This is a genomic window from Sporolactobacillus shoreicorticis, from assembly GCF_024125445.1.
Taxonomy (GTDB): domain Bacteria; phylum Bacillota; class Bacilli; order Bacillales; family Sporolactobacillaceae; genus Sporolactobacillus; species Sporolactobacillus shoreicorticis.
Genome location: NZ_JAMXWM010000027.1, coordinates 1 through 57,671 on the forward strand (window position 1 = coordinate 1; position 57,671 = coordinate 57,671).

Annotated in this window: 47 protein-coding genes (1 of these 47 running past the window's edge); 39 read left to right on the top strand and 8 right to left on the bottom strand. The window is 45.6% G+C overall.

Translation table 11 applies throughout. The features are described 5' to 3' along the window. The first annotated feature begins 179 nt into the window (after positions 1–179). From tkt to NIE88_RS17425, 7 genes are all read left to right on the top strand, one after another. A complete protein-coding gene (tkt, locus tag NIE88_RS17395) occupies positions 180–2,213 on the top strand; it encodes a transketolase (RefSeq protein ID WP_253064051.1) in 2,034 nt (677 codons plus the stop codon). Next, a complete protein-coding gene (gene rpiB, locus NIE88_RS17400; RefSeq protein ID WP_290446573.1) occupies positions 2,210–2,707 on the top strand; it encodes a ribose 5-phosphate isomerase B in 498 nt (165 codons plus the stop codon). The genes tkt and rpiB overlap by 4 nt, the downstream gene beginning before the upstream one ends. Before the next feature lie 125 nt (positions 2,708–2,832). Continuing rightward, a complete protein-coding gene (locus tag NIE88_RS17405; protein WP_253064053.1) occupies positions 2,833–3,180 on the top strand; it encodes a hypothetical protein in 348 nt (115 codons plus the stop codon). A 252-nt stretch (positions 3,181–3,432) separates the two neighbouring features. After that, entirely contained in the window at positions 3,433–4,362 is a 930-nt protein-coding gene (locus NIE88_RS17410; protein WP_253064055.1) for a DUF1861 family protein, read from the top strand. Between the two features lie 367 nt (positions 4,363–4,729). Next, positions 4,730–5,923, top strand: a complete 1,194-nt coding sequence (locus NIE88_RS17415; protein WP_253064065.1) for a MalY/PatB family protein — start codon at positions 4,730–4,732, stop codon at positions 5,921–5,923. A gap of 5 nt (positions 5,924–5,928) precedes the next feature. Further along, positions 5,929–6,657 carry a helix-turn-helix transcriptional regulator gene (locus NIE88_RS17420; RefSeq protein ID WP_290446572.1) on the top strand — a complete coding sequence of 243 codons (729 nt, stop codon included), beginning with the start codon at positions 5,929–5,931 and terminating at the stop codon, positions 6,655–6,657. A 91-nt stretch (positions 6,658–6,748) separates the two neighbouring features. Next, positions 6,749–7,489 carry a gamma-glutamyl-gamma-aminobutyrate hydrolase family protein gene (locus NIE88_RS17425; protein WP_253064069.1) on the top strand — a complete coding sequence of 247 codons (741 nt, stop codon included), beginning with the start codon at positions 6,749–6,751 and terminating at the stop codon, positions 7,487–7,489. A 126-nt stretch (positions 7,490–7,615) separates the two neighbouring features. Here NIE88_RS17425 and NIE88_RS17430 read toward each other — a convergent pair whose 3' ends face one another. From NIE88_RS17430 to NIE88_RS17440, 3 genes are read right to left on the bottom strand one after another with little or no spacing between them, the layout of a single operon-like run. Beyond that, a complete protein-coding gene (locus NIE88_RS17430; protein WP_253064071.1) occupies positions 7,616–8,794 on the bottom strand; it encodes a M20 metallopeptidase family protein in 1,179 nt (392 codons plus the stop codon). A 5-nt stretch (positions 8,795–8,799) separates the two neighbouring features. Then, on the bottom strand, positions 8,800–9,948 hold the full coding sequence (locus NIE88_RS17435) for a M20 peptidase aminoacylase family protein (protein WP_253064073.1): 1,149 nt from the start codon (positions 9,946–9,948) through the stop codon (positions 8,800–8,802). A 54-nt stretch (positions 9,949–10,002) separates the two neighbouring features. Beyond that, positions 10,003–10,887, bottom strand: a complete 885-nt coding sequence (locus NIE88_RS17440; protein WP_253064075.1) for an ATP-grasp domain-containing protein — start codon at positions 10,885–10,887, stop codon at positions 10,003–10,005. Between the two features lie 546 nt (positions 10,888–11,433). Between NIE88_RS17440 and NIE88_RS17445 the strand changes: the two genes are divergently transcribed. From NIE88_RS17445 to NIE88_RS17455, 3 genes are all read left to right on the top strand, one after another. After that, a complete protein-coding gene (locus NIE88_RS17445) occupies positions 11,434–12,402 on the top strand; it encodes an NAD(P)-dependent oxidoreductase (protein WP_253064077.1) in 969 nt (322 codons plus the stop codon). 1,302 nt (positions 12,403–13,704) lie between these two features. Further along, the gene (locus NIE88_RS17450; RefSeq protein WP_253064079.1) at positions 13,705–15,621 is read left to right on the top strand and encodes an N-acetylmuramoyl-L-alanine amidase; all 1,917 of its coding nucleotides are present in this window, start codon (positions 13,705–13,707) and stop codon (positions 15,619–15,621) included. A 247-nt stretch (positions 15,622–15,868) separates the two neighbouring features. Next, a complete protein-coding gene (locus tag NIE88_RS17455; RefSeq protein ID WP_253064081.1) occupies positions 15,869–17,338 on the top strand; it encodes an NAD-dependent succinate-semialdehyde dehydrogenase in 1,470 nt (489 codons plus the stop codon). 210 nt (positions 17,339–17,548) lie between these two features. Here the strand turns inward: NIE88_RS17455 and NIE88_RS17460 are convergent, their stop codons facing one another. Both NIE88_RS17460 and NIE88_RS17465 read right to left on the bottom strand, forming a co-directional pair. Next, positions 17,549–18,733 (bottom strand): glycosyltransferase family 4 protein, encoded by a 1,185-nt coding sequence (locus tag NIE88_RS17460; RefSeq protein WP_253064083.1) that lies wholly within the window; start codon positions 18,731–18,733, stop codon positions 17,549–17,551. A 4-nt stretch (positions 18,734–18,737) separates the two neighbouring features. Then, the gene (locus tag NIE88_RS17465) at positions 18,738–20,183 is read right to left on the bottom strand and encodes a lipopolysaccharide biosynthesis protein (RefSeq protein ID WP_253064085.1); all 1,446 of its coding nucleotides are present in this window, start codon (positions 20,181–20,183) and stop codon (positions 18,738–18,740) included. Positions 20,184–20,408: 225 nt separating this feature from the next. On the opposite strand from NIE88_RS17465, the gene NIE88_RS17470 reads away from it, so the two are divergent. From NIE88_RS17470 to NIE88_RS17580, 23 genes are all read left to right on the top strand, one after another. Then, positions 20,409–22,169, top strand: a complete 1,761-nt coding sequence (locus NIE88_RS17470) for an ABC transporter ATP-binding protein/permease (protein WP_253064087.1) — start codon at positions 20,409–20,411, stop codon at positions 22,167–22,169. Beyond that, positions 22,141–23,805: an amino acid ABC transporter ATP-binding/permease protein gene (locus NIE88_RS17475; RefSeq protein ID WP_253064089.1), complete on the top strand. Its 1,665-nt coding sequence runs from the start codon at positions 22,141–22,143 to the stop codon at positions 23,803–23,805. The genes NIE88_RS17470 and NIE88_RS17475 overlap by 29 nt, the downstream gene beginning before the upstream one ends. 18 nt (positions 23,806–23,823) lie before the next feature. Beyond that, positions 23,824–24,444 (top strand): MptD family putative ECF transporter S component, encoded by a 621-nt coding sequence (locus NIE88_RS17480; RefSeq protein ID WP_253064091.1) that lies wholly within the window; start codon positions 23,824–23,826, stop codon positions 24,442–24,444. Beyond that, positions 24,437–25,123, top strand: coding sequence for an energy-coupling factor transporter transmembrane component T (locus tag NIE88_RS17485; RefSeq protein ID WP_253064093.1), 687 nt, complete (start codon positions 24,437–24,439; stop codon positions 25,121–25,123). Before NIE88_RS17480 ends, NIE88_RS17485 begins: the two co-directional genes overlap by 8 nt. Positions 25,124–25,126: 3 nt before the next feature. Further along, complete coding sequence (locus NIE88_RS17490) at positions 25,127–26,626, top strand: ABC transporter ATP-binding protein (protein ID WP_253064094.1); 1,500 nt, start codon at positions 25,127–25,129, stop codon at positions 26,624–26,626. 56 nt (positions 26,627–26,682) lie between these two features. Continuing rightward, the gene (locus NIE88_RS17495) at positions 26,683–26,976 is read left to right on the top strand and encodes a hypothetical protein (protein WP_253064095.1); all 294 of its coding nucleotides are present in this window, start codon (positions 26,683–26,685) and stop codon (positions 26,974–26,976) included. A gap of 1,024 nt (positions 26,977–28,000) precedes the next feature. Further along, a complete protein-coding gene (locus tag NIE88_RS17500) occupies positions 28,001–29,320 on the top strand; it encodes a UDP-glucose dehydrogenase family protein (protein ID WP_253064097.1) in 1,320 nt (439 codons plus the stop codon). A 43-nt stretch (positions 29,321–29,363) separates the two neighbouring features. Continuing rightward, the gene (locus tag NIE88_RS17505) at positions 29,364–30,593 is read left to right on the top strand and encodes a glycosyltransferase (RefSeq protein ID WP_253064099.1); all 1,230 of its coding nucleotides are present in this window, start codon (positions 29,364–29,366) and stop codon (positions 30,591–30,593) included. Positions 30,594–30,907: 314 nt separating this feature from the next. After that, complete coding sequence (locus NIE88_RS17510; protein ID WP_253064101.1) at positions 30,908–32,335, top strand: lipopolysaccharide biosynthesis protein; 1,428 nt, start codon at positions 30,908–30,910, stop codon at positions 32,333–32,335. 192 nt (positions 32,336–32,527) lie between these two features. Continuing rightward, complete coding sequence (locus NIE88_RS17515; RefSeq protein WP_253064105.1) at positions 32,528–33,187, top strand: sugar transferase; 660 nt, start codon at positions 32,528–32,530, stop codon at positions 33,185–33,187. 34 nt (positions 33,188–33,221) lie between these two features. After that, positions 33,222–34,157 carry an NAD-dependent epimerase/dehydratase family protein gene (locus NIE88_RS17520; protein ID WP_253064106.1) on the top strand — a complete coding sequence of 312 codons (936 nt, stop codon included), beginning with the start codon at positions 33,222–33,224 and terminating at the stop codon, positions 34,155–34,157. Positions 34,158–34,170: 13 nt separating this feature from the next. After that, a complete protein-coding gene (gene tuaE, locus NIE88_RS17525) occupies positions 34,171–35,655 on the top strand; it encodes a teichuronic acid biosynthesis protein TuaE (RefSeq protein ID WP_253064107.1) in 1,485 nt (494 codons plus the stop codon). Further along, positions 35,656–36,333 carry a hypothetical protein gene (locus NIE88_RS17530; protein ID WP_253064109.1) on the top strand — a complete coding sequence of 226 codons (678 nt, stop codon included), beginning with the start codon at positions 35,656–35,658 and terminating at the stop codon, positions 36,331–36,333. 18 nt (positions 36,334–36,351) lie between these two features. Further along, a complete protein-coding gene (gene tuaG, locus NIE88_RS17535) occupies positions 36,352–37,122 on the top strand; it encodes a teichuronic acid biosynthesis protein TuaG (RefSeq protein ID WP_253064111.1) in 771 nt (256 codons plus the stop codon). A gap of 21 nt (positions 37,123–37,143) precedes the next feature. Then, the gene (gene tuaH / locus NIE88_RS17540; protein WP_253064113.1) at positions 37,144–38,298 is read left to right on the top strand and encodes a teichuronic acid biosynthesis protein TuaH; all 1,155 of its coding nucleotides are present in this window, start codon (positions 37,144–37,146) and stop codon (positions 38,296–38,298) included. 274 nt (positions 38,299–38,572) lie between these two features. After that, positions 38,573–39,364, top strand: coding sequence for an adenosylmethionine decarboxylase (speD, locus tag NIE88_RS17545; RefSeq protein WP_253064115.1), 792 nt, complete (start codon positions 38,573–38,575; stop codon positions 39,362–39,364). Positions 39,365–39,380: 16 nt separating this feature from the next. Continuing rightward, entirely contained in the window at positions 39,381–40,829 is a 1,449-nt protein-coding gene (locus NIE88_RS17550; protein ID WP_253064117.1) for an aminotransferase class I/II-fold pyridoxal phosphate-dependent enzyme, read from the top strand. A gap of 6 nt (positions 40,830–40,835) precedes the next feature. Continuing rightward, entirely contained in the window at positions 40,836–41,687 is an 852-nt protein-coding gene (speE, locus tag NIE88_RS17555; protein WP_253064118.1) for a polyamine aminopropyltransferase, read from the top strand. Positions 41,688–41,741: 54 nt separating this feature from the next. Next, the gene (locus tag NIE88_RS17560; RefSeq protein WP_253064119.1) at positions 41,742–42,941 is read left to right on the top strand and encodes a saccharopine dehydrogenase family protein; all 1,200 of its coding nucleotides are present in this window, start codon (positions 41,742–41,744) and stop codon (positions 42,939–42,941) included. 10 nt (positions 42,942–42,951) lie between these two features. Further along, positions 42,952–44,088 carry a carboxynorspermidine decarboxylase gene (gene nspC / locus NIE88_RS17565; protein ID WP_253064120.1) on the top strand — a complete coding sequence of 379 codons (1,137 nt, stop codon included), beginning with the start codon at positions 42,952–42,954 and terminating at the stop codon, positions 44,086–44,088. 722 nt (positions 44,089–44,810) lie between these two features. Beyond that, positions 44,811–45,962, top strand: coding sequence for a M20 family metallopeptidase (locus NIE88_RS17570; protein WP_253064121.1), 1,152 nt, complete (start codon positions 44,811–44,813; stop codon positions 45,960–45,962). 466 nt (positions 45,963–46,428) lie between these two features. Then, the gene (locus tag NIE88_RS22645; RefSeq protein ID WP_309247054.1) at positions 46,429–47,088 is read left to right on the top strand and encodes a helix-turn-helix transcriptional regulator; all 660 of its coding nucleotides are present in this window, start codon (positions 46,429–46,431) and stop codon (positions 47,086–47,088) included. 147 nt (positions 47,089–47,235) lie between these two features. Beyond that, on the top strand, positions 47,236–48,099 hold the full coding sequence (locus tag NIE88_RS17580) for a PhzF family phenazine biosynthesis protein (protein ID WP_253064129.1): 864 nt from the start codon (positions 47,236–47,238) through the stop codon (positions 48,097–48,099). A gap of 139 nt (positions 48,100–48,238) precedes the next feature. Here NIE88_RS17580 and NIE88_RS17585 read toward each other — a convergent pair whose 3' ends face one another. The 3 genes from NIE88_RS17585 to NIE88_RS17595 all read right to left on the bottom strand — a co-directional run bounded on the left by NIE88_RS17585 (position 48,239) and on the right by NIE88_RS17595 (position 51,625). Beyond that, complete coding sequence (locus NIE88_RS17585) at positions 48,239–48,814, bottom strand: class I SAM-dependent methyltransferase (RefSeq protein ID WP_253064131.1); 576 nt, start codon at positions 48,812–48,814, stop codon at positions 48,239–48,241. Between the two features lie 339 nt (positions 48,815–49,153). After that, positions 49,154–50,311 carry an amidohydrolase gene (locus NIE88_RS17590; protein ID WP_253064133.1) on the bottom strand — a complete coding sequence of 386 codons (1,158 nt, stop codon included), beginning with the start codon at positions 50,309–50,311 and terminating at the stop codon, positions 49,154–49,156. 75 nt (positions 50,312–50,386) lie between these two features. Continuing rightward, the gene (locus NIE88_RS17595) at positions 50,387–51,625 is read right to left on the bottom strand and encodes a M20/M25/M40 family metallo-hydrolase (RefSeq protein WP_253064135.1); all 1,239 of its coding nucleotides are present in this window, start codon (positions 51,623–51,625) and stop codon (positions 50,387–50,389) included. Between the two features lie 411 nt (positions 51,626–52,036). Between NIE88_RS17595 and NIE88_RS17600 the strand changes: the two genes are divergently transcribed. The 6 genes in view from NIE88_RS17600 to NIE88_RS17625 are tightly spaced (at most 30 nt apart) and all read left to right on the top strand, a layout consistent with a single transcriptional unit that may run on beyond the window. Beyond that, on the top strand, positions 52,037–53,257 hold the full coding sequence (locus NIE88_RS17600) for a M20 metallopeptidase family protein (protein WP_253064137.1): 1,221 nt from the start codon (positions 52,037–52,039) through the stop codon (positions 53,255–53,257). A gap of 17 nt (positions 53,258–53,274) precedes the next feature. Then, positions 53,275–54,297 carry an ABC transporter ATP-binding protein gene (locus tag NIE88_RS17605; protein WP_253064139.1) on the top strand — a complete coding sequence of 341 codons (1,023 nt, stop codon included), beginning with the start codon at positions 53,275–53,277 and terminating at the stop codon, positions 54,295–54,297. A gap of 1 nt (position 54,298) precedes the next feature. After that, positions 54,299–55,294, top strand: a complete 996-nt coding sequence (locus NIE88_RS17610; RefSeq protein ID WP_253064141.1) for an ABC transporter ATP-binding protein — start codon at positions 54,299–54,301, stop codon at positions 55,292–55,294. A gap of 14 nt (positions 55,295–55,308) precedes the next feature. Beyond that, on the top strand, positions 55,309–56,259 hold the full coding sequence (locus NIE88_RS17615) for an ABC transporter permease (RefSeq protein ID WP_253064143.1): 951 nt from the start codon (positions 55,309–55,311) through the stop codon (positions 56,257–56,259). 15 nt (positions 56,260–56,274) lie between these two features. Further along, positions 56,275–57,207 carry an oligopeptide ABC transporter permease gene (gene opp4C, locus NIE88_RS17620; protein ID WP_253064145.1) on the top strand — a complete coding sequence of 311 codons (933 nt, stop codon included), beginning with the start codon at positions 56,275–56,277 and terminating at the stop codon, positions 57,205–57,207. Positions 57,208–57,237: 30 nt separating this feature from the next. Continuing rightward, a protein-coding gene (locus NIE88_RS17625) for an ABC transporter substrate-binding protein (protein ID WP_253064147.1) crosses the window boundary here: on the top strand, positions 57,238–57,671 show its start. The gene runs 1,201 nt beyond the window's last position; 434 of the gene's 1,635 nt are visible here — the first part of the coding sequence; its start codon is at positions 57,238–57,240; its stop codon lies beyond the right edge, outside the window.

Here is a 57,671-nt window from a genome sequence, read left to right on the forward strand (position 1 = left end):
TGATCGACTCGGAGTAGATATTATCACGTGCACGCCGGCAATTATTGAAAAGCTGAAAAAGGTAGGAAAGCCGTTGGAACAGGTGTCTCTGGACACAGTCAAGGGCTTTAACAAGGATATAAAAACACTTGGCTATTCTATTCTTTGAGTCGAAATAGGATTGAGAAGGAGAAATAATCATGACCACCCATATTGAACAGCAATCGATTGATACGATACGTACACTTTCAATAGACGCAATAGACAAAGCAAATTCCGGTCATCCAGGGCTTCCGATGGGAGCGGCACCTATGGCATACACACTCTGGGCAAAGGAAATGAATCATAATCCGCTGAATCCTAAATGGTTCAACCGTGATCGATTCGTTCTTTCAGCAGGACACGGTTCAATGCTTTTATACAGTCTGCTGCACTTGTTTCATTATGGTTTAACCATTGAAGATTTAAAACAATTCCGTCAATGGGGAAGTCTGACCCCGGGCCATCCGGAATATCGTCATACGGTCGGGGTTGAAGCAACGACTGGGCCGCTTGGTCAGGGAATCGCCATGTCTGTGGGCATGGCGATGGCTGAGGCGCACTTAGCTGCAAAGTACAATATGAATGGATTTGCTATTATTAACCATTATACGTATGCGCTATGCGGTGACGGTGACCTGATGGAAGGTGTCGCCGGTGAAGCGGCATCGCTTGCCGGACATTTAAAATTGGGTAAACTCATCCTGCTTTATGATTCAAATAACATTTCGCTTGATGGCAAACTGAGCATGTCATTTTCTGAGAATATAGGCAAACGCTTTGAAGCATATGGCTGGCAAACCTTGCTTGTTGAAAATGGAAATGAGGTTGATGACATAAAGCAGGCACTTGATCAGGCAAAAGCTGACCCCGAACGTCCGACTCTGATCGAGGTGAAAACGGTCATTGGTTATGGGGCACCGGCTATTCAGGGAACGAACAAGGTTCACGGCAATCCGCTTGGTGCGGAGGTGACCAAGGCAACAAAAGAAGCATATGGTTGGAATCATGACGCTTTCTTCGTGCCGGATGAGGTACGTGAGCATTTTGATCAACTTGTGAAAAAAGGCGAGGAAAAAGAAAATCAATGGAACGCAAAGTTTGCGGCTTATGAAGCCGATCATCCAAAACTGGCACAAGAATTACTTGATGCGATTGATGGCAAGCTGCCGAATGGATATGCGAATCATTTCCCTGATTATGCAAATGGTACGAATAAAGCGACACGCGCTGCTTCAAGTGAAGTTATCAATGCAGCAGCTGAGACAGTGCCGCAATTGTTTGGCGGATCTGCAGATTTGGCCTCTTCTACGAAAACAACGATTAAGGGAAGCGGGGATTTTCTCCCAGGGCAGTATGAAGGGAAAAACATCTGGTTTGGTGTTCGTGAATTTGCTATGGCTGCTGCAACAAATGGTATCGCGCTTCATGGTGGTCTGATTCCGTTTTGCTCAACCTTCTTTACGTTTTCTGACTACGCGAAGCCGGCCATTCGGCTCGCGGCATTGATGGGTATTCCATCCATTTTCGTCTTTACTCATGATTCGATTGCGGTTGGCGAGGATGGACCGACGCATGAGCCCATTGAACAATTGGCAGGACTACGTTCCATTCCGAATTTAACTGTTCTCCGCCCGGCAGACGGCAATGAAACACGCGAAGCATGGAAAATAGCACTTGAAAGCCGCGAGAGCCCAACGTTGATTGTACTCACTCGCCAAGATGTCGAAACCTGTGACGGTGAATGTGTTTATGCAAGTGATGGAGTCAGAAAAGGTGGTTATATTCTTTTAAAAGAAAAACGGTCAGCAGATGTCGTGCTTATTGCAACCGGTTCGGAAGTGTATCTTGCAATCAAAGCAAAAGCGCTTCTCGCAGCTGACGGAATAGATGCGCGTGTTGTAAGCCTTCCATCATGGGAATTGTTTGAAAGACAACCGCAGACGTATAAGGATCAAGTGCTGCCGCCTGAGCTGTCCAGTCGTGTAGGCATCGAAATGGCCTCTTCCTTTGGCTGGCGCCAATTTATCACTTCCTCCGGCGGGTTGATTACCATTGATCATTTTGGTGCATCGGCTCCGGCGGCAACTGTAATGATCAAATTCGGGTTTACGCCGGAACACGTAGCCGAAGAAGCAAAGTGCGTGTTGAAACGAAATAAAGAAGGGGCAAGGCAAACGAGGTGGAAAAATTGAAAATTGCGATCGGATGCGACCATGCCGGATTTGATCTGAAGCCGAATCTTATGGATTACTTAAAGAAAAATAAAATAGAAATCATTGATGAGGGAACTTTTTCTGCTGAAAGTACTGATTATCCGATTTATGCAGATAAAGTTGCGTTGGATGTAGTGTCAAAGAAGGTAGATCTGGGTATTCTTATTTGCGGTACAGGCATTGGTATTTCAATCGTGGCAAATAAAGTACGGGGTATTCGGGCTGTTGCCTGCAGCGAACCGTATTCCGCTAAGATGTCGCATGAACATAATAACGCAAACATCCTTGCCTTCGGTTCTCGAGTAGTCGGCTGCGAACTGGCCAAAATGATTGTTGACGCTTGGTTAGGAACTGAGTTTCAGGGAGGAAAGCATCAAAGACGCGTTGACTTAATCACTTGTCTTGAAAAAAAGCAGCAGGAGCAAGGTGCATTAAATACGTCGACAGGTCAAAAACACATTAGGCAGGATTGATGTGTGCAAAAATCGAGATGGCTGTTCATCTCGATTTTTTGTACTTTACTTAAGCCGATGCGGTTCAAGTGCCAAATACTGATCAGAAATTAATAAATGGACAGGGTTTCGGGAGAGTGAAAAGTATGCGAAAATATAAAACACAGACGCAGCTGTTCTGCACTCATTGTCATTGTGAGACTGATCATCGTGTAATTTATATTGACAAGAAAATCTCTGAAATTGATTGTATAGCCTGTCACAAAATGACACGTATTGATTTTGATATTCGGTCATATTTTCACAGGGGACTTCGTGAACGTGCGCTTACCAAACCATCAAGGCTGGCACAGGAATATAGGAGAAGTCATAGAGCTTTTTTAAATGGACTGTCACTTAGAATGATCAGCAAACCCTATCGAATAGCCAAAGATTTAAAACGTTCGAAGCATATTATTGACCGATATAAAAAGGATCATCATAATCCCAATTGAAACCTATTTAAACTCTGCTGCATGGGTACTCATTATGACGGTCACTATCGGTTTCGCTGAATAGAAACATGTTCTTGATAAGGTGCTGAAATCGTTAAATAACGGGTACAGTAGCACCGTTAACAAATGATGCGTAAACGTACCTGAAAAGATTGAGAAAATAAGGCAGCGCTGACCGATAAAAAAACAACGCATGAATTTGTGCACGCAGAAGATTATAGTAGAGGTGATGGTTTCGGGAGGCGCAAATTCATGGAGCATGTCACAGAGTGCTTAGATTTACTGGAGCAGTATATGGCCGATCATCCGACCGTGTATGATGTTGAAAAACTGAATTTTAAAGGAGCCGGTGCCAAGGATGTCTATAATTGCACGGCTCCCTTTTATGATGAAGGCAGGCGGATCATTGCGGCCCGCGTAGAATCTCGGGACAGCGAAAGTGCCCATATCGGGTTCTTTGAGCAAGATACGGACGGATGGAATTTGATGAAAGACATGCCGTCTTTTCCGCTTCAGGATCCGTTTATCACACGAATTGATGATTCGCTGCTTTTCGGCGGTGTTTGGGTCGCACCGGACACGAAGGGACATGTGACGTGGCGGACACTGTTTTTTCGTGGTAAATCCATTCGTTCTTTGCGTCCCTTTTTTGAAGGACCGGTTGGTATGAAGGATTTGCGAATTGCTCAAATGCCGAATGGCTTAATTTTGGTTTTAACTCGTCCTCAAGGCAAAAAAGGAGGACGCGGCAAGATTGGCTATGTGCTTCTGGCTTCACTTGATGAGCTTGATACAAACAAGATTGAATGTGCACCGCTGCTCGATGGACACTTTGCCGATGATGAATGGGGCGGAGCCAATGAGATTCATTCACTAAAAAATGGCGATGCAGGTGTGCTTGGACATATCGCCTATTTTGACCATCAGGGGAATCGTCACTATTATTCGATGATTTTTACTTTAGATCCGCTGACCGGCCGCCATTCATCGCCTGAAATTATTGCCACACGTCAGGACTTTATCGGCGGGCCGGCAAAGCGCCCGGACCTTCGTGATGTCGTCTTCACCGGCGGAGCTATTCGCGGCGACGGACGGATGACTTTGTACGTCGGCACGAGCGATGCGGAGGCGCAGCGAATTGTGATCAGCGATCCATTTGCAAAATATGAACGAGGCTGTTGATGATTTGTGTGCCTTTATCTGGCAAAAACCTCTCTTTTTTTTATAAAAGAGGGGCTTTTCTCATGAATGGATCATTTTATCAGGTTGCCAGTGGAGAAAACTCAGTATTTTAATGCCGATGGTTCACGGGAAAAAAGTCTCACAATTCGAATGCATCTCAGTCATCTCAGTTTTATGGGAATACCCAGAAATGTAAAAAAATGTTGACTTATCTTTATAAAAGAAAGAAAATAGAAACAATAAATAATTTATTATCATAATAACAAATTATCTCGTATTTAATGCGAGATAATTGTTCATTAAATGATCATTTTATATCGACTTGGATGGAATGATGAAAAATGATTTTTGCGAAGGAGCGGGTCGTGTGTCAAAAAGCATTTTTGATCAAATTGTGCAACGAACGAATACAAACTGTGTGAAATGGGACGGAGCGGAAAAACTGTATGGAAAGCCGAATCTGCTCCCAATGTGGATTGCCGATATGGACTTCAGCGCTCCGAATTGCATTCTTGACGCGTTGAAGACATGCCTGGATCAGAAAATTTTCGGTTATACGCTGTGCCCCGAATCATTGAAACAGGTGGTGCAGTCGTGGCTGATCAAGCATTATGGCTGGGAGGTTCCAAGTGATGCGATTGTTTTCAACCATAACGTGGTATCAAGCATCTCTCTGGCTCTTCGCGTATTGACAAAAAAAGGGGATAAGGTCCTGATCCATAACCCGGTTTATAATCCTTTTTTTGAACAGTTGAATCAGCTTGATCGTGTTCCGGTTGTGTCGAAGCTGAAAATTCAGAAAAACCGTTATTTTATGGATATTAATGATATGGAACGAAAAATCAATGAAGAAAAGGTTACCTGCATTCTCATTTGTTCGCCTCATAATCCCGGCGGACGCATTTGGGAACCGGAGGAATTGCAGGACGTGATTGATCTGGCAGTAAAGTATGAATTGCCGATTATTGCCGATGAAATTCACTCGGATCTTGTGTTTTCCGGGAAAAAACACCAACCAATGGCGCAGCATGCCGCTGAGAAATGCAAGGCTGTTATTACGCTGATGGCACCGACAAAAACATTCAATTTGGCGGGAATCGGACCATCCTATATTCTGACATTTGAACGCGAAATTGCCGAGAAAATAAAACAGGAACAAAAGCTTATGGTTTATCCAGAAATGAATCCTTTTCAAATTGCAGCGATGACAGCTGCCTATGAAAAAGGCGAGCAATGGGTGAACGAACTGCTTGACTATGTAAAAGGAAATATTGACTATGTTTGCCAGCACCTCACGCAAATCGACGGTCTTCGATGTATGGACAATGATGCGACTTATTTAATGTGGATCAATTACGCGGAACTGGGTTTTTCTGAACAAGAAGTGAGTGAAGTATTGATTGCGAATGGAATTGCACTGCAGATGGGAAGCATGTATGGCGATGCCGGAACCGGTTTTTTCCGAATGAATGTTGCAACTCCGCGCGCGAATGTTGAAAGAGGCACAGACATGGTGCTGCGCGCTTTTAAACAATTAACTGCGGCACATGCGCGCGTTTAATGTGATTGTACATACGGACGGATACCCCTCGAACTTTTAAACGTAAGGAGAGGACAAAGATTAAAGATAAACTGCAGCGGTATAAGAATTTTGTCTCCTTTCTAAGCGATGTGGTGGGGGATGAGGCAGAAATCATTCTTCACGACGTGCGCGATCTGGAACATTCGGTGATTGCAATAAGCGGTACCACTTTAACGGGTCGCAGGATCGGATCACCGGCAACACGTTTGCTTTTAAAACAATTAAAGGAAGGGAAACAATCCCGTAGATCCTTTATCACGAATTATGAGGGAAGGTCTAATGACGGCACAGTCCTCAGATCGTCAACATATTTTATTTATGACGAGCATGATGAGATTATCGGTATGCTGTGTATCAACATCAGTTTCCGAAAAATGGAGGAAGCGATTCAGTATCTAGGTGGTTTTGTTGGCATCAATTGGCCGGCCGGCATTGATCTGGAGTCCCCTGTTGAGCACTTCAGTCCATCGATCGAGGATATTGCCATCAGCAGTATTAAAGAGATTGTTTCAAGCGTTGATGTTCCATCAGAACGTATGTCACAGCAGGAAAAGCTGCTCGTGGTTCACCAATTGAACAACAATGGGATTTTCCTGCTCAAGGGCATTGTCGGAATCGTTGCTCAGGAACTGAAGACTTCTGAAGCGACGATCTATCGCTACTTAAGTAAAATGAAGAAAAATGAGCTGAAAATCAGCTTTGAGACGCCGTAAATTCGTGATACGCGAGGAGTACGTTGACGCAATCGTAAAAAATCATTATATTAAACTGTAAAACTAGCAGAGCGAGAAAGGAGCAGGAGCAGTGTCAAAACCTATCATTGGAATCACCAGCGGTTTTGTAAAACTCACAAATTTTTCAGAAGGTGATTACGCGCATAAGGATTATATAACCTCGCTGACAATGGCGGGCGCTGTTCCTTTGATCCTGCCGATCGCTCCGGGTTCATGCACGGAGCGGTATGCAGAACTGTGTGACGGATTTCTGCTCAGCGGCGGATGTGATGTAAATCCGCAATTCTTTAATGAAGATCCGACGCCCGGCTGCGGCGTATTTGATACGGAACGTGATCAGGCAGAATTGCAATTGGTACATGAATCGCTGAAACGCGGCAAGCCTTTATTCGGCATCTGTCGCGGACTTCAGGTGATCAATGTTGCGCTGGGAGGTACGTTGATTCAAGATATCGACAGTCAGCTGGATCATCCGATTCAACACGAACAAAAGGTGCCGCGCCGTGAAGGCAGCCACCGTGTGCGTCTGGAAAAAAGCACCCGGCTGTATCAGGTGCTTGGTGAGCAGGAGACGATTATTGTCAACAGTCTTCATCACCAGTCGATTGACAAGATTGGAGCCGGATTGAAAGTTGCTGCCTTCTCGTCCGACGGCATCATTGAAGCCATTGATATGACGGAGAAAGGATTAATGGGTGTTCAATGGCATCCGGAATCAATGACCGCCGGCGGCAGCGATGCGATGCTCGGACTGTTCAAACACTTTGTTGCTGCCTGTATTGAGATGAAGCAGGCTAATTCGGGAGTGTAAGGCTGTTTTATCTATTGAATTTGAAATGTAATCTTGCCTGAGATAAAGAGGAAATTGATGAAAAAACAGATGCATGCTGTCTCTTAAAAAGGCTCGTAAACCGTTTACCTCGGTTCACGAGCTTTTTCAATTCTCAAGAGCATTTAACGCCAGCGCGGCCAGTATGGCGGATCCGTATGGCAGGGCACGTTCATCAATGGTGAATTGCGGATGGTGGTTCGGGTGACGCGGTATCGCATTGCTGCCTGCTCCGAGCACAAAGAAGATGGATGGACGCTGCTCTGTGTAGAACGAGAAGTCTTCACCGCCGAGGCTCGGCTTGCTTTGCAGGCGATTTCCCTTGCCAAGTAACTCGTCAACAGTTTGCTGCGCAAGCTGCGTCATATGATCGTCGTTGATGATCGACGGCGAGCTGAATGTGTAGTCAAGATCATAATCTGCGCCGAAGGCTAAGGTAACGCCTTCAACAATACGCTTGATTCGCCTAGGCATCGTTTGCCGCAGCTCGGGATTTAACGTTCGAACGGTTCCGGTCATTTTGACTGAAGGGGCAATCGCGTTGTTCGCCGTTCCGCCATGGATGGTCGCGATCGTCAAAACGGCGGGATCAACAGGGTCAATCTGGCGGCTGGATAATTGCTGGAGCGCAGTAATCACCTGTCCGGTCACCGTGACCGAATCCACGGTAAGGTCGGGATGCGCCGCATGACCGCCTTTACCGATAATGACCAATGAGAAAAAATCAGTGGACCCGCAGCCGATTCTCCCTGAGAATGCGATTTTGCCAAGGTCAACGCCGGCATTAATGTGAAGGCCGGCCATTTCATCAATTCCATTCAAGGCACCGGCATCAATCATTGCCTTCGCTCCCTTGCTGACCTCTTCGGCAGGCTGAAAGAGAAAGGCAATGCTGCCGTACTCCGGTTGCTGCTTTTGTAATAGCTGTGCAGCTCCCATCAGCATGGACGTGTGTGCGTCATGGCCGCAAGCATGGCTTTTACCATCGTTCTCAGACTTGAAGTTAAAGGTGTTGCGTTCTTGAATCGGAAGGGCATCCATGTCGGCGCGCAGTCCAATGGTTTTGCCCGGCCTTTTTCCTTTAAGTAAGGCGACCATTCCGGTTTCGGCAAGCGGCCCGTTGATTTCAAGATTAAGTGATCTGAGAAAGCGGGCGACCTTTTCGGAGGTGCGGTGCTCCTCAAAAGCAAGCTCGGGATGCTGATGCAAATCACGCCTCCACATGGTTAATTGGGGCAGCAGCAACTGAGCCTCCTGCAGCAATTGTTTCGATCGTTGCGCGTTCATGGCGTTCACTCCTTGACCGCGGCGGAACCGCTCACTTTTTCAAATGTCTTGAGTACTGCCGTTGCTAATATCAACACACCGTTATACATGGCATCGTGGTTAAAGGTCATATAGGGGTGATGCAGGCCGGGCTTGAGATCACAGCCGAGTCCAAGCATTGTCGATTTCAATTTTGGTGTGCGAATCGCGTATTGATGAAAATCATCGCCGCCGCTTGATAAACCGGCAGGGTCGAAATGGTCGCTGCCGAGTACGTCCTTAATGGCGTCGCCCATAATGGCAATGGCTTCCGGATCGGAAACGGCGGCAGGGCTGCCATGAGAATCATCAAGGCGGACGCTGACTCCGTAACTCGCTGCCACTCCTTGAACTATCTGCTTTATTTTCTTTTTGAATTCGGTCATGACTTCATTCGTTTGAGCACGTACATCCAAACTGAATTCGGCATGACCGGGAATAATATTGGTCGCCGAACCCGCGTGAAGATTAGTCATTTTAACCGAACTCGGGATCATCGGATTGACATGGAGATGTCCCAGCGCGTTTACGATTGAGGCCGCGACTTCAATACTGTTCGTACCAAGGTGGGGACGCGCGCCATGGGCGTCCTCACCATCGATCACACCACGAATCGTGCCGCAGGCGCCGTGCAGGATTGCCGGACGGGCGCGGCCGTCCTTTGTTTCTTCAATCGGACGCAGATGTACGCCGTAGAAGTAGTCGACATCATCGAGAACGCCTCGCTTGCTTAATTCCAAAGCACCCTGTCCGATTTCTTCGGCAGGCTGAAACACGAGACGAACTGTACCCGCGCCGGAATCAATTTTTTCCTTCAGCACCATGGCGGCACCGAGTACCATCGACATATGCGCGTCGTGTCCACACGAATGATTGGCTTGCAATTTGCCATTGACTTCCTGCCAGAGCGCGTCCATATCTGCGCGCAAAGCGACAATCGGTTTTCCGCTGCCGATTTCGCCGATGACGCCGGGACAGTCATCGAATGTTCGTGTACGGTAGCCGAGCGCGTCCAACTTTTCTTTAATAAAAGCGGTCGTTGCTGTTTCTTTCATGCTGATCTCCGCATGAGTATGAAGGTAGTTGAAGAGGTTCATTACGTTTTCTTTTATGGAGCTGCTTAATTCTAGGTGCATGGAATCGCCCTGCTTTCTTATCTTATTTAAAATTCATTTCTTCATTAATGATCGCTAACGCCAATCTCCTGTTCCTTGTCCATAAACGGCATGATCCACATAAGTGAATAATTCCTCGGCAATGTCAACATCGGATACTTTGGAAATGGTCCTGAAGCCTGCATTTCCGTTGACTTCGCAAACGGTAAATCCGTTGTTGCCGAACAATAAATCGATTCCGCAGAATTCCAAATTAAGCGCTTCCGCAGCCTTAACCGAGAGCGATTCAATAACTTGGCTCGTTTCATACAACTCAGCACTGCCGCCCAATGAATAATTGGCTCTGAATCCCGACTTTGATTTTCTAAGCACACTTCCTAATACCCGTCCGCCAAGCACGTACACTCGAAGATCTTTACCATAACTGCTCTCCATGTACTCCTGACAGAGACAGTATCCTTTTGTTTTGTTGAATGCTTCTGTGAAGTCCTGCTCATTTTTGACTAAGAAGACATTTTTTCCCTGTGATCCTTCCACCGCTTTCAATATGAAAGGCTGATTGTTAAAATGACCCGAAATCAAGGGATAGTCATTTGTAACCGTGTAAACTGTTTTCGGTGTCGGAATGCCTGCTTGAGCGAGAATCTGCGACGTGATGACTTTGTTGCGCGATTGAAACATGGCAGATATAGGATTGATAACCCTTATCCCTAATTGTTCCAATTGAGAGCCAACAATTCGGTTGTAACAGCGCATGAAAACAAAATCCGGTAGACGCAGCGGTTCGTTTTTATTGTAAAAAGTCACCGTCGATGCGCTATGAATCACTAAATCTTCAACAAAAATAATTACCAGACGGATATGATGCCTGGCAGCGGTCTCCGTCATCCATTCAAATGCATTGTTGCCGTATCGATTATGTATTACTGATTTCGAATAGATCATCCATCCGTTTTTCAAACGCTTCACCACTAATTGGACATATTTTGTGTTCGCATGCGAAAGCGCAGATCGCGCAACCTGAATATTCCAACTTTTAATAGAAAAGGGATGTTAAACGAAAAGTTGTTTATCGGCTCAATTACTACCTGTTTGATGAAACAGGCGAACCTTTCAGAACCTAGGTTTTTCAACCAAAAAAGGCAGCGAACAACATAGTCTTTTAACACGGTTAATAAAAAGGTTGTGTCGTTCATTTAATCATAACACGGTTATTTCGTTCAGTCATGCCTGATCTGTGCCGAAACAGGACGGAATTACGTACAATGAAAGGCGTTCAAAAACCTATGAACGTTCAATGATTTCTCGCACATTCAGATAGGGAGCAAGAATGTGTGAATATACCGAGGAAATTGTGTTCACTGGAGGGAAGACACCGACCACGCACGATCAATCCATTCTATTGAAATCTTTTATTTAGAGGATTACGTCCGTTTTTGGTATATTAATAACTGTACGCAGGTGGTGCGTGAAACAGATGATCATTGATCAATCGGAGGGTTCGTCATGCAAATTCTTTTTTGTGTCGGTAAATCATATGTGTCCATCCACAGGCAAATGGCGGATCAGTTGGAAGCGATGGGTGCCCATGTCCGCTGTCTGATGTATGACCAGGCTTTGAATAAGGAATTGATTAAGAAATCGATTCGTGAATGCGAGATCTGTATCACTGCTATTGCTCCATGCGATCGTGAAGTGATTGAGGCGGCGCCAAATCTCCGCTACATATTGAAGACAGGCACGGGATTGGATAATGTGGCGATCAATGATGCGACTGCTCGAGGCATTCTGGTCAGCAATGCCCCGGGTGGAAATGCGACCTCCGTAGCGGAGATGGCTTTCGGCCAATTGATTAGTTTGTCGCGAATGATTCCAATGCTGGATCGCGGAACGAAAAAGGGCGAGTGGCCGAGCGCGGAAGCCTATGAACTTGACGGGAAAACGATTGGAATTATCGGTTTCGGTTCCATCGGCCAAAAGGTGGCACGTTTCGCAGGCGGCTTCAATATGCGTGTGATTGCATTCGGAAATTATCAAGACCAAGATGCGGCTCGCCGGCTGCGCGCGACGTTTGTGGATCTGGATCGACTTTTACGCGAAGCGGATTATATCGTGATCAGCACAGCATTATCTTCCTCAAATTACCATCTTATTGATCAGTATGCGATTGATAAGATGAAAACGACGGCATTTCTCATTAATATTTCCAGAGGTGCGCTGATTGATGAACCGGTACTTTTCGAGGCTTTAAAGAAAAGGCGACTTGCCGGAGCCGCACTGGATGTGTTTGAGCAGGAGCCGCCTGAATCCTTACCGAATTTGGATAACCTGATCGCCTCGCCGCATGTTGCTGGAACAACGCGGGAGAGCATCGCCCGTGTCGCCCACGTGACTGTTGAGAATGTGCGTAAATTTATGAATCATGAACAGCCGGACTTTGTCGTGAATACGGAAGCGTTGCGGCAGAATCATTGATAAAAGATAGATATTGATCATGAACGGATGTAAGTGGTTCGGCAATAAGAGTGTTTTCGTTAACTGAAAAGGAACTTTCGCTAGGCGCGCATACGTCGTCCTGAACGCAACGTGAAAGTCATCACATCTTGTGGCAAGCCGGATACTAGGCCGTACATGGGTCACGAGGCAACTCCGCCCTCGCTGGAGGTTTGGTGAAGCCAAGTTTTCTAATAAGATAAGAAAGTTTAGCCTTTTGGCCTGGTTGATACGACAATAAGGTCATAAGATTCAGTTGGGCGATCAGGTAGCGCCCAATCTGCGAAATAACCGGAAAAATTCCGCTTAATTCGAAAATGAATGAAAAGATCGCTTAAATAGACGGAGAATTCCGCTTATCGAATCGAAAAACGTGAAAATGGAGGGCTTTTCTTTGAATAAGCGGAAAAATTCCCCTTATTTACCCGTGAAACAAGCGCTATGATGCATATAATCGGAAAATATCCGCTTATTTTACTTCGTTACTTAATGAAGAACCAAAGTGATTTATGAAATAAAAATGTCTGTTCAAGGTTGATGATTCAAAACCGCATTTGGAGCTAAGAAAATGTCGCTAACTGTAGAGGATCTTTCTAACTGTAAGGGAACTTTCGCTAATTACGCATACGTCCTGTATGCAATGCGAAAGCCATCACGTCCTGTGAAAGTACGTCCTGCACGCAATGCGAAAGCCGCGGCATCCTGCGGAAGTAAGGACCAGGCGCTTTTTACCCGGTTTTTCTTATAGAAAGTTAAAATCTGAAACCCAAACCTTGAAAAATTTTTTTCGAAAAAATATTTGAATAATGTTAATGTTTATGAATCCTCTAGTACATATGGCATATTTATTTCACGAAGAGAAGCAACCGCTGCAAAAAATTGACGATAAAGCTGATCAATTGATACAGACCATTGGTAGCAATGTTAATGAATAGGAAAAGTCCTTTGGTTAAAAAGCACCTGTATCGTCTAACTAGATCTAATATTCGTAATATTGACAATTATAATGATCGCTCTATACTGAACTTATCCCTTAATTTCCACGTTTTGAGAATAGACAATGGACCCATTGCCTGCCGCTCAAATCATCTGGATGATGGGAATTATAAATGTTTCGCATGAATACCTGTGTGACCTGAATACGCCTGCTTTGTCTTCATCAACCAAGACAAAAACCAGCCTGAGTAAATCTTTGGCTGGTTTTCATTTTTCTGGGGGTGAAGCAGCGCTTGCTTGTTGCCAATCTGTGAGTAATTAAGCCAAAAGGAACAAGGAGTGATTCGTTTGGTCAAGAAAAAACATGTTCATCTTCTAATCATCTCATGGCTGCTGATTTTGTTTTTGTTCATTTGTACGTCAAATGCGACGGTACATGCCGAATCACCAAACGGCAGTCGGACAAGCCTGCAAGCAGATTTTCAAAAGGCGGCCGATATCTATCATGTACCGGTCAGCATCCTGATGTCGGTTTCCTATAATGAGACGAGATGGGAAAGTCATAACGGGCAGCCAAGTACCTCGGGCGGCTATGGCGTGATGCATCTGACAGATAGCGATTCATCTGTGGATCTCTTGGCAAAGGGGGATGTACTTAATAAAAGTGCGAGTGCAAAATCATCGGACCAAGGGACGCATACATTAGCTCAAGCGGCGAAATTAATTAACGCTCCGCCTCAATTGCTTAAAAAAGATACGAAGACAAATATTTTGGGCGGAGCCGCATTACTTGCTGATTATCAAAAACAGCTTACAGGCACACATTCAAGTGATCCTGAAGACTGGTATGGCGCAGTCGCTAAATACAGCGGTTCAGCCGACTATGATACGGCGACTGATTTTGCCGATCAGGTCTACAAAACGATCAAAGAAGGCGCAGTGCGTACGTTTTCTTCAGGCGGTACGGTTCGGCTTCAAGCGAAAAATGTAAAGCCAGATAAAACCAGTTTGCCACATCTTCAGTTGCCTAAGCATAAGCATGGCAATGCAGACGAACCGAAAGGAGTCGATATGCAGAACATTCCTGCTTTATACGAGGCATTTTCCGACACGGATGGGGATTACGGCAACTACGATCTTGCCAACCGCCCTTATGACGGACAGAAGATTCGCTATATTATCATTCATGACTCAGAAGTCAGTTATGAGGGAACCATTAATACCTTTCTACAGAAAAGCTACGTTAGCTCGCATTATGTGATCCGCTCTTCAGATGGACAAATCACTAAGATGGTTGACCCGAAAGATGTAGCATGGCATGCTGGCAATTGGTATATCAATAGTCATTCTATCGGAATCGAGCATGAGGGTTATGCAGTTGAAGGCTCGACATGGTATAGTGAGCCGATGTATCGAGCTTCAGCGAAGCTGGTGAAGTATTTGGCAAAGAAATATGATATTCCTCTGGACCGCGAACACATCATCGGTCATGAAGAAGTTCCCGGATTGAATCCGGCGCGCCAGGTCAGCATGCATTGGGACCCGGCCGCGTACTGGAATTGGACACATTATTTTGACCTGCTCGGCGCGCCATTTTCCAAAAAAAGAAATTCGATTGGCCTGAAAAAGAGTCAAGGCATTGTCACGATCAATCCGAATTATAAAACGAATAAACCGGAAACGTCATACAATAACCAACCACTTGAGCCTAAGCCTTCAAATTTTGTCTATTTATATACGGAGCCAAGCTTCAACGCACCGCTGATCAGCGATCCGCTTCTTCATCCGAACGGCAGCGGAACAACTGCGCTCAATGACTGGGGCGATAAAGCCGTCGCCGGTCGTTCATATTATAAAGTTGCTCAGACAAAGAATTGGACCGCAATTGATTTCGGCGGGCAGAAGGCATGGTTCTATAATCCAAAAAGCATGAATACAGTGCCTGGAAGCGGTATATTGATTACCGCAAAGAAAGGGGCGGAATCAATCCCTGTTTATGGATCTGCTTATCCGGAGGCATCTGCCTATGATCAATTCGGTATTCCTGCCGTCGGAATCACACCGATTTATTCGATGCCTGCCGGCCAAATCTATGTCGGTGAGAAGGTGACGGGTTCGGATTACTACTATGCGAAACTGTTTAACAAACCGGAAACCTATCATGTTGTGAGCGGGCAGGATCAATACTATCAGATTTCCTATAATCACCGTATCGCATTCGTGAAAAAAAGCGACGTCCTCATCCTGCATCCGTTTTTTCACTGAGCATTCGATGGAACACCGGCTCCAAGAAGGAGTACGGTGTTTTTTTGTTTACGGTTTTAAATGAACTTTTATGTAGCTTTGATTGTTAAGAATAGTAAAAATCGTTATTTTACAGAGCAGTATGAAGAAACATTTTAAATGAAAATCCGTTTGTCAACCGGTGGAGTTTGTCGAATAGATCAGGTATGCTAGCTTTATAGGTTCATTTTTCAGCATGGATTTACTACATTAACGAGGTGAACGCATGATGGCACTAGAGAATTCATATGTAAAACAGGCACCGAAGCAACTCTTTATCGGCGGGGAATGGATTGATGCGGAGAGCATGGAAGTTGACGATGTCGTTAATCCTGCAACCGGAGAGGTAATCGCCAAAGTAGCGCGCGGCGGTGCGGTAGATACGGAAAAAGCGATTGAGGCAGCGCAGGCGGCTTTTCCCGTCTGGTCATCAATGCCTGTGGATGAACGCGCCAAAATCTTACGCAAGGTCGCGGATTTAATCACAGAAAAGGCGGATGAACTTGCGGAGATTATGACTATTGAGCAAGGTAAACCGCTTGCTCAGGCTAAAGGCGAAGTGCTTGGCGGCGCGGAAAGCGTGCGCTGGCATGCGGAGGAAATGCGCCGCATTTATGGGGAAACCATTCCGGGGCCGGGCGGACATCTATTTCTTGTCAAAAAAGAACCGCTTGGCGTGGTTGGCGCAATTACTCCGTGGAATTTTCCATCGTCAATGATTACACGAAAAATTTCACCGGCGCTTGCAGGCGGGAATACAATCGTACTGAAGCCGTCTCCAGAAACGCCGCTTTCTGCGACCTCATTAATGGAAATTTTTCAAGAGGCAGGAATTCCTGATGGTACTGTGAACCTCGTCATTGGCGACGCGCCGGCGATTGGTAAGACACTGACTTCGAGCAACGCCGTACGTAAAATTACTTTTACAGGCTCAACCGGAGTTGGGAAAATGCTGTTCGAGCAGTCGGCACATACATTGAAGAAAGTATCATTGGAACTGGGCGGTCACGCGCCGTTTATCGTGTTTGATGATGCCCCGGTTGATCAAGTAGTGACCGATCTTGTATCTTCGAAATTCCGCAACAACGGACAAGTCTGCACCTCGCCGAATCGAATTTTCGTGCATGAATCGATTTTCGCTGAATTCACGGACAAGCTTGTCGCAGCTGTGAAAAAAGTTAAAGTGGGCAATGGTTTGGAGGAAGGCGTGGATGCCGGGCCGCTTATTCGTGAAGATGCAATCGAAAAAATTCAACGCCAAGTAAACGACGCGGTAGAAAAAGGTGCCATGCTGGCGACCGGCGGCAAGCGTCTGATCGATGGCGACTACGCGATGGGTAATTTTTACGCACCGACTGTCCTTCTAAATGTCACAAATCAAATGGATATTTTCTATCAAGAAACCTTTGGACCGGTGCTGCCGGTCATTAAGTTTACGGATACGGATGAAGTGATCGGCATGGCTAATGATACGAACTATGGCCTTGCCAGCTATTTCTATACCTTGGATTTGAAACGGATTGCCAAGGTCAGCCAGGGATTGCAGTACGGCATGGTCGGTGTCAACAGCAACACGGTTGCCTTCACCCAAACCCCATTCGGCGGTGTCAAACATTCCGGCTTCGGCAGAGAAAACGGACATCAAGGCATTGATGACTATGTGAATGTGAAATTTATCAATCTCAATTATGGAATTTGACTAATTAGAGCAAGAAACTCCGGATCCGGAAAATTGGATTCGGAGTTTTTATTATTATGAATCACGCAAAATAGACGGTCAATAGAATAAAATATCTAAAAAGGCCGATAAATTTTGGAAAAGGACCGATAAATTGCTTAAAAGACCGATAAAATCCCGAGAGCCGCTCGGGAGCATAATCTGAGTGTTATAAATTTACTGAATCAGGCCTTAGTTCAGTTTTTCCAACAGCTCCTTCAGATACCCGTCGGATCGAAAACGATACAATGCGGTTTTTCGGGCACTCGCACCGAGCCGATGACGTAATTCCGGGCGAGTCGCGCAGCGCAGCAGTGCGTCGGTCAGGCGCGCATCGATGTTGCTCCCCGTTCGGACGACAAGTCCTGTTCCTGTGCCGATCAGTTCTGGGATAGCCCCGGCATTGGTTGTGATGACGGCTTTTCCGAGGATCATTGATTCGGCGATGGTTAGGCCAAACGCTTCATGACACAGTGACGGGAGGGCGACCATGTCGGCAATCGAGAGATACGCTGGCAATTCGCTATGATTGATGTAATCCATCAGCGAATAGGAGTCTGCTGGAAGTAAATCGAGTGTCGGCTGAATTTTCTTCTGATCTTTTTTATAGGGAAAGCTGCCAAGCAGCACTAAGTAGAGTGATGGTGTGACTTGTCGCGCACGCGCGAAGGCTTTTATCAGTTCCAGCACACCTTTTTCGAGATTCAGCCGTCCGTAATAGAGCACAACCGGGCGATTTTCCGGTATGCCGCACTGCTCGCGGATTCTGTTTGAGAAACGGTGATCAAAGGACGGTTTGAACAATGCGGTATCGATGCGATTGTAGAGGACACGGGCTTTCCATTTGTCTTGCTCAGACGCGGCTGTTTGGACACGATTATTGATATAGCTGCTGACCGAGAGCACACGATCGCACATGTGAATGATTGAGCACGCCTCATAGTACTCCTTATTCAGCGTATCGTTATGCAGATGCAGCGCAATGCACGTCTTGCTGCCAAGATGTCTGCGCAGCGATTTGATGAACTTTGGCCGATTTTCCACGATAATCCAGTCGTAGCTGCGTCTTTCAAGTGCGCGAATGGTTCGTGACAAGAACACATGTGAATACATGGAAAGGCGGCACGTGTTCGAAACTCGATTCATCATATGTCGCGCGTAATGGAACGGATCATCCTTGTTGATATAAAAGAAACGAGTGTGATTGATGCTGGTGCTTTGCTCCCGAGCGCAAGGATCGTCAATAGAGTAGACGTCAAGTTCAGCCATCGGTTGTCGTTCATTATCCTGAATGAGCAGATCAACTAAGGTTTCTACTGCTCCTCCCTGAACGGCAGGTACCGGCCGTTTTTCCGTACAAATGATTGCAACTTTCATGAGCTTACCTCCGATTTGTTCTCGTTTTTTTCCAAAATACCCATAGCACGCGAATGGTACTGCGCTGAACAATGAGGATTAAGAGCAGTGAAAAAATGTTTGCGATGGTGAGCCATGGAACATCCATTAGGTTTATAAAAGCAGCGGCGAAAAGAATGAGAAAAACAATGTAATGCTTCGTTACTGGGAGGCAAACCCAATGTTTTCCTGAGAAAAAAGTTCGCGCTGCAAAAAAGAAGAGAAACGCAACCGCTGTAGCAATAGCCGCACCTTTGGCGCCGAATGGTGGTACGAGAAGAATATCGAGTATAACCGCTGGAATCAGGGCACATAGGCCAACCCAAATGTTCAGATAACTTTTTTTGGAAAAAACAATGCCGAGGCAAGTGGTTTCACTTACGGTGTAGATGAGCGGCTGCATACATAAGAAACAGACAAGGTATTGTGCGCTGCTGTAGTGAGCAGATAAAAGAAACACGATAATCCCTTTAAATAGGAAGATACCGGCTGCAAGCAGCGACATCGCGAGCAGAACGGTATCACTGACGATTTTAAAATAGGTGACGGGCCGATTCTCGGAATACCAGCGATAGGCGGTGGGGACCCAAAAACTGGTGAATCCGCTTTGAAACACGGAAAGAACGGCGGCAACTTTCAGTGTCGCAGAAAAAATGCCTATTTGATTAAAAGTGCTCCAAAGGCGAAGCGCGAGTCGGTCTAATCCACCGAGCAAACTGGAGAGCGAGGTCGCAATCACAATCGGCAATCCAAAGGTGACAAGCGTTTTCAATAAAACGCGATCCATGGAGAATCCTTTTGGATTGAGCATCCTGCGGTAGCGCCAAAACAGCCAGGCATCACCAGTGATTTGACCAAATACCGTGGCGTAGACAACGGTCAGAAAATCACGGCGAATGAAGAAGATGAAAAACAAAGTCAGTAGAAACACAGCTGATTTAGCCATGATCGCCAGTAGGGAATACTCGAATGCTTTCTCGCGCATGCGCACGGAAAGCATGAGGAAGCGTTCCAAAACCATAAATAAAGTCATCACACCGAAAAGAATCGTAGGCAACGCTTCATCCGGGCGCCCGAACAGTAGCTGTGACAGGGGTCTGGGATGAAGCAGCGCAGCAAACAGGACAAGCAGTGCTAAGCCTAAAGGAAGCAGCAATGCATGTTGCAAAAGTTTCGTTTTATCGGATGCTCCATGATATTCTCGCGTGTAGGCCTGATCAACACCAAGAAAAAGAAACGTACCGACGATTGTCTGAAACAGAAGAAACATGCTTGCTTTTCCATATTCGGCAGGATTAATGTAATAAGTAGTGAGGGGGATCGTCATGAATGAAATCAGTGCGCCGATGACTGGTCCCATTGAAAAGCCGATTAATTTCTTAATTAATTTGTTCATCACGTTTTCAACCGTTTCGTAGGCAGCTTCAGCCAAAAGTTATGATCTTAGTCTTTCATTTCCAACCATGTTTCATACAGGCGAAAATAAACAGCGGTGAAAGAGGGACTATTGCCTGTTAAATGAGAGAGACTTTCATTTATAAAAATACGCGAATCATGTATAGTAGAGTGTAGATTAGGATTCTTCGGATCGTTCGATGTCTTTTTCGCTTTCCCGAAAGAGACGGAAATTGCTGTTTAAGAAGGGTGGCGGGTCGTTTTGATAAATAAGAGACTTTTCCGTCTGACAAAAGGCGCAAGAAAATGGCTGTTTATCAGTGTGCTGAACAGTTATTTAAGTGCTGTTTTTTATATGGCGAGTATGCTGCTTTTTGCTCTTTTACTGCAATCCATATTAATGGGACAGACTGCGCTTTGGCATGTACTTTTTGCGCTGCCGGTATTACTTGCACTGCTTTTTGCTCGAATGCAGACGAATGGGCACATGGTTGCGGCCGCAGCGCGCTATTCGAATGCTGCGCGAAGTATGCTAAGGCGTCGGCTTTATGAAAAAGTATCGGAGCAGGAGATCCGTGACCGCGGCTCATTCTCTGCATCGGAACTTGCTCAAACAGCGGCAGGCGGTATTGATCAGCTGAGTGCTTATTTCGGCCGTTACATTCCTCAGGTATTCAGCACGATGCTAATCCCTCCGACCATTCTGCTTGTTCTTGGTGTATTCAATTGGGTCGTTGCACTTGTTCTTGTGCTCTGTGTTCCGCTGATTCCGCTTTCGATTCTTGTTATTCGTAAACTGGCTAAAGGACAGTCAAGGAAATACTGGCGTGCCTATGTGAGCTTAGGTGAGCGTTTTCTTGAAAATATTCGTGGTCTGACAACACTCAAGGTTTTTCAGATGGATGAAACGATTCATCGGGAAATGAATCAGAATGCTGAACGGTTTCGTACCTCGATCATGCAGGTACTCAGGGGTCAGCTCAATTCGATCACCGTCATGGACTTTATCGTATACGGCGGCTCGGGGGCCGGGATTGCGGCCGGTTTGATTCAGGCATCCCAAGGCAACCTTAACCTAGTCGGACTGATTCTCGTCCTGCTTTTGAGTACTGAGTTTTTTCTCCCGCTACGTTATCTTGGTTCGCTTTTTCATGTTGCGATGACTGGAGTGTCGGCTGCAGAACGACTTTTCCAATTTTTAGATCTTCCTGAAGAACAATATGGAGAGCAGAAATTATCTGCCACATCAAGCTACAGAATTGAGGCGCACGAGCTCAGTTTTTCCTACGATGGAACGCGTCCCATTCTGCAATCGATTGATTTTGAAGCACAGACTGGAGAGCGGATTGCGCTTGTCGGCCAATCCGGCTCGGGGAAAAGCACCTTGCAGCGCTTGGTTTCAGGCTTGCTTCGAGGATATAAAGGAAGTTTGACAATTAATGGAAATGAATGGCGAGACCTTGATCCAGACAGTGTGTTTCAACAGGTCGGACTTATGTCCTCAGACAGCCGGTTATTTACGGCGACCTTGCGGGAAAATCTACGATTCGGTAATCCGAATGCGGAAGATGCCGCGCTTATTGCCGCTTTAGAACGTGTTAATCTCAGATCTTTTTTTGATACGTTGAGCGGGGGGCTTGACACCGTGCTGACTGAGAATGGTGGCAACCTGTCCGGAGGCCAGAAACAACGGCTGATTATGGCTCGCCTTTTGCTGGCCGACCGGTCGATTTATCTTTTTGATGAAGCCACCTCGAATGTAGATGCGGACAGTGAAGAAATCATGCTTGATGTGATGCGCGCGCTTGCTCAAGAAAAGTTAGTGATTGTGATCGCTCACCGAATGTACTCCATACGCGATGCGGACCGCATTTATGTGCTGGATCGCGGCGCGATGGTTCAGTCTGGAACGCATGAAACACTGATCTCCGAGGAAGGTGCTTATAAACGGTTGGTCGAGGAAGAAGAAAAAATGGAAAAGGGTGTGTGTGCGGATGAGAAGAACGAGCTCGGCAGTCATTAAACTTCTTAAGTTGGCGGGTCCTTTGACGCCTATGCTGCTCTTTTCCGCATTTTCGGGGGCAGTGAGCAGCTTGTCTGTGCCCGCGATCTTCTTGTTAGGTGCTTATGGAATCGAGAAGCTTTTGTATGGGAATCCGCTCATTTTATGGAGTGTGTTCGGCGGCATGCTCGTACTTGCCTTAGTCCGCGGCGTATTTCGCTACACGGAACAGTACACCGGTCATTATGTCGCCTTTCGTTTGCTTGCGAAGTTGCGTGATCAGGTATTTACCGCGATGAGACGGCTTGCGCCTGCAAAATTGGAAGCAAGGAACAGCGGTGAACTGGTATCAACGGTTACCGGTGACATCGAACTCATTGAAGTGTTTTACGCACACACGATCGGTCCGGTGTTAATCGGTGTGACGGTGTCGACAGTCATGACGATTGTTCTTTGGATGATTCATCCCGTTTTCGGCATGATTGGGCTGGCTGCTTATTTAACGCTCGGCTGCGTCATTCCGATCATCAATTATCAGCATGAAAAAGATAAAGGGACTGCGATGCGGCGAATTGCCGGCCAATTTCACCATTTGCAGCTCGATATTTTCTCCGGTATCCGCGATATTCGATTATTTGGACGGAAGAAGCTCTATGAGCAGAAACTAATGAACATGGAACAAGAATTGAGTCATGAAGAAATTCAACTAGGAAAAAACGCATTCTTTCTTCGGGGTCTCGGTGAGAGCGGGCTGCTGTTTTTTACTTTTGCCATTCTTTTTGCCGGTACCATTCTGGTTTCATCCGGAATCCTTGTCGGTTCGTCGGTTCTCTATGCAGCTATAGCTTTTTTTGCTTCATCCGCTCCGGTTCTTGCGTTAAATCAGCTCGGTAACGGACTTATTCCGGCATTCGCTGCCTGCCGCCGCGTTGTGCAGCTCATCGAAGAACTTCCGGCTGTGAAGGAGGCAGCAAGCGGTTATGAGCCGAGTACATTTGAAGACGTTGAACTTGGGCAGGTAGACTTCGGCTATGACGATCAACCCGAAATACTGAAGGCCATTGACTTTCATTTAGACAAGGGCGATAAAATTGGTTTGTCAGGTGCAAGCGGATCTGGAAAAAGCACGTTGCTCAAACTGATCATGCGTTTCTGGGACCCGACTCATGGTGAAGTCATGCTGAATGGAGAGCCGATGACGCTGATTCAAACACGTGCACTGCGCGTGATCGAAGGCGCTTCGCTTCAGGACGCCTTCCTGTTCAATCAATCCATTGCCGACAATATCCGAATCGGCAATCCGAATGCAACGGATGAAGAAGTGGCAACGGCAGCAGAACAGGTCAATCTGAAGCAGATGATTGACAGGCTTCCCCATGGTTTTGAAACGAAGGTCGGCGAGCTGGGAGATCGTCTGTCAACGGGTGAACGCCAACGGTTGGCCTTGGCGCGTTTGTTTGTGCGCGACAGTGATTTAATTCTGCTTGATGAACCGACAAGCAATGTTGATCGCTTGAATGAACACATGATTCTTCGCGCGCTGGATGAGCGATTTGAGGGGAAATCAATGCTCATTGTGTCGCATCGACGCTCTGCGTTGAATCACACCGATGCGGTTTACGCTATGGAGCAGGGCAGATTAAAGAAAATCAGATAGATAGGGATTGAGACATATATGAGGAAAAAATTTTTAGGCATACGTGATGTGGTTACCATTGCGATATTTACCGCGGCGATCATGATGATCGGAAGTGCACTTTCTAAGGTGTTCGGCGTCTTAAGCTTCTTGACCGCAGGAGGAGCTATTTTAGTTTCCGGGGCGGTTATTTCCTTTTTAACAGCGCCGCTGTTTTTGCTTATGGTTTTGAAAGTAGGTAAGCACGGGGCAATTTTTCTGCACAGTATTCTTTATGGGTTCATTTTTCTGCTCGCCGGTCTGCCGCATATGGTTATTTTCTACGCTCTGGTCGGACTGATTGGCGAAGCGATGATGATGCCGCGCGGGAGCGGATATCGTCATGTGTTTCGGTCAGGGCTTGCCTGCAGCGTTTTTCTCAGTGTCAAATCGTTGCATCCGGCTGCCATACTATGGATCATCGGTAATTATAATCCGCAGGGCGTTCATGGATATACCGCAGCGCAAATTGCAAAGATGATGGACATTTATTTCAATCCAATTACAGTGGGACTGATCTTTGTTCTGACCTTTGTCGGTTCTGCAATCGGCTCTTTTGCAGGAGCCAGGCTGTTGCGCAGGCATTTTGTTAAGTCGGGTATCCTGCAGATCAATGAGTAAACCTTTAATTCTCGACCCTCGAACGAAGCTCGGCGTTGTTCTGGTTATCGGCTTTCTCATCTTTGGCTCAACCGTGACGCAGCTATTGCTTTTATTCTCGGTTACAGCCCTTTACGGATTTTTGAACGGTGTGCGAAGATCACTGCCCATTTACGTGCTGATTCTCTTACTCTATTTTCTTTCGGATTACTTTGCATCTGAGACACGGAATATACTTTTTGTCAGCCTTGCTTTTTTTTCCTATTTTATCGTTTGTTTTCTTCCTGCGCTACTTGCCGGCGAAGTGCTGGTACGTACGCCTGCCGGTCAGCTCATGTCTGCATTGACTGCCTGGCATCTTCCGAAAACGATAATTGTTGCCTTCTCGGTCAGTCTGCGCTTTGTGCCAATTGCCGGAATGGAGATACGATCTATTCATGAGGTCATGAAACAGCGCGGTGTTGCTTTTTTCAGCCGGACAGGCTGGCTTCATCCGTGGCGTGTCTTTGAGTGTGCACTTGTTCCGCTGATGATCCGATTGCTGAAAATTTCGGATGAATTAACGGCATCGGCGATCACTCGCGGCGCGGAGGCTCCGATAAGACGAACATCGGTGCATGAGATTAAATTTCATTTCTGTGATTATGCGGTTATTCTGCTGCTTCTTATCCTGACTTTCGTTTTGTTGGTAAGGAGATAGTCAATGACGAATAAAAGGGCTGATCCGATGATTCAATTAAAAAATATTTATGTACGTTCGCGTCAAGAAGTGCCGATTATCAATAACTTTTCCCTATCCGTGGCGTCTGGGGAACTGGTTGTACTGTCTGGACCCAGCGGAAGCGGCAAATCAACGATCATTCGCCTGATTAATGGACTTGCCTATATGGATGAAGCGCTTGTCATTGAAGGTACGGCGGAGATGAACGGTCAGTCGATTGAAGCCATGGCTTCATGGGAACGTTCGGAGCGGGTGGGCAGTGTGTTTCAAGATCCGCGTAGTCAGTTTTTCACCTCTGTGGTGGGGGATGAACTCGCATTTTATTGTGAAAATTTCGGTATGAGACCGGAAACGATAAAAAAACGCGTCCATCAGGCTGCCATTGAGCAAAAATTGATGACGCTGCTCGATCATCGGATCATGACTTTATCGAGCGGAGAAAAACAAAAAGTAGCCATTGCTGCCGTTCGTGTTGCCCGTCAAACCATCTACGTGCTTGACGAACCTTCATCGAATCTGAATTTGGCGGCAACACTTCAGCTGGCCGACTTGCTTGGAAAATGGAAGGCGGCCGGTCATACAATTGTGCTGGCGGAGCATCGTCTCCACTATTTATCAGATTTGCTTGATCGAATGATTTATGTACGCGCCGGTCAAGCAATGCGCAGCTTCTCAAAGGAAGAACTGGTGATGCTGCCGGCTGAACAACTGGCTGAGTCAGGACTGAGACAGACACGTTTCATCTGGAGAGCGAGTAATAATCGCCGGACAATGCCGCAGAATATCCATCAAGTGAGCATTAATCAATTATCAATTAACGGATGGTCCGTTGGAGAAACGCTTTTACATGATCTTACTTTTTCGATACGTTCCGGAGAAGTTGTGATGCTGACCGGTTCGAATGGGATTGGCAAGACAAGTCTCGCTCGCGTGCTCTGCGGCCTTTCCGGCAAGAGCGAGGGAACGATCATGATCGACGGCCGACCTGTTCCGCGCAGAAAAAGAAGTCAGCAAATCCGCTATGTCATGCAGGAAGCGGACTACCAGTTGTTTGGTCAGAGCGTGTGGGATGAACTGTTTATAGGAATTAAAGAGGACGATGTTCAAGTGCCGCGTGCACAGCAGCTTTTACGAGAACTCGATCTTTGGGCACTGCGCGATCGACATCCGTCCACACTTTCGGGGGGCGAGAAACAGCGGGTGACGCTAGCCGCTGCATTGATGAGTGCTGCACCGATCATTATCCTTGATGAACCGACTTCCGGACTTGATTGGCACAGCTTAGAAAAAGCAGCTGAATGCTTAAAAAGAGAGGCGGGAAAAGGGCGGATTTTTCTAGTCATTACGCATGATTATGAATTGATTAGCCAGGCCGGTACGCGGTTGATCCATTTAAGGGATCGCGTCATCAGCGATGATTTCCTCTTAGATGAAAACTCCAGTGCCCGTGTTTTGGCCCTTTTAACCCAGGATGAACCATGACATGGAAAGCTTATTTTAGGGAACGATACAAAAAATAGAGATAAGGGAGGGAAATCATGGAGAACCGATATGCGATTTATGAAGAGTATGACGGCAGGCAACGATTCCCAATCAATATTCGGCTGCCGAAAAAAATAGTTGAGGCGATGTCACTGCGTGATGCGGTCAATGCCTTTTCGTTGAGCCACAATTTAGAAATTGTCCGCTACGCCGAGCTTCCCGAGGATGATGTGCGCGTCTGGTTTCGCCGAACGAACCTGCTCGGGCAGAGCAGCAATTTCGGTTATTATTTTCGAATGCTTAAATATGGAGAATTATCCGAAGAGAAAGATCCGTTTCCGGACAAGTGAAACGGATTTTTTTACACAAATTAAGAAAGTATACAGATTTAGAGGAATTTAGTGTAAGCGCAACTAAGAATTAGCCGTCACCAGAGGCTTGACGAAGCCAAGTTTTTCTAATAGGTAAAGAAAATTTATCGTTTTGCCTTGCCGGTACGACGATAAGGTCATAAGATTCGGTTGGGCGATCAGGTAAGCGCCCAATCTGAAAAATAAGCGAAAAAATTCTGCTTATTTAGAAAATGTATGAAAAAATTGCTTAAATAGACGGAGAAATTCCACTTATCGAATCGAAAAACGTGAAAGTGAAGGGTTTTGCTTTGAATAAGCGGAAAAATTACCCTTATGTACCTGTGAAACATGCATCATGATGCATATAACCGGAAAAATTCCGCTTATTTTGCTCGTTATTTAATGAAAAACCAGAATGCTTAACGAAACAGAAATGTTTGATCAAGCACAGGGTGATGATTCAAAACGGTATTTGGAGCAAAAGAGCTTTCGCTAAAATGCATACACCCACGGCAAGCGAGTAATCGAAGCGACGATTCAGCACCGAAAAGACACAAAGCTATCATACATGGTAAGGATCGAACGCTTTTTTACCTGGTTTTTCTGACACAAATATACAGATTTAGAGGAATTTAGTATAAGCGCAACTAAGGCTTCACCTTCGCCAGAGGCTTGGTGAAGTCAAGTTTTCTGATACACTAACAGACTTCCCATTTAATCTTTCACGAATTTCTAAAGCAGCCAATTGTTCCCCATATGCAAGCGGTTGATAAAAAATTTAACCAAATCCATGCATTTTCTTAATACTTTCTTTACGTACGGTATTCATAATAAGAATCAATGCATGATTTTAAGCCTGCAAGGATAGTTTAATCATTGGCGATGTTAAACGATCGTGTTGTTTATTGGTTCATCTGTTGCATAGCAAGAGCCACTTTCCGAATGCCAGTAAATAGTGACGAACACGATAATCTTTTAACACAGCATAATCATTAAAGAGGAATAATGTGGGGGGACATATATGAAAATCGCAGTGATCGGCACAGGCTATGTTGGATTGGTTACAGGTGTTGCACTTGCTGAAATCGGTCATACGGTCACATGTATTGATGTTGATCCGGAAAAAATTGCTGAGCTTAATCAAGGCATTCCAACCATCTACGAACCGGGGCTCGGTGAAATGATGCTGAGAAACCAGAAACGCCGGCGCTTGCACTTTACCGATCAGCATCGGGTCGGACTTGATGGAGCAGATGTTGTTTATCTGGCGGTTGGAACCCCACAGCTTGCCGACGGTTCGGCCAACTTGCGCTATATAGAACAGGCTGCGCTAGATGTAGCGGAGTATGCACAGGAATCCGTCATTGTCGTTATTAAAAGTACGGTACCGGTCGGCACAAACATGCGAATCAAACAATTGATGCTCAGCCATGTTCGCCCCGGTATCGCCATTCGAATCGCTTCAAATCCGGAGTTCCTCCGAGAAGGATCAGCCATTCACGATACCTTTCATGGCGATCGAATCATTATTGGAACGGAAGATCATGAAACCGCGGATGTGCTGGAAGAAATCAACGCACCGTTCGGCATTCCTGTAGTAAGAACCGACGTATCCAGCAGTGAAATGATTAAATACGCCTCGAATGCATTTCTGGCGACGAAAATAAGCTTTATTAATGAAATTGCGAATCTATGTGAAAAGTTAGGTGCCGATGTCGAAGAAGTTGCAAAAGGTATGGGTCTGGATCATCGAATCGGCAGTGCCTTTTTGAAAGCCGGGATTGGCTATGGCGGTTCTTGTTTTCCAAAGGATACCAATGCACTGGTACAGCTTGCTGGAAATCATCATCATGATTTCAATCTGCTCAAATCGGTGATTGAGGTCAACAACCATCAGCAGCAGCTCTTAATCGAAAAGATGCTTACACGTTTCGGTTCGCTTCACGGTAAAAAGGTGGCTGTACTCGGTCTTGCGTTTAAACCCAATACCGACGATTTGCGCGAATCTCCGGCACTGGTGCTGATACCAAAATTGGCGGAACTTGGCGCAGAGGTTGTGTGCTACGATCCGATTGCGGCAAATCAAGGCAGCAAATGGATCAGTGCACCTGCGGTATATACAAAAAGTGTTTCCAAAGCATTAAATGGAGCAGATTGTGCGATGATCGTTACCGATTGGCCGGATATTAAGCGAATGGATCCACAGACTTTTGTCCGCCTTTTGCACGAACCGATCGTTTTTGACGGCCGAAATTGCTACACGATTTCGGCAGCACGCAAGGCAGGCATTGAATACTACTCAATCGGACGTCCAGATGTGATTCCTGAAGTCAGCAAGTAGACGCGCGTCGCGGCCGAATGTCTCAATATGATGGTGACACTCAATGAAAATTCTGTTTCTCGTCGGAGAGTTTCCGAAACTCTCGCAAACGTTTATTTTAAATCAAATTACAGGCTTGATTGACGCCGGCCATGAGGTAACAATTCTCGCGAAGAAAAGCGGATCGGATTCAAAGATTCATCCCGATGTGGTGAATTATGAACTGCTCAGCCACGTGGTTTATTATGGCAACTCGTCTCAGGCGCAAACGCGCGCGCGCAAGGGCTTGTCTTTCGCCCGTGCACTAGGCGCGCATTTGTTTTCCTGTGCTTTTAACAGAACCTACAAATGCGAGGCTGCTTTTCGTGATCTGATCAAAATGCCGAATCTGATCTTGCTCGTACGTACGCTCAATCAAGTTAACTTAACGGATCAAACGGTTATTATGGCGCATTTCGGACCGAACGGACTGCTTGCACAAAAATGTATTGAGCTGGGATTGCTGAACGGAACCTTGTTCACCGCTTTTCACGGTTACGATATGCTGCGTTATGTGAAACAAAAAGGCCAAGATGCGTATCATGATTTATTTCGTTCACCAGCTTTTATTTTGCCGATCAGTGATTTCTGGCGCAGACGCTGCATTGAACTAGGTGCAGATCCGTCCAAAATTATTATTCATCATATGGGGATTGATCTGCTGCGCTTTGACAGCCATCCCTCTCAGCTCGCGAAACCGGCAGTCATTGTCTCTGCCGCACGTTTGGTCGAAAAAAAAGGATTGATTTACGGCATCAAGGCCGTCGGACAGCTGATAAAAAAGGGATACTCCGTCCGTTATTTTATTGCCGGTGACGGTCCGTTAAGGGACATGCTGCAACAATTGATTGACGACAATAAACTGACGCGGCATGTCCGCCTGCTTGGCTGGAAAACACAAGATGAATGGATTGAACTGATGAAGACGGCACAGATTGTGCTTGCTCCCAGTGTCACAGCAAGCGATGGCGATATGGAGGGCATTCCCGTGCAGCTGATGGAAGCCATGGCGATGAGGAAAATTGTTGTTTCCACCTATCACAGCGGCATTCCCGAACTGATTCATGACAAAGAAAATGGCTTCCTTGTGGCCGAAAAAAACGCGGACGCATTGTCGCGTGTTTTGGAAGAAGTCATCCTGTCGCCGGAGAAGTGGGGCAGAATCACACAAAATGCGCGGCAAACGATTAAAGATCAGTTTAATATACAAAAGCTGAATGCTGAATTGCTGCGGCTCTTTGATACACTTATGTAAGTACACGAGTGAAATTTAGCAATGATGCGGAGCCGTTGTTTCGAGAGAAAGATTCACTCATCTTCAAGACCTTTCACCGGTTATCGTGCCTTTGTGTCTGCACATAATTCGCGAAAACAACTTTGCGAGATGATATTCGATGCCAAAGGCTTGGTCTTGCAACGCTTTTCTAACAAATAATCGATAGAAAAGCAGGGGCTCCGGTAAATCATCTTTTCTTGCGGTTTGCCGGGCAATAGGCCGTTCATGATCATACAGCTTTAACTTTGAACAAGACTTAATCAAGCCAAGCTTTGCAACGAAAAGGGGAAAAAATGAAAGCATTTATTCAACGACTGCTTGCTTTTTCAATCGGACCTGCCGGCGGCGCGCTCATCGCTTTTATTACCATACCGGTGACCACACATTTTGTGTCACCTGCTGAATATGGCAAAGCGAGCATGTTCGCGCTTGCTTTAACGATGCTGTCAACCTTCCAATATTTGGGGATTGATCAGGCTTATACGAGGGAATTTAATGAGGTGGATGATCGGAAGAGCCTTTTTCTTCACGCACTGCTGTTTCCGCTCCTATTTGCCCTATTGTTCCTGCTTGTAATTGTTTTGAATCTAGACACGGCTTCTCATATTCTTTTTGGCGCGCGTGATCAGTACAGCGCAGCGATTCTTCTTGGCATTTCACTTGTTTTTATCACGTTTGAACGCTTCATTTTGCTGTCGATTCGTATGGAGGAAAAAGCATTTGAATATTCAATGTTTACCATTTTTATTAAGCTGGTTATTTTGGCTGCGACCTTGCTGTTTGTTCTGATGATCCGCAGGGATTTTCTTGCAGTCGTCTATTCAACTGCTGCAGGTCAAATGATCGGCGATTCATTTCTGATGATCCGCTACCGCTCCTATTTTACTTTTCGCGGCTTTCACTTTGATCGCGTGTTGCTGCGGCGTATGGTTATATTCGGCTTGCCGCTTGTTGTTGCTGCGTCAGCATCAACAATCCTGAATTCTGCCGGACGGCTTGCGCTCAGAACATGGAGCGGTTTTTATGAAATCGGTATGTTCACTGCTGCACTGAAAATTGCCGCAGTGCTCGCTGTCGTGCAGTCCAGCTTCACGAACTTTTGGGTGCCGACTGCTTATCGGTGGTACAGCGAAGGACGATCCATTCGTGCGTTTCAAGCGGTAAGTGAAGGTACCCTTCTGTTCATGTCCGTTCTGTATTTCGGCATCCTTCTTTTTAAAGATCAATTAATGTTTCTTTTATCTCCGCAATATGTGCCTGCCGCAGGCGTTCTTGGTTTACTTTGTCTCCAGCCCGTGCTGTATACGGTCAGTGAGACAACGACGCTTGGCATTGTTTTTTCACGCAAGAGCTATTTGAATATTTGGGTCAGTATCTGTTCACTTCTGCCATGCCTGATCATCAATTGGCTCTTCGTCCCGCACTATGGTGTTCTCGGCGCGGGACTTGCAACGGGTATCTCCTATGTTCTGTTTTTTTGGAGCCGAAGCTATTTCTCCTCAAAAAATTGGACGGGTTTTTCACTTGCGAAGCATTACTCCGTTGTGGCGCTGCTTTTAGCCGCAGGTGTTCTTAATGCTTTCCATTTTCGATTCATGGTTTTGGCAAATTTGGGTATGCTTTTATTAGTGGTGCTCATTCAGAGACGTTCGATTATTACCGTTTATATGAAATGGCGCGGATCAAAAAATAATAACCATTCATCAACTTTTTTCTCCTGAGATGAATCTGAAATCGGTAAACTTTTCAGAGGCTTGTCACTTGCAAACGAAAAAAGTATGTAAATTTTTCTAAGATTTCAGGGTGCACTTTTACATTGCCTTAATGAATCGTCCACATTTGCTACATAAACGTTCACTATAATTGAAACAAGTTCAGAGGCAAGCAAGCGATGAACTGGAGAGGTGTTTCATGTGAAGGCGGAAAAAGAAATAGAGGTCTATAGGGGTTATTCAGTGGTGAAACCGCCGAGAGTCGTTCTCCCTGAGAATGCACGCACATATCTCTTGGTTAAGAGAGGCTTTGATTTACTCCTTGGCCTGATTGGAATGGTTATTGCAACACCGATTATTTTCGTTTTTTCAGTGCTCATTGTTATGGAGACGCCCGGATCTCCATTCTATGTGCAGGAACGTGTCGGAAAAGGCGGGAAAATCTTTAAACTAGTCAAGCTTCGTTCGATGCGCAAGGATGCTGAACGAGGCGGCGCACAATGGGCTGAGGCAGATGATCCTCGTGTTACGCGCGTCGGCCGATTTATCCGCAAGACACGTATTGATGAGCTTCCTCAATTTCTTTCCGTAATTAAAGGGGACATGTCGCTGATTGGGCCAAGACCTGAGCGGCCGATGTTCACGGAGAAATTTGATCGCGAAATTCCGGGATTCAAGAATCGTCTGCTTGTGAAACCGGGATTAACGGGGCTTGCACAAGTAAGCGGCGGCTATGACTTGTCACCGAAGGAGAAACTCGTTTATGACTTGGCCTATGTCCGCAATTTATCACCGGCACTTGAATGGACTATTTTGCTGCGCACGGTCAAGGTATTGCTGACCGGAGACGGGGCTCGATAAAATTGGAAAAACTTGAAAACCAGGAGGAATTTCCATGGAAAAAGTATTAGTTACCGGTGGGGCAGGATTTATTGGCTCTCACGTTGTTGAAGCTTTGCTGAGACAAGGGTACGCAGTTGCTGTCATGGATAACTTTTCAACAGGGCATCGGGAAAATATTGCCGATTTGCCTGTTGACTTATATATTTGCGATGTTGCCGATCCGGCAGTTATTAACGTCATTCAATCGATTCAACCCGACTATATTATTCATCTTGCGGCTCAGATCAGTGTATCGCATTCGGTTGCCGATCCGCTGTTTGACGAACGTACCAATGTGACGGGGTCACTGAATGTGATGAACGGAGCACGGCAGACAAATGTAAAAAAAATCGTTTTTGCATCCTCTGCCGCCGTTTACGGCAATCCGCTTGAAATTCCCGTAACAATGGAACATCCGACGAATCCAGAATCTCCTTATGGACTAACAAAGCTGACGGTTGAGCATTATCTGCGTATGTTTGATAAATTTTATCAGCTGCCTTACAGTATTTTACGCTTCAGCAATGTGTACGGTCCTCGCCAAGACGCTGAGGGTGAAGGCGGTGTTGTGTCGATCTTCTCCGACCGAATCCAGAAGGGGACACCTCCGATGATCTACGGCGACGGTGACCAGACTCGTGATTTTATCTTTGTAAAAGATGTAGCATCGGCTGTAGTCGCAGCCCTTTCTGTAAAGGAAAGCATATGCGTCAACGTTTCAACGCAAACAGCGATCAGCATCAAGGATCTCTTTTTGTTAATGAAACAGGTTTCAGGATCTGATCTCGACGTCTATTACGGCCCGAAACGAAGTGGCGATATCAGGCACAGTGTCCTGTCCAATCAGCTGACAAAAGAACTGTTGCAATGGCGGCCGCAAGTCTCATTAAAAGATGGCCTACGCGTGACTTTGCGTTCACTTAAGAAACGAAAAAGAGAAGCGGTCTGATACGGAGGAAACAATGACATCAGCGTCACTAACTTTATGCAAAAGCCATATCAGCGCGCATCGATCAACGCTTGAAACATCAGTGATCGTCACAGCTTTGTTCGCGTCTCTGATTGGCATCTATTGGATCGGCAATGCGTGGATACAGATGCTGCTGTTTTTGGGGTGGCTCTGTTTTGCGGCGATTGCCGCTCTTTATTTAAGGGAACGCGCATCAAGCTCCATTCTGCTGTCAAGCATGATGTATGTACTGGTCGCTTCCACCTTTTTAAATCAGGAGCTCCTTAGCCTTTCTACCGGGTTTTTTACCTTATTTTTGTATCGGCTGATTCTGATCTTCGGCCTTATTGTCTTTCTCGTACATGCGGCGAAGATTGGCGGGTTCGGTAATCAATGGGCAGGAAATCCTGTTAAAGGAGTGCTTGTGTTCCTTCTGTTATGGCTTGTCTATGCGGCTGTATCGCTGCTTTGGGCATGGTCGCTTGTTGAAGGAATGAAAGCTTTGCTTCTTCTTGCGATCGGTATTTTATTTGTATTTTTGGCTGTATTTACATTTACACATGTCCGCCAGCTGGCAGCCTTCCACTGGATTTGGCTGGTGATGAGCGGCGTATTGATTTTGATTGGTCTGGCCAATCATTTTGCCCGCATTCAGTTGCCGACATCCACCTTGTTCGGAGGACCGGCATATAAGCAGGCATACCCGACTGCAGTGTTTACAAATCAAAATGATTTTGCGACTCTGTTGTCGATCTCATTCTTTTTTTATTTGGCGGCAGTGCGGAACTTCCGGAATTTGTTGCTGCGCATGATTTGTTTTTTGCTTGCGGCACTTTCGGTTTGGCTTATCTATTTGACTGAATCTCGCGCCTGTTTACTAGGCGTTGCGGCAGGCGGTGTTCTCTACTTGTTTCTAATGCTGCCGTCCGCACGAAAGAAAACGACGCTTTGGATCGGCGGAATTGTAGCAGGCGGGGGATTACTTGTCCTTTTGCCGAAACTGATCAATAAATTGCAAACGATTTGGTATATTCGGGACACGTATGCTGTAAATGAAAACCCATCGTCAAATACTGTTCGTGTTCATTTACTGCAAAGCACGTGGAGTTATGTAAAGGAATCACTTGGTATGGGTGTCGGCGCAGGGAATATACCCGTTTATCTTGAAAATCAGCCAATTCAGAATACAAATCAGATTTTTGAAGTTCACAATTGGCTTATGGAGCTGACGGGTAATTTCGGATTTCTAATTGGTGCGGGCTATCTGGCTATGTACCTGGCTTTGTTTTTCGCACTAATGAAAATACATTCAAAGTTAATCGGCAGAACGACGCGGCTGCTTGCAGAATCCTGTCTGACAGCACAGGTTGCCTTTCTCATATCCAGCATCAGTCCGAGTTCGGTCAGCAACTTGTATTTTCACTGGGTTTTTCTAGGTTTTGTTATTTGTACGGTTTCAGTTCTTCATCAATTGATACAGTCGGGAGAGTCATGCTGAATGAGTGTGTTTAAAAGTGTTGCGGCGAGATTAAGAAAATACCTGTGGATCGTTGCTGCCCTGCCTATTATTCTCGGTATCGTCGGATTCTTTGTTCCGGCGGGAAAGATGCCCTCGTCTTTCGAAGCACAGACAACGATTCAATTAGGATCGTATGGAGACGACATCATGAACGATACCAGTCAAGTGATCGTGCTTCTTTCGAATGCTCCATTTTATGAAAAACGACTGCCCGAACTTTGGAGGCAGCAGGAACAAGCACTGCTCAGTCAAATCAGTGTCACGGATTTGACCAATCGTTTAATTCAGATTCGTTATCAAGGAACATCTGAGGCTGAGGCAGCTGAAGGTGTCAATCTTGTGACAAGCGCTTTTCTTGATGAGGATAAAGAGCATTTTGATCAAAAAGAAAAGATCATTGACGAGGCAATAAACACTTTGAATAAGTCACATGTTTCAAGTAACGAGAATGTAAGCCGTGCCCGCTTTCTTTATAAACTTCAGATGGAAAAAGCGCAAATGAGGCAGGCTCAGATTCTGGAGCCTGCACAAAAGAAAAGCGGAACAAGTGTTTCAACGATTTCATCGAAGAAGAGAGCAGTACTGGGCTTTATGCTTGGCATCACATTAGTCATTATTGGTGCCGCACTGCCCGAATTCGTAAGGAAAAAAGAATAGAAAAGGGGCGCAGGGTTCATGGCGGTTGAACATACACTCATTTCAATTATCACGCCTACCTACTGTTCGGAAAGAACAATAAAGAAAACGATTCGGTCAGTACGTGAACAAACCTATCCCCATTGGGAAATGATTATCGTTGACGATGCTTCGACCGATCGGACACGCCAACTGCTACAGGAGGAGGCGGCTGCGGACAGCCGTATTCATCCCGTTTTTCTTAATGAGAATCACGGTGCGGCATTTGCCAGAAATACAGCGTTGGAGCGAGCAAAGGGTCGGTTTGTTGCCTTTCTTGACAGTGATGACTGCTGGAAAACGAAAAAGTTGGAATTGCAGCTGCAATTTATGGAGCTTCATCATTATGCGTTTACCTTTACCGGCTATGAGTTAATGGACACGAATGGGCATTTGCTCAACAAAATAATCAGTGCACCGCCTCGCATCACCTACAAACAGATGCTGAAAAATACGATTGTCGGTTGTCTGACGGTGATGATTGACCGGCAGCAAATCGGTGATTTTCGCATGCCTGATCTTCGTTCGCGTCAGGATTTGGCTACTTGGCTCTCACTGCTGAAAAGGGGAGCGGTGGCTTACGGGCTTGATGAAACATTGGCAGAATACCGCATAAGCGGCAAAGCGTCACTTTCCGGTAATAAATGGAAGGCAGCTCAAAAAACATGGTTTGTGTATCGGCGTGTTGAGCGCCTGCCGCTTCTTCCTTCATGCTGGTATTTCGTCAACTATGCGGCGAATGCATTTATTAAACGATTCATCAGTATTTGATGAAGAAAGAAGGTCGGCTTTGTGAAGGACATACACGTTATTGTCGGCGCTGGCACATGGCAGCTGGATGGATTACGCTATCGCCGTCACCGGCTTGCCGAGTTTCTGGCTTCGCAGCCGGAAACCAAGCATGTGGTTTGGATCTGCCCATCGCCGAAGCGGTTTGCGGATCGAAAGGTTGGCGAAGCCGAAACCATTGAACAGTGGACGATTACCGACATGCTTCCGCATAAATGCTTTCGTTTTACACGCTATTTGTCATTCTTCCATAAGCGGCGTCTTTCCGAATTGGCACGTTTACTGAAGCCGCATGTCGGTTATGATCATCTCTACTTATGGTATACCTTTCCCGGATTTTCAAAATTGGGCGATCTCCTCCAATGGGATTGCGTCATCTATGACCGCAGCGATCTATGGGCGGCACCAATCAGCGGCAGAATGTCGCTTACCGCAAAACTACGCAGGCGTCTCATTGCAAATTCGGAACGGAAAATTGTGAATCGTGCCGATATGATTTTTTGCACGTCTGATTATCTTCATCATGTCACTGATCTGGAACTGCCCGCGGGAAAACGCAACCATGTTGTAACATTGGAAAATGGCGTGGATTATGTCCTGTTTGGTGATGACAAATCCGAGGCACAGAATACAGGGATCGTTCTCGGTTATATTGGTGGAATTAAGCCTAAACTTGATTTTGCACTGCTGCGCGCCGTTGCACGCAGAAAGCCGGACTGGCAGATACTGCTTGTCGGCCCGGATGGAACTCAAGGAGATCCTGACTTCTCACGCCTGCTTGAGGAGAATAATGTGCGCTGGATTGATGCGGTACCTCCCGAGGAGGTACCGCACTACATGAGTCAGATTTCAATCGGGTTGATGCCTTATAAAGCATCACCCTATAACAATGCGGTCTTTCCATTAAAATTATTTGAATTTCTCGCTTCCGGAAAGGCGGCAGTCGGCATTCATTTGCCTTCAACAAAAAAATATGAGCAAGCATCTGCATATCTCTGTTTGGATTCTTCTGATCCGGAACTGCTGATCCAAGCATGTGAGCATCTTGAATCGGTTGTCCGTGATCCTGAAGCGATACATGCACGTAAGGAATTCGCAAAAACGAAAGATTGGCCGATTATTTTTTCGGCAATGCTTGATAGGGTGCACGAAGAATGAGCGGCTGCTGCCGCTTTTTTCTTTTCCGAAAGGCACATTTTTTATTGAGGAAGATTCCCTTCTAATAAATGTATAATGAAAGAAATCAGTCTTGTTTATGGAAAAAATCTTGTCTTGACTTAAGCAAGTCTGTCTATATAATTAAATTAGTATTTTTCACTTTTTTGGTCGAAACTAGCGGATGAACACCGTCCATTCGCTTCAGCTTTTCACGTTAAACGACTGCAACAGGGCAACGGATCATGAATCACCGAGAAAGGTTGTGAGGATAGGGTTGGAAAATAAGCTGAAATTGTACGGCTTTAACAACCTCACGAAGTCACTGAGCTTCAACATTTACGATGTGTGCTATGCCAAGAGTGAACGTGAGCAGAGAGACTACATCACTTACATTGACGAACAGTACAATTCAGAGCGACTGACCCATATCCTTTGCCGTGTAACGGAAATGATCGGTGCCCATGTCCTCAACATCAGCAAGCAGGACTACGATCCGCAGGGCGCAAGTGTGACCATCCTGATTGCGGAGCAGGAATTTCCCAAGGATCAAATCGACCGTTCATGCAATCTTGGTCAGTACGCAGACACAGTCATCGGTCATTTGGATAAAAGCCATGTGACGGTGCATACGTATCCGGAATTCCATCCCGGAACAGCGATTGCGACGTTCCGCGTCGATATTGATGTGGCGACCTGCGGAGAAATATCTCCTTTAAATACATTGAACTATTTGATCGGCAGCTTTGACTCGGATATCATCACGGCAGATTACCGAGTACGCGGTTTTACCCGAGATGTGGATGGGAAAAAACTGTTTATGGATCATCCGATGGCGTCTATTCAAAACTATATTGATGATGAAACACTTGAAAAGTATGACGCGGTAGATATCAATGTCTATCAAGCCAATCTTTTTCATACGAAGATGCTTATTAAAGAACCTGAGCTGCAGAACTACTTATTTAATCGCGACGTACTGGAAATCCCGCCGAAGAAGCGTCTGAAGATCAGCAACAACCTTCGCAAGGAGATGATTGAAATCTTCAGCGGGGCGAACATATTTTGATTCGTGGAGAGAGAACATGACGACTTTATCACAAGAGCATGCGCCGGTTCTTGAGGCGCTCAATCGCTATAAATCCATGCGTGTCGTTCCTTTTGACGTACCGGGTCACAAACGAGGCAAAGGCAACCGCGAATTGACCGATTTTCTCGGTGAAAAATGCCTGACCGTTGATGTCAATTCAATGAAACCGCTCGATAATCTCTGCCATCCGGTTTCCGTGATTAAAGATGCGGAGATGCTTGCTGCAGAAGCATTTGGCGCAAAGCACGCCTTTTTCATGGTCAATGGCACGACCTCCGCAGTCCAATCCATGGTGATGTGCGCCTGCAAGCGCGGCGAGAAAATCATTATGCCGCGCAATGTACATCGAAGCGCGATCAACGCGCTTATTTTAAGCGGGGCGGTACCGGTCTATGTCAATCCGGGTGTGAATCATGAATTGGGTATTTCGCTGGGAATGACACTTGCCGATGTGGAGCAGGCAATTTTAGAAAATCCTGATGCCAAGGCAGTATTGGTTAATAATCCGACCTATTACGGTGTTTGTTCTCATTTGCAGGCAATCACTGAGCTTGCACACAGACATAATATGCTGGTATTGGTTGATGAAGCTCATGGCACGCATTTTTATTTTGGTGTGGGACTGCCTGCATCGGCGATGTCGGTCGGTGCGGATATGGCAGCAGTCAGCATGCATAAATCCGGCGGTTCTCTGACTCAAAGCTCGCTGCTTCTGGTCAATGGACTTGACGAGGGCTATGTTCGGCAGATCATTAACCTCACGCAGACAACAAGCGGTTCTTATTTGCTGATCTCCTCACTGGATATTTCCAGAAGGAATCTGGCCCTCAGGGGGAGAGAGATCTTTGAAAAAGTGGCTCAAATGGCTGAATACGCGCGCACGGAAATTAATCAGATCGGCGGTTATTACGCGTATTCACGCGAATTAATCAATGGTGATTCCGTCTATGACTTCGATCATACGAAGCTGTCGGTGCTGACTTTGGATATCGGTCTGGCCGGTATCGAAGTCTATGATCTTTTGCGTGATGAATACGACATCCAGATTGAGTTTGGTGATATTGGCAACATTTTGGCGTATATCTCCATTGGTGATCGAATCCTTGATCTGGAAAGGCTTGTATCAGCGCTGTCCGAAATTAAAAGACGCTATGCCAAGGATCGCGCCGGAATGCTTAGCCAGGAATACATTCGTCCGCAGGTCGTACTCGGCCCGCAGGAAGCGTTTTACGCTGAAAGTGAAGCAACGCCGCTTCAAGAGAGTCTCGGACGTATCTGCGGTGAGTTTGTGATGTGCTATCCTCCAGGCATTCCGATTCTCGCGCCGGGCGAGAAAGTGACTGCCAAGGTGCTTGAATATATTCAGTATGCCAAGGAAAAAGGCTGTTTTCTGACCGGTACCCAGGACAGTCTGGTGAACCGAATACAGACCGTGAAGGAGTGATCGGGATTGGAATTATGGTTTACTGAGAAGCATACGGAAAACGTCAATTTTTCTATTAAAGTAGATCGTCACGTGTACAGCGGACAAAGTGAGTTTCAACGGATTGATCTTTTCGATTCACTTGAATTCGGGCGTTTTCTGACACTGGACGGTTACATGATGCTGACCGAGAAAGATGAGTTTATCTACCATGAAATGATTGTTCATGTGCCGATGTCCGTACTACCGAATGTGAAAAAGATACTCGTTATCGGGGGCGGTGACGGAGGAGCCGTCCGCGAGCTTGTCCGTTATCCGGAAATTGAACGGATTGATTTGGTCGAAATCGATCGGCAGGTGGTTGAAGCGTGCAGAAAATATCTCCCCCAGACTGCGGGAAAACTGGATGATCCAAGAGTGACCATTCACTATGCTGACGGACTTAAATTTGTTCGTTCTAAGCAGGATGAATACGATCTGATTATCGTCGATTCAACCGATCCGTTTGGACCCGGCGAAGGATTGTTCACCAAGGAGTTTTACGGCAACTGCTATAAAGCACTGACGGACTGCGGCGCGATGGTCAATCAGCATGAAAGTCCGTTCTACCCGGTTGACGCAGTAGCGATGCAGCGCGCACATAAACGAATTATTGATTCGTTTCCGATCAGCCGCGTTTATCAGGCACACATACCGACCTATCCGTCCGGACATTGGCTGTTCGGATTCGCGTCGAAGAAATACCATCCTGTTGAGGACTTCAACGCAGCCGGATGGAAAGCGCACGGCATGAAAACTAAGTATTATAATGACAAAATTCACATCGGTGCCTTTGCTTTGCCGAATTATGTGAAGGACCTGCTGGAAGAAATGGAATGAGACTCTGAATGGTTGAAGATGGTCAAGGGATAAATGATTTAGGAGGCGTTTGATTTGGGCAAAGCATTGATTATCGGCGCAGGCGGCGTTGCAGGCGTTGTGGTACATAAATGTTGTCAGAATTCCGAGGTGTTTGAAGAAATTTGCATTGCGAGCCGCACTGTTGCAAAGTGTGATGCACTTAAAGCGAAACTTGACGGCGGAAAAACGAGAATTACGACGGCGCAAGTGGACGCAAGCGATGTCCCCGAATTAATTGCGCTGATTAAAAAGGTGCGGCCGGACATTGTCATCAATGTCGCACTTCCTTATCAGGATTTAACAATTATGGACGCCTGCCTCGCGACTAAAGTGGATTATGTGGATACGGCTAACTATGAACCAGAAGATACGGCAAAATTTGAATATAAATGGCAATGGGCGTACCGTGACCGCTTTAAGGAAGCAGGAATTACTGCGCTGCTTGGGAGCGGCTTTGATCCGGGCGTGACCGGTGTGTTCGCTGCCTATGCGCAAAAGCATTATTTTGATGAAATTCATTCCATTGACATTCTTGACGCGAACGCCGGAGACCATGGCTATCCCTTTGCGACGAACTTCAATCCGGAAATTAATATCCGTGAAGTGACGGCGAACGGCAGCTATTTTGAGAATGGCAAATTTATTGAGACCGAACCGTTGTCGATCAAGCGTGTTTATGACTTCCCGCAGATCGGGGAAAAGGACATCTATTTGCTGCACCATGAAGAAATGGAATCGCTCGCGCTCAACATTAAGGAGATTAAGAAAATCCGTTTTTGGATGACCTTTGGACAAAGCTATCTGACTCATCTTAAAGTACTGGAAAATGTCGGCATGACTTCAATTGAGCCGATCGAATTTGAAGGAAAACAAATCGTTCCGCTCCAGTTTTTGAAGGCCGTTCTTCCGGATCCGGCATCACTCGGACCAAGAACAAAGGGCAAGACGAATATCGGCTGCATCTTTCAAGGCATCAAAGACGGCAAGCCGCGTACTTACTATGTTTACAATGTCTGCGATCATCAGGAATGCTATAAAGAGGTCGGTTCACAGGCGATCTCTTATACAACCGGCGTCCCGGCAATGATTGGAGCGTCAATGGTGATGACGGGCAAATGGAAGCGACCAGGCGTGTTCAACATTGAAGAGTTCGATCCGGATCCATTCATGGATGCGCTGAATAAATTTGGGCTGCCATGGCACGAGAATTTCACGCCGGCGCTGATTGATTAAGGAGTCTCTAATGATTATTGATTTCTCGGCGGCTCCTTCGCCAAGCTATGTTGTTGATGAACGCCTGCTTGTAAAGAACTTGAAGATCTTAAAACAGCTTCAGGACCGCACCGGCTGCAAGGTTCTTCTAGCCCAGAAAGCATTCTCAATGTATGCCTTTTATCCGCTGATCGGGCACTATCTTAGCGGGGTGGCCTCCAGCTCCTTATACGAGGCCAGACTTGGACGCGAGGAAATGGATAAAGAAGTTCACATTTATTCCCCTGCCTATGACGAAAAGGATTTTGTGGATATTCTCAAGATCAGCGACCATATTGTTTTTAATTCGTTCAGCCAATGGGCGCGATTCAAGGATCAGGTAAAAGCTGCACCACGCCGAATTCAATGCGGGATGCGCGTCAATCCGGAGTATTCGGAAGTTGAAACGAGCCTTTATGACCCATGTGCGCCATTTTCACGGATGGGAGTCACGAAAGCAAATTTTGATCCTGATGCTCTGGACGGTCTTGACGGTTTGCATTTTCATACTTTATGCGAGCAGAATTCAGATGCGCTCGAACATACGCTTGAAGCGGTGGAACGCAAATTCGGCAAATACCTTAAGACGATGAAATGGATCAACTTCGGCGGGGGGCACCACATCACGCGAGCGGGTTATGATATCGACCGTCTTGCACGATGCATTCTCGCGATTAAAGAAAAATACGATGTTGAGGTCTATCTTGAGCCGGGAGAAGCCGTCGCCTTGAATACTGGGTATCTGGTCTCCACTGTGCTCGATGTCTTTGAAAACGGAATGAAGATCGCGATTTTGAACACCTCGGCAACCTGCCATATGCCCGATGTGCTGGAGATGCCTTACCGTCCTGAAATCATTGACGCCGGAAAACCGGGAGAGCAAGCACATACGTATCGTCTCGGCGGGCCAACCTGTCTCGCCGGCGATGTGATTGGCGACTATTCTTTTGATCATCCGCTTCAGGTTGGCGATCGTCTCGTATTTTGCGACATGGCGATCTATTCGATGGTTAAAAACAATACGTTCAACGGGATTGCGCTGCCTGCGATCGCTGCGTATAACGATGAAGACGGTATCCGTGTGATTAAGCAGTTCGGCTACGAGAATTTTAAAACAAGACTTTCATAATCGATCGGTGTTTGATTTTCAAAGTGTCTCAAAAATCTTTTTTTGATTTTGAGACATTTTTTTGAACGAAATTGCGGAAGGATGTACAGCAGTGATCGTCTCGAATTTCATACCAAGACAACCACGAAAGATCTGTCTCTGAATCTATAGAAAGTTAGACTAATCCTTGTAAAGTTCAACGAAACAGGACGAAAGTTACACTTAATCCTTAACTAGTAACGAAAGAGCTAAAAACCGTAACGAAGACAAGGGAAGTCTTAACAAAATCCGAAACTTGTAATAAATCACCAAAAAAACCGCAAAGGAAGTACTTCGCAGTTTGTCTTTACTGCGCAATTACATTTAGGGCAGCTCTTCGCTTTTTATAATTTCTGTTAGAAAATTTTTGCAGGGGAGTGCAGAAATCGACAGAATTTTGTTATACTTAGCGTTAAGGATTACCTTCCGTAAAATTGTGAATTCAAATAGAGACAGCAGGATTGCTGCGAGTCACAAAAAATTGCTGCTAAAAGGGGAGCGGAGGCAACTGAGGAAGCGATCATGCAATAATTGTTCTGAACATTGGCACGATTGGAGGGCAGCATACTTTGGTTCTCGCTTGTCAGAGTGCCGTATGTCATGCTGCTTGCCAAATGCCGGTTTTAGTTATGGAATTGAGCGGTCATTTAGTGTAGTGTTAATAAAATTGACAGACTTTCGCCCTAAGAAAAGAGGTATAATCAATGAATAATGAGAGAGCAGTTGAGCTGCTCAAGAGTCTATTAAAAATCAATACGACAAATCCTCCGGGAAATGAGGCAAAGGCGGTTGCCTTGATCCAACCTTTGTTTGAAGCAGCGGGCATTGATACTGAGGTGGTTACCTACAGCGAAAACCGTCATCAGTTAATTGCAACATTAAAAGGTGAAGAACCGGGAAAAGTACTGGCATTTACCGGGCATATGGATGTTGTTCCGGTAGGGGAAATCCCGTGGGATTATCCGCCGTTCGGTGCTGAAGAAGCCGACGGAAAGATTTTTGGACGCGGCGCTTCGGATATGAAGAGCGGTCTTGCGGCAATGGTTGCAGCGATGATTCAACTGAAGGAGGCGGATGCGCCAATAAAAGGAACACTTAAATTTATTGCGACCGTCGGCGAAGAAACATCTTCGATTGGAGCAGAGCAGTTGGTTAAAAGCGGTTATGCGGACGATCTTGATGCGGTGCTGATCGGCGAACCGACCGATAATGAACTGTCAATCGCGGAAAAGGGAGCGTTATGGGTTCGATTGACTACGTTTGGAAAAACCGGACATGGATCAACGCCGAGCTGCGGTATTAACGCGAATGAGCACATGATTGCGATCCTCTCAAAATTTCAAACTGAATTTCAATTCGACTATGAAGCAGACGATCTGCTCAGTGAGCCGACCTCCAGTATCGATGTCATGCACGGCGGAAATGGGACAAATGTCATTCCGGACAAATGTTCTGTGGAAATTGATATGCGGACGCTGCCGTCGCAAAATCATAAAGAAATCATCTCTGCACTAGAATCTTTAATCGATACCGTTAAAAAAGATATTCCTGAATTAAAGGCAACAATCGAAATCCTCAATGATATGCGTCCGGTCAAAACGCCGAAGGATGACGAGTTCGTGCAACGACTTGCTGAAGTTATTGAGGACGTGCGCAGGAAAAAAATTGAACCCTATGGTTTTTCCGGATATACGGATGGCGCCTTCTTCTCTCAAGTTGAAAAAACGTTTCCGATTGCTGTTGTCGGGCCTGGCTATCCTCCGGTTGCACATCAACCGAATGAGTATGTGGAACGTGAGCCGTTTTTTGATTCAATCAAGATCTATAAGAAAATTGCTCTTGATTTTCTTAGCTGATCGGGATTGTCTAAAGATGAATAAGGAAAGCTGTTCAAAATTCTTTACCGTCGACGTCGACGGAATTTTGACGATGCGCTAGAAATCGGATTTTTTAGGTACGATGCTTCTGATTTGCCTCAATCAAAGCAAATGGCTGTTGAAGCTGCGTAACGTTTCCATTAACAATGATCAGCTTTTTCCATTACATGACGCTCTCGGCTGCTTTCCTTATTGGTCTTTTTGTTATTCATGAACTGAATTGATTGGCTTTAGATCATTTTTTTATTTGGCTGGTCTATTGCGGCCTATGATTGAAATGAAATGACTAAAGCTTTAAAGGCGTACGGAGATCATTCAATACATGACGTCATCGCTTCTCATGCGTTGACAAGCATGAACGTATATTGGACAATGAATATATTGATTTTTTATTATGATAAATATTTTTTCTTATTATTTGATGAACAAGTAGGGCGGTGGTTTTATCAACGCGGAATTAGAAAGGTATAAAGATTTAGTTGATTTTCTAGGCGAAGTGCTTGGAGATGATATTGAAATCATTCTTCATGACGTCACAGATCTTGAAAATTCGGTTGTAGCAATCAGTGAAACGAATCTGAGCGGACGCGAAATTGGTTCCCCAGTTACCAACTTGATTCTTAAAATGCTTAAAGAAGGCAGATCGCAAAACAAATCGTTCATCACTAATTATGAGGGAGTGGCGAAGGACGGTACCATCTTACGTTCGTCGACGTTCTTTATTCGTAATGAAAAAGATGAGATCATCGGTATGCTCTGTATCAATGTTGATTATAAAAAAATGGAACAGGTTATTGACTATTTAAGTAAATTTGTCGGTGTCCGCAAACCGGAAGAAAAGAAAAGTCTGCCTGCTGTTGAACATTTGAGCCCCTCGATTGAAGATCTTGCCAAGGCAAGTATTAAAGAAATTGTCGGCGGCGTGAACATACCGCCTGAACGAATGTCTCAAGAGGAACGGCTGGAAATCATTGAGAAATTAAATGAAAACGGGATCTTCTTATTAAAGGGAATTGTCAGCATCGTTGCTGAGGAACTCTGTACTTCGGAGGCGTCGATCTACCGATACTTGAGCAAGGTTAAGAAAGTGCACGGCAGCGTGTGAAAAAAATAGTGAAAGAGCCGGTCCTGAGTGAACGATTCCCCGGAAATTGGACAAAAAGATCCAAGTTCGGGGGACGAATCAGCATCCCGGTTCTTTTTTTGAATTGTAGGTGAGAACTGCACAATAAAATCGGATGGGGGAGTGAACATGAATAATCAAGGATACACGTTAGATGCTTTCACAAAAAATGGCAGTGGAGGAAATCCTGCCGGAGTCGTTTTAGAGAGTGATTTACTCGGCAAATCGGAAATGCAAATGGTTGCTCGTAAAATTGGATTATCAGAGACTGCATTTGTCCAACACTCAAATGATGCCGATTTTAAGATGAGCTATTTTACCCCGAACAGCGAAGTTAATTTGTGTGGTCATGCAACGATTGCAGCTTTTTCCTTAATGCGCTTAGAAAAGAAAGTGTCTATTGGCTCCTATACATTGGAAACAAAGGCAGGACTGCTAAAGGCAACCATTTGTGATGACAATCAAATATACCTTTCTCAGACACTTCCTAATTTTTATGAGCAACCTGATAAAGAGGAGATCGCGCGATCATTAAATGTCTCCACTTCAGATTTTGATGAGAATCTTCCTATTGAGGTTGTTTCAACCGGTCTGAGAGATATACTTGTCCCTATAAAAAACGTGCGTCTTTTAAATAAGATCAAGCCTGATTTTTCTAGAATTATCAATGTAAGTAAAAAGTATCAGGTGATTGGTTATCATTTGTTTACACTAAATACTGAAAATAATCTGACGGCTTATTGTAGAAATTTTGCGCCTTTGTATAGCATTCCTGAGGAGAGTGCAACAGGAACTTCCACGGGAGCGTTGACATGCTATTTATATAAGTATAATAAAACAAAGGGTAACGAGATGTTATCGTTTGAACAAGGTTACAGTATGAAACGTGCCTCGTCATTATTTTCAAAACTAACCGTCAAAAATAGAACAATCACTCGTATTGAGGTTGGCGGAACAGCATCAAATGTTAGAAGGCAGAACATATCCATTTAGGGTTATCATTGTTAGTGCACAATCTGTCTTTACGACGCCATCATTAACTGACCTGCACCCTCTCATGAGAAACAGATAGGGTTCCCGATCCTGATTTGGGGTTGGTAAAGACAGGAACTATGAAGCAGCAGTAAAAACGCTATTTTGTAAAATGGTAATACAGCCAACCTTGATAATAATGCGTGTTAAGTTTAGTAAAGCCAATATTTTTTGCAATTCTTTTCGTGTATTCTCCGTTTTTATCGCCGCTCATAAAATAATTAAGTTTCACTTTTTCACAAGCGATTATAACTTGTCCATTGTATTTTAAAACACGATAGATCTCCTCTAATCCACGTACATATGAGTTCCAATGGAAATGTGTTTGAAATGCTGTAATTAAATCAAAATTATGATTTGGGAAGGGCAGATCCTCAACATCTGTCACGAAAAAAGAGAGATTATCAGCAGTGTTCTTTTTTCGCGCTGCCGTTATTGCTGTTTCCGAAATATCAATACCTGTTACAAGACTTGAAGATGCTGAATCAGAGATATATTTTGTTGTAAGCCCATTTCCCACGCCAACATCAAGTATCGTTCCATTTTGAGGTGTACGCACAAATCCAAGACTCCATTTAACCATTGGGAAATAGGCTCTGTTCCAAAGTTTCATCATTATTTTTCCAAGCCATCCCTCAGGATGCTGAGATTGCGCGAGCAGTTTTGAAAGCAGCAATAAAATTCCCCCGTGAAAACATCAATTTCAGATAGAATAAGATAAAATGAAACAAATGTCTAATAGAAGTTTGGCAACACGTTCAGAACTGCTTTTTGATGCGGCACACGTGCTTAATGCGTACACCTTAAAATCCCTGACAAATATAGAACCAGCCTGACCTTCTGTCTGCTCAGCTTTTCCTAATGAAACAAGTCCTGAAAAACCGGGGATGAACGGTCCTTCAGAACTTGTTTCTCTTTGTATGATAAGAAAGTTATAAATTTTTAAGAGGAAAAATAATTAAGACTTCACCCTCGCCAGAAGTTTGGTGAGGCTAATTTTCTTAAATTCTTGTGATTATAGATCTGTTACTTTTTTCAGCATATCAGCCGCTAGATTTGCGAAGAATTTGGCGCTTGGCAGAATCGCTTTTTCATCGATAATCAAATCGGGATGGTGTAATCCTGAATTTCCGGAGACGCCCATGAAGAAGAAGGCGCCGGGAATTTTTTTCAAATATTCGGCGAAATCCTCACCGGCGGTTGATGGAGTTGGTATGATGACATTTAATCCGGATGCTTTCGCTGTGTCGACGGCCCAATCAGCAAGTTTCTCATTGTTTATCGTTGCCGGGCCGAGTTTCGTGTAGTGCAAAGTGCCTTTTGCGCCCAGTCCTGCGGCAACTCCCTCAACAACTCGTTTCATTTTGGAAGGGATCTGGTCGCGCACATGTTCTTGGAATGTGCGGACTGTCCCTTCCATCTGAGCCGTTTGCGGAATGACATTCCAGGTGTTTCCAGATTCCAGGCGTGTGACACTAATTACTGCATTATTTAATGGCGAAATGTTTCGAGCGACAATGGACTGAAGCGCGGTCATGATGTGCGCCGCGACGAGGATTGAATCAATTCCTTTTTCCGGTGCCGCGGCGTGGGTCCCTGTCCCTTCGACATCTATTGTGAACTTATCAACGGCAGCCATCAGAGCGCCTGGTTTGATGCCAATCGTTCCCGTTGGAATATGTGGCATATCGTGCATGCCGAAGATGGCTTGAACATCGTCAAGGACGCCGGTTTCCAATACTTTTGCTGCACCTCCGCCATTTTCTTCGGCAGGTTGGAAGATGACTTTAACTGTTCCCTCAAGCTCATCTTTGCGTTCATTAAGCAGTAAAGTTGCGCCAAGAATCGAGACCGTGTGAAAGTCATGACCACAGGCATGCATTTTACCCGGAACTTTGGAAGCGAAAGGCAGTCCGGTTGTCTCTTGAATCGGCAAGGCATCAATGTCTGTACGCAGACAGATGACCGGACCCGGTTTTTCTCCGCGAATGACTGCGAGCACTCCGGTATCAAGTGGAAGATCCAGCATTTCAACGCCGGTTTCGGATAACCAGCCTTTAAGTGCTTTCGTTGTTTCGTATTCTTCAAAAGACAGTTCAGGATTTTCATGCAGCTGATGGCGGCATGAAATCAGTTTCTGTTCCAATTGTGTTTCTTCAATGGTTTTGGCCAACGTGAAGTCTCCTTTTGTTTCATGAATGAGTCTATTAAAGCCGCATGATGCGGTTTTAGGCAAAAGAAAAAGTAATCAAGGCAATATGGACGGCGACGCTTCTGCGACCCCTGAGAATGCGAGTGTGGTCAATAAAACCGTCTGTGCTCCGACATAAGCGTTTTTCGGATTATAAAATTCTTCCAAAGTGTGCATACCGCCGCATTCACCGCCGCCACCAAGTGTCAGTGCGGGAATACCCAAATGGATTGCGACATTAGAGTCGGTGCTCATCGGCAGCAGTTTCGGCTCAAGATCAAAATCTCGAATAACAGCGATTGCGGTTTGAACCACAGTGGTGTCATTCTTTTGCGTTCCGGCAGGGCGGTCTCCGACGAGCCGGATCATTGCTTTAATCAATGTCCCTTTGCTCCAACGCGCGTTCTCTTCTTCAACAGCCTGACGAATACAGTCAAGTGCCTTCTTTTCCAATATAAGCAGCGCTTCCTGTGAAACAGAACGCATGTCCAGTCCCATTTCTGCATGCTGGGCAATTGAATTGATTGAGGTACCACCACTGACCGTGCCGACTGTGAATGTAGTCACCGGATCGGCCGGAACTTGAAGTTCGCTGATTTTTGCAACGGCTCGTCCGAGTGCGTGAATGGCGCTTGGAATGCCGAAACTTCCAAAGCTGTGTCCGCCTGGCCCTGTAAATGTGATCGAATAGCGATGGCTGCCGACAGCTGTGGCGGTGATTCGATCAGGACTTCCCGGTTCTACGGAAATAAAGCCGCCGATGTCCGTGCGCTTTTTAAAGAGCGCTTTGACGCCGCGCAGGTCGCCTAAACCTTCTTCGCCAACTGTTGCGACGAAAAGGAGTGTCCGCTGTGGCTTGATTCCGGACGCAGTCAGTGCGCGAATCAATGTCAGGAGGACGGCAAGACCTCGGCCATCATCGGAGATGCCCGGTGCATACACGATTTCGTCTCTAATCACCGGTTCTATTTTTGTTTCTTCAGAAAAAACAGTGTCCAGATGCGCGGAGACAACAACCTTTTTGGTATCCGCAATGCCTTGAAGAGATCCAATAACGTTTCCCTCATCGTCTGTATGCACATTGGTCAAGCCGAGCGCGCGAAACCGCTGGGCCATCCAGATTGCTTTGTCAGATTCTCCGAATGGCGGTGCGGGAATTGATGTCAGTTCAATTTGTTCGGCAGTTGTCCGGTTATTGTCTCCAGCGAGATACGTTAATGCATGATTAACGGAGGAAAGTGCGCGCAAGTCATGAATGATTTCGCTGAAGTTCGGTGATCGATTCGGATCATCCATAAAGTACCCCTCCTAAACCTGTGAAAGATTAATAGATAAATGGAAACGAAATAAATTGTAAACTACATTCAACATACCTTATAAGAATACACCATTTGTCTAAAATTTAAATAATTATTAGAATTTCTTATTGTCAAATCATAAATAATTTATTATTATTGTAATAAATTCTATCATAGAGTGTCGAATTATAGTCGACTATGCAAAAAAAAGGCGAAAATAAATCAATTTATGATTAAAGACATTTGCTGTGTTAGCTTTCTTAACGAAATTATGTAAAAACAATTTATCATTTTAATAATTTTTTTGACTAATTGCTTTGTCTCATTTATAATTGCTTTATAGTTTTTGTGAATTCAGAAAATAGAGCAAAGTGTTATTGTTATTAATTTACTAGCAGGGGGTCAGAAAATGAACATTTCATGGTCTGACGATTTAGAAAAATCATTCGATTCAATGGTAGAATGGCGAAGATTCCTTCATCAGCATCCGGAACTCTCTTATCACGAAACAGAAACAGCGGCTTTTATTTTGGAAAAACTCAAAAGCTTTGGCATCACCGATATTAAAACTCATGTCGGCGGTTACGGAATTGTTGCAAGAATTCACGGAGCAAAGCCCGGGCTGTCTGTTGCTTTGCGCGCCGATTTCGATGCACTTCCGATCAATGAGGAAACAGATGTTCCTTACAAGTCGAAAGTGCCAAATGTAATGCATGCGTGCGGACATGACGGACACACATCCACTCTGCTTGGGGTTGCAAAAGTAATTCAGGAGCATCGTGGCGAGCTTGCCGGAGATGTTGTCCTGCTGCACCAGCCTGCTGAAGAATATCCTCCTGGCGGGGCTCAGGCAATGATTAAAGACGGCTGTCTTGATGATGTGGATTTGGTATTCGGAACGCATCTTTGGAGCACGGTACCCTATGGCCAGATCGGCTACCGTAAAGGCTATTTCATGGCAGCAGCAGATTATATAAAAATTAGAATTCAGGGCAAAGGCGGACATGGCTCCGCACCCCAGCTTTCAATTGACTCGGTCGCGGTGGCCTCTCAAGTTGTCAATCAGCTGCAAATGATTGTCAGCCGGGAAGTAGACCCCCAGAAAGCCGCAGTCATAACAATTGGAAAATTCAATGCGGGCGTTGCTCCGAATGTCATTGCCGATACAGCGACACTTGAAGGAACCGTTCGTACGTTTGATCCGCAGGTTCGCGAAAAAATAAAGAAAGAATTAGATTCCATTGTCGAAAATGTCTGTGCCGCTTATCATGCGCAAGGTCATGTAGATTATCATGACGGATATCCGGCTGTTTACAATCACGAAAAGGAGACAGATGTTTTCAAAGCGGCAATGGATGAAACATTCGGTGAAGGTACAGCTGTTGAAATTGCTCCGCAAATGGGCGGAGAGGATTTTTCGAGCTTCCTGCTGAAGAAGCCGGGAATGTTTTGGTTTTCCGGAGCAGGTAATCCCGAGGTAGGAGCAAGCTATCCGCATCATCATCCGAAGTTCAATTTCGATGAACGCGTGATGCTGGTCGCCGGGAAGGCGTTCCTGTCTCTGGTTGACAAGTATCTTTGTGCAAAAGAAACACCGGTATTAACCGAAAATGCGACTGTCGTTAAATAATTAAGGAGGGACAACCTTTGAGCGAACTTTTAAAGGTAGACAAAATTAAAACCGAATTTCAAACGGAAAAAGGTCCTGTTACTTCCGTTGACGAAGTAAGCTTCGATCTGAACGAAGGAGAAACCATCTGCCTTGTTGGCGAGTCAGGCTGCGGAAAGTCGGTAACCTCACTTTCGATCATGCATCTTCTCGATCGCAACGGATCAGTCACTCAAGGGTCCATCCTGTTTGACGGTAAAGATATTGCGCATGCAAAAGAAGCGGAAATGCGGAAAATCCGTGGAAATGACATTTCTATGATTTTCCAGGAACCGATGACTTCACTTAATCCTGTCCTTACCATTGGCGATCAGCTGACTGAAGGAATCAAATTGCATATGAAGCTTTCAAAGAATGAAGCGAGAAACTATGCGATTGAAATGTTGAAAAAGGTAGGTATTCCAAGGGCTGAAGGAATTATCGATGAGTATCCGCATAAGCTGTCCGGCGGTATGAGACAGCGTGTCATGATTGCCATGGCGCTCAGCTGCCGACCAAAGCTTTTAATTGCTGACGAGCCGACGACAGCGCTTGACGTGACCATTCAGGCTCAGATTTTGAAATTAATGAAAAATTTGCGTGAAGACTCGAATACCGCCATTATTTTGATTACCCACGATCTTGGCGTTGTGGCTGAAATGGCGGATAAGGTTGCGGTCATGTATGCCGGTCAGGTGGTTGAAGAAACCGATGTGTATACCTTGTTCGACAACCCGAAACATCCTTACACATTAGGTTTGATGAAATCTATTCCGCACATCACCAATCCGGACGATATGCGGCTGAACTCCATTCCGGGTTCCGTGCCCAGTGTCCACAATATGCCGAAGGGCTGCCGCTTCTATGATCGCTGTCCGCATGCGATGAAACGGTGTTTGGAGGAAAAGCCTGAGCTTAAGCCGATTGAGGACAAACAGGCCCACAGCATCAGATGCTTCTTATATGAAAAAGAGGAACAAGAATATGAAACGAAGCATGCCGAAAAGGAAGTGAGTTCTTAACATGCCGTCTGTTGAAAAGAAAGAGCCGTTGCTTCAAGTCAAGAATTTAAAAAAGTATTATCCAATTAAAAAGGGTGTTATCTCAAGAACAGTTGGCTACGTGAAAGCAGTTGATGATGTAAGCTTTGACATCTATCCTGGGGAAACGATGGGCCTTGTTGGCGAATCCGGATGCGGAAAATCTACAACCGGGCGATCACTGGTTCGTTTGGAAGACCCCACAGCAGGACAAGTCCTTTTTCAGGGGAAGGATTTAGCCAGCATCTCACATAATGAAATGCGGAAGCTCAGAACCGACCTGCAGATCATTTTTCAAGATCCGTATTCTTCATTAAATCCGAGGAAGCGCGTCGGCGACTTGCTGGCCGAACCCTTGGTTGCTCATAAATTGGCGACCAAAAGTGAGGCGGACAAAAAGGTAAATGAAATTCTGGAAATTGTCGGTCTCTCGAAACAGTATAAAAATCGCTACCCGCATCAATTTTCCGGTGGGCAGCGGCAAAGAATCGGTATTGCCCGGGCCTTGATGCTGCATCCGAAACTGATTATTTGTGATGAACCGGTTTCTGCTCTGGATGTTTCGATTCAGGCCCAGGTGCTGAACCTGCTTAAAGATCTTCAAAAAGGACTCAATTTGACCTATGTGTTTATTGCACACGGACTTGGCGCTGTGAAGTACATAAGCGACCGAATCACGGTTATGTATTTAGGAAAAGTAATGGAGCTTGCGACAACACGAGAAATATTTGAACATCCGAAACATCCCTACACGGAAATCCTGCTTAATGCTTATCCGATTCCGAATCCGCATATGCGTGATCGAAATCAGATGGTTGTCGAAGGAGATGTTCCAAGTCCGGCGAATCCGCCGAAAGGCTGCGTGTTCCACACACGCTGCCCGTTCGCAAAGGATATTTGCCGTGAAAAAGTGCCGGCGCTCACAGGAAAAGATCATCTCGTTGCTTGCCACTTTCCGCTTGAGCCGGTCAATGCATGAAGGGAGGACTTTAAGTGTTTCAATACATCATTAGGCGAATCTTAATCGCTATTCCCGTTCTTTTTGGGGTAACCGTACTGAACTTTTTCATAATTAATCTTGCTCCGGGAAATCCTGTGGATATGATGGTCAATCCTTCCGCGACGCCGGAACAGCTGGCCGCCACCAAGCATGCGCTTGGTCTTGACCAGCCGGTATGGGTGCAATATTGGAACTGGATTACACAATTGTTCCACGGTAATTTGGGCTTTTCCTATTCAACACGTGAGCCTGTAACGCAGATTCTGCTCGCGCATGTCGGTCCTACGGTTATGCTGATGGGCGTGTCGCTCGTCGTCGGTTATCTGATCGCTATTCCGCTCGGCATTCTTTGCGCGCGAAAACAGAATTCTTGGATTGATTATCTTGTTACCGGTTTTTCTTTTTTTGGTATTTCTGTTCCGCACTTTTTCTTAGGACTCGGCGTTATCTATGTATTCGCCAGTAAACTGCTGCTGTTCCCAACGGGCAGCATGAATACTCTTGGCGGTGACGGAGGACTGATGGATACGATCAATCATCTTATTCTTCCTGTTTTGGTTCTTGCGACAGGCATCGGCGGAAACATGGTACGCTATGTTCGTTCCAGTATGCTGGACGTACTCGGCAAAGATTATCTGAGAACTGCGAAGGCGAAAGGACTTTCTCAGTTTATCATTACCAATAAGCATGCGCTGAGAAATTCCCTGATTCCTATTATTACCGTAATTGGAATTGATATTCCGATGCTGATCGGCGGTGCGATTGTTACCGAGCAGGTCTTCCAATGGCCGGGACTTGGGCTGCTCACGATCCAATCAATTACTTCTCGGGATTACTCGACACTCATGGCAATCAACTTGCTTGCGGCAGTTACCGTACTTGTTGCGAATCTGCTGACAGATATTCTGTATGCCGTCGCCGACCCAAGAATCAGGTACGACTAAGGAGGAGCGGAAGAGATGGCTATGAAATTAAACCCGAATAAAAATGTTCCGGAAGCAGACGGCCTTGTGAATTCCGAACAGATAATTGAAAAATTTGGAGATGAAGAAAGCTATCTGCACATGGTCGGTCGGCGGTTCTTCAAACATCGGCTTGCTTTTGCCGGATTGATTGTCTTTGTGCTGATTATTCTTATTGCTGCGCTGGCGCCGGTCATTTCTCCTCATGATCCTAATAAGATTTTTAATGAATTTGAGGCTGCGCCATCAGCATCTCACCTGTTAGGTACTGATCCTGTCGGACGCGATGTGATGAGCCGACTAATCTATGGTGCTCAAGTATCCATCTCGGTTGGGATTGGAGCAGTGGCCATTTATGTTGCGATCGGTATTGTTTTGGGACTCGTTGCCGGTTACTTCGGAAAATGGATTGACATGATTATCATGCGACTTACCGATATCTTCATGTCGTTTCCGTACTTCATGGTTATTCTTGTACTGGTGAGTATTATCGGACCGAGTCTCTTCAACATAACCATTGTAATCGGTCTTCTCGGTTGGCCTGCCATTGCCCGCTTGGTCAGGGGCAGTGTGCTCTCTATAAAAGAAATGGACTATGTAAAGGCAGGTGTTGCCCTCGGCTATTCAACGCCGAAGATTCTTTTCCAGCACATTCTTCCGAATGCGCTGGCACCAATCCTAGTTAATGCCACATTTGGTGTTGCGTCGGCCATTATCATGGAAGCCTCATTGAGTTTCCTTGGGATGGGTGTTCGCCCACCGGCGGCGAGCTGGGGGAACATGCTTACGCAGGCGGAATCAATCACAGTTCTTTCCTCGCAGCCTTGGCTGTGGATTCCACCGGGCATGATGATTTTACTTGCCGTATTATCCGTTAACTTTATCGGTGACGGCTTGCGTGACGCAATTGAGTCACAGAACGCAAAATAAGAAAAAATAAAAGGGGATGCAAACAACACAATGAACAGACACAAAATGATTTCAAAACGTATTTTGAAATATGTGATCACATCCTTCATGGCTCTGTCGCTCGTTTTTCTCGCAGCATGCGGCGGCGGTTCGGGCTCATCAGGGAGTAGCAAGAAGAAAGACACCATTTATCTTGGCTTAGTAAACCCCCCTGGTGGTTTCAATCCGATTAACACCGGTGATATTGCAGGACAATTTGCCATTCGCGTAATGCTCGATTCATTCTTGGACATGACAGCACCGCTGAAGTTTCAACCTAAATTGGCAACTTCTATTGACACGACAGACAATCAGACCTACACCATTAATCTGAATCCTAAGGCGAAATGGACAGATGGCAAACCGGTAACGGCCGATGATGTCATTTTCACGTTTAATTTGATTGCCAATCCAAAAACAGAAACAGCAGTTGGCTCGAACTTATC

Bases quoted from the DNA above. Each gene is read 5' to 3' on its own strand.
- NIE88_RS17520 (WP_253064106.1), top strand. From the start codon at position 33,222: ATGGAAAAAGTATTAGTTACCGGTGGGGCAGGATTTATTGGCTCTCAC.
- tkt (WP_253064051.1), top strand. From the start codon at position 180: ATGACCACCCATATTGAACAGCAATCGATTGATACGATACGTACACTT.
- tuaG (WP_253064111.1), top strand. From the start codon at position 36,352: ATGGCGGTTGAACATACACTCATTTCAATTATCACGCCTACCTACTGT.
- NIE88_RS17485 (WP_253064093.1), top strand. From the start codon at position 24,437: ATGAGTAAACCTTTAATTCTCGACCCTCGAACGAAGCTCGGCGTTGTT.
- NIE88_RS17405 (WP_253064053.1), top strand. From the start codon at position 2,833: ATGCGAAAATATAAAACACAGACGCAGCTGTTCTGCACTCATTGTCAT.
- NIE88_RS17460 (WP_253064083.1), bottom strand. From the start codon at position 18,733: ATGAAAGTTGCAATCATTTGTACGGAAAAACGGCCGGTACCTGCCGTT.
- NIE88_RS17410 (WP_253064055.1), top strand. From the start codon at position 3,433: ATGGAGCATGTCACAGAGTGCTTAGATTTACTGGAGCAGTATATGGCC.
- nspC (WP_253064120.1), top strand. From the start codon at position 42,952: ATGATTATTGATTTCTCGGCGGCTCCTTCGCCAAGCTATGTTGTTGAT.
- NIE88_RS17435 (WP_253064073.1), bottom strand. From the start codon at position 9,948: ATGCACCTAGAATTAAGCAGCTCCATAAAAGAAAACGTAATGAACCTC.
- NIE88_RS17570 (WP_253064121.1), top strand. From the start codon at position 44,811: ATGAATAATGAGAGAGCAGTTGAGCTGCTCAAGAGTCTATTAAAAATC.
- NIE88_RS17490 (WP_253064094.1), top strand. From the start codon at position 25,127: ATGACGAATAAAAGGGCTGATCCGATGATTCAATTAAAAAATATTTAT.
- NIE88_RS17455 (WP_253064081.1), top strand. From the start codon at position 15,869: ATGGCACTAGAGAATTCATATGTAAAACAGGCACCGAAGCAACTCTTT.
- NIE88_RS17430 (WP_253064071.1), bottom strand. From the start codon at position 8,794: ATGAACGCGCAACGATCGAAACAATTGCTGCAGGAGGCTCAGTTGCTG.
- NIE88_RS17600 (WP_253064137.1), top strand. From the start codon at position 52,037: ATGAACATTTCATGGTCTGACGATTTAGAAAAATCATTCGATTCAATG.
- NIE88_RS17610 (WP_253064141.1), top strand. From the start codon at position 54,299: ATGCCGTCTGTTGAAAAGAAAGAGCCGTTGCTTCAAGTCAAGAATTTA.
- NIE88_RS17595 (WP_253064135.1), bottom strand. From the start codon at position 51,625: ATGGATGATCCGAATCGATCACCGAACTTCAGCGAAATCATTCATGAC.
- NIE88_RS17445 (WP_253064077.1), top strand. From the start codon at position 11,434: ATGCAAATTCTTTTTTGTGTCGGTAAATCATATGTGTCCATCCACAGG.
- NIE88_RS17480 (WP_253064091.1), top strand. From the start codon at position 23,824: ATGAGGAAAAAATTTTTAGGCATACGTGATGTGGTTACCATTGCGATA.
- NIE88_RS17510 (WP_253064101.1), top strand. From the start codon at position 30,908: ATGAAAGCATTTATTCAACGACTGCTTGCTTTTTCAATCGGACCTGCC.
- NIE88_RS17505 (WP_253064099.1), top strand. From the start codon at position 29,364: ATGAAAATTCTGTTTCTCGTCGGAGAGTTTCCGAAACTCTCGCAAACG.
- tuaE (WP_253064107.1), top strand. From the start codon at position 34,171: ATGACATCAGCGTCACTAACTTTATGCAAAAGCCATATCAGCGCGCAT.
- NIE88_RS17550 (WP_253064117.1), top strand. From the start codon at position 39,381: ATGACGACTTTATCACAAGAGCATGCGCCGGTTCTTGAGGCGCTCAAT.
- NIE88_RS17475 (WP_253064089.1), top strand. From the start codon at position 22,141: ATGAGAAGAACGAGCTCGGCAGTCATTAAACTTCTTAAGTTGGCGGGT.
- NIE88_RS17580 (WP_253064129.1), top strand. From the start codon at position 47,236: ATGAATAATCAAGGATACACGTTAGATGCTTTCACAAAAAATGGCAGT.
- opp4C (WP_253064145.1), top strand. From the start codon at position 56,275: ATGGCTATGAAATTAAACCCGAATAAAAATGTTCCGGAAGCAGACGGC.
- NIE88_RS17495 (WP_253064095.1), top strand. From the start codon at position 26,683: ATGGAGAACCGATATGCGATTTATGAAGAGTATGACGGCAGGCAACGA.
- NIE88_RS17530 (WP_253064109.1), top strand. From the start codon at position 35,656: ATGAGTGTGTTTAAAAGTGTTGCGGCGAGATTAAGAAAATACCTGTGG.
- NIE88_RS17500 (WP_253064097.1), top strand. From the start codon at position 28,001: ATGAAAATCGCAGTGATCGGCACAGGCTATGTTGGATTGGTTACAGGT.